Below are 57,671 nucleotides of genomic sequence, written 5' to 3'. Positions count from 1 at the left end.
GATAATTGCGTCCGCAGATGTGGGTTCTTTAACTTGAACTAATTGAAAACGGCGGGCTAATGCAGCATCTTTTTCGAAGTATTTTTTATACTCACTCCAGGTGGTTGCGGCGATTGTTCTCAATTCACCGCGCGCTAATGCAGGTTTCAATAAATTGGAAACATCTAGGCCACCCTGTTGATTACCTGCACCAATCAATGTGTGCGCTTCATCAATGAATAGAATTATGGGGTGAGGAGATTGAGAAACTTCTTGCATGATGCCTTTAAAGCGTTTCTCAAATTCACCTTTAACCGCTGCACCAGCTTGTAATGCACCTAAATCTAAGGTTAGAAGTTCACATCCTCTTAATTTTTCAGGGATTTCACCGGCGATAATACGCAATGCGAGGCCTTCAATAAGCGCGCTTTTCCCAACGCCTGGTTCCCCAACGACGACAGGGTTATTTTTCCGACGGCGGCAAAGGATATCAATCATAAGGTCGATTTCATGATCGCGACATAAAACAGGGTCGAGCTCATTATTTCGAGCTTGTTCGGTCATGTTTTGCGTAAATTTTGCTAACAATGAGTCCGACGCGATTTTGCCGTTATTTTGAGGTGCTTGTTCGTCAAAAGGCGATTCAGCAGACCCTTCTGTCCACTTATCAAAACTGAGTTTTAATTGCTCTCGATTAACTTGTGAAAGCATGTCTGCAACCGGTTTTGGGAGGTAACGCAACGGCATTTGTAATAATGTGAGAAAGAGAACACCTGAGCGAAGTTCACTGTGGTTGAATTCTGTCGATGCAAGTAACCAGCTGTCTTTCATCCACTCTACCAATAAAGGAGAGAAGCTCGGATAGCTCTGTGTAATGGCTTGATGAGGTGGAATTTGAATATCTAATAATTCTGACAGCTTATTAATATCCAAAGTGCTCTTCTGGCTGATTAGGCGAATGTCAGTTAATGGCGTTTCAATGAGTTTCTGAAGAAACTGAGCAATCGTAATTTCAGGTTGTTGATGGCTTACACAGTAGGCTGCTGCGCTTTCTAACGCATGCTTAGCAATCGGGTGTAATCGGTTAACAAGTGTTGAGAGATCAATTTGGATCATAATGCGTCCTAGCCGAGTAAAGTATTAAGTTGTTCCACAATTCTGAGTGTTTGGTAATTCAGTTGGGATGAGTAAATCTGATAAATAATAAATGCTAATATTGCCGCACCAATGATGATGTAACGTACGCCTAACCGCTTACCTAAACGGTAGCGGCTCTGCTTGTTATCCCCTTTTTCAAACAGGATAATCGGTTTTGCATCGCCTTTAAGTTGTTGTATTTGTTTTTGTAAGCGTCTAAGCAAATGGTTGAATTCATCATTTTGCCCCGCAGATACTTTGTAACGACCTCGGTATCCAAGACAGAGACAAAGGTAGATAAACTCAATGAGGTCGAGGTAACGTTTGGGCTCACCTAATAATCTTTCAATTAAGATAAAGACCTTTTCGCCACCCCATGACTCATTATGAAAGTGGACAAGTAATGACTGTTTTACCCAGCCATTTTCTTGATCCCAGCCCAATCCAAGCGCTGTTTCATCAATGAAAGTGCACAAGACATAACGAAACGAAACAATGGCCCCAGGCTCGTAACCTTGTATTTGCAGTTGCTGTTCAATAGACGTGATGTCCATGACCACTTGCTGGTAAAGTTTCTCTGAAAGTGGCGTTTCAGACATCGCTTTCATTCGTAAAACCATACCTAAAAGTGGCGTTGCAGCATCGATCATTGGGTTAATGTTGTTACCCCTAAGTGGGATTTGGTAATTCTTCTGTGAAATACCGCTATCAACATCGTGATTAAGCAAAATATTATCAGTCATAGAGTGCTCCATCTCTTATTGCCCATAACTGAATATCTAAATCAGGGAAATTGCCAGAAACGTGGAAGGCGATATTGCCATCCTGCTGGATCCCCTTCCATTCATTACCTTGTTGATCAAAATGGAAGTAGTTATACCCAGAATGATAAGGTAATTGCCGTGGAGCAGTTGAAAGAGGGGATAAAGGGACCCCCGGTATTTGAACACTGACCAAGCTACGAATATTATTTACCGTGGTCACTTTAGTTTGCTGTGGGAACTGCCGGCGTAGTTGTTCCTGTGGCATCTGTGACTTAACTGCAATAATAAATTCCGCTTTTTGGAGCAGTTGTTTGTCATGAATAGTCGCCACTCGAATACCGTGTTCTTGGATTTGTAACGGAATAGGAATTGCACGCGGCGTCAAGACAACACTTAATGCTTCACGGATACTTTTTATTAATGGGAGAAAGCTATCTGTTAAATCAAAGTGCTTATATTTTGCAATGGTATCGGGTAAGCGAGACGAATTCGTGAATGTTTGCAGCTCGCCACAAAGTTCCAATAAATCCCGAAAAAGCTTTTCAGGGTGAATGACTGGCTCTTGCGCATAATGTGAATAAAGTGGATAGGTACGGTTGAGTACTTGTAGCATCATAAATTCAGCGACATCCGCAACACCTTGCTGGCCAGGGGCACCAATTCGGGAGGCTATTTGTTTACCTCGTTCATACAAAGTGCCTTCAATCTCAGTAAGAAATTCATTGAGTAATAGCGATGCCCGAATATTCAGGAGGCTTGGAATATAATCGTTATCAAGCGTTAAGCTTCCGTTGGCATTACGTTCTCTAATACGGCATATGGGCAATGTCACGTAAGCGTCTAAGCCACTTTTACCTTGCTTGAGGATAGGGTTTAATCGTGCAACGTGGATAGTACTTAAATCACCATTTTCAGTATGTAAATCACGAACATTTTCTGTACTTTCACTATAACGTGAAAGTAAACGGCTCCCATTATGCTCATTTGAGATTTCACCAACGTTCCCATTAGCTAAAGGAAAGGCAAGGTAGATGACATTACTATCACTATCAGTAATGTTTTTTATATCAATTGGTTGTGGTGATAAATCTTGGTTTGGAATAGAGAAAATTGTGCCGTCTGGCATAACGCCAGAAGCTTCTTGAATACCAATACGACCTAACGAATATAAATCGTTACTTAACGATAACGTACTGAATCCCCAAAAATGAGAGATAAAGCTCTTTAAAATACTTTCAGTAACGTAATCTTGATGACGTTGCTGTTGCTGAAAATGTTGAGGTTTGATAAATAGCCCTTCACGCCAAATTACTCTATTTTTAGTCGACATATTAATCATCCTCTTCTTGTCTAAATTCGATTTCGTTTTCTCTAATGTGAGCTAAAATAAAGTAGTGTCGTCCTTTTCCTCGGGCTTTAACTATTTTTTTCCATTCCGCATTATCAGGGGCTGAATAATAGGCAATAATGCCGATATAACGATTAGATGCCTGTAGTGTCATCGTCGGGAAGGGCTTATATTGGCCCGGCAAGATAGTGTAATCTTGGTGGTCTATATAATTTTTCTTCAGAACTTTCTCTAAGTCCCCATCTTTAGCTTCTATCTGGTCATGATCTAAAGAGCCAAATAAAGAATCTTCATTAAGATAAACAATTTGGATATTTATCGGTGCAGCTTCATCTTCCTGATTAGGATTAATATAGGGTTCAGCGAGGATGGTTAAATCAACAGTGGATGGCTGATCTTTTGGATAGCCAACGGGAATCGACGGGTCCAATAGAATTTGCCCCACTTTTGACGCTGTCTGTAACGTTTTACTGCACCCACTCAAAATGAAAAATGAGGCAAATAACAGTAACACTGAGAAAGTTCTAAGCTGCATTTTAAGCTTCCTCTAGGCCTTTTCTTAATGCTCGGTCATAAGCATGGGAATAAACTTCATAGAATAATTTTTCAAAACCCTGCTGCCGCGATGAAGAAAGCTCTTTGTAATAGTTACTGTACATTTCCCATGCCCAGCCATCAGTCATTGGCGTGTTATCTGAAGCACGTCGGTATTGGGAAAAACGGTTTAATAAATGTTCTGGAGAAAAAGCCGCAAGCATTGTTGCTAAAGCTGTCGATATCGCTTCTTGATTTGCATGGTAATGTAACTGCATATTGTGCAGACTTTCAGTGACGGCGGAAGGTGCTGAAAGGTGAACAGGGCTACGTTCATCTGTAAACATCAATTTCATCGTATCTTCATAACTACTGTTTAGACGTAGCGGGTTATCTTCAATAGGGCGAAGTTGCTTATCCTGTAAACTCTCCTGCTGTTGCTGCAAAGCGAGTAAACCTTCAACAGCAGCTTTCATTGTTTTACCGAGTTCTATGAGAAAGTCATTAGCTTGTTGAGAGCTCGCTAAATTAAGATGGATACCTAAACCATTCATGAGAGGGTTAATTGCAACATGATCAATATCGGTCATGTGTTCATCTTCGAAAGGTGTAATTTTGGGTAAATCAATAAATTCTTGTACCATGGTATTCTCTTGATTATCTGATATCGCAAGGGCAGGTGAATAAGAGAGTGGGTCACTCAATAAAGAAGGTTCTGAGACGACGGATTGACTCTTAGAAATTAAACTGAGATTTTCATTTTCTAGCGCTTGTAAGGGATCTGTAGTGAGAGCACCTTGAACAGTTGGAACAAATGGGGACTCTTTGTTTTCATTATTTACTGTATCAATATCAAATAATGAATCTAAAGGATTATGATCTTTTGCAACAATAGATTGCGGTGTCGCTGCCATCATATTTTGTACAGGCTGCCCAGTTAAACTAATATTGGTTGTAATAACCAGTTTGCCCACTCTAATTTGATCTCCTTGGGCAAGCTTCACCGCATCAAGATGTAACGGTATAATTGCGTGATTAATGTAAACAGAGCCTGAGTTTACTTTTAAACAAAAATGCTGATCTTTCCAGAAAACAGTAAACTGGCTGGCAGAAATAGCACCATCACCGTCTTGAATTTTCCAGTCACATTGATTGCCACTACCAATTAAGCCACCATGTTGGGTCAATGTTGCACTCGGTAGGTAACCACTTTCTAGTTGTTCACTATTCGTTATGCTAAATGAAATTGTTGGCTGATGTTTATCCATGTCTTTTATTCCAATACCGTAATGGTGACACTTGGCTTTTTAGCCGGTTTCCCTAAAAAGCTTTGCCAACCTAATTGGTTATGATTTTTTTTACCTAAACAGAAACCTTCAGCTTGATCTTCGGCAATACTAAGACGTAAATCCCAAGCTAATTGCTCATGAAAAATGTAAGAAACGAAGGCGACGAGAGGAGCGAAATCACTACCGTTAGGTAAAAAACGCATATAACGCTCTATAGTTAACTCACTAATTTCTATAGTGCATTTTCCGTTGCAATCATGTATGTGAGATCCAAGACTAAAATTTTCACCTAATAACATTCGAGGGCGAGATTTTTGTCCGGGTTGATGAGAAATAATACCTAACTTATTTTGTTGTGATTCTGGGATAGGAACACGGCGCGTTTCCCAACCAATAACCGATACATTTTCTAAGTCAAAACAATGGGATATTAGACTGCTAATGACATCTGCTGAACGGCTCGGACTCGCTAAAAGCCCTGCATAAGCGAGCATTTTGCTGTGATTGATTTTAATCCGTCCGCGATTAACTCCATTTCCTAAACCAACAAGAGAAAACATATATTGTGAGAAGGAATCTTGGCCTTTATTCTCAAAACAGATGTAGTAGCGATATTTCCGCCAGATACGATAGAGCAATGAGATCAATCGATGATTAAAGATATTTAAAAAATCAGAAATCCCTGGGATTTGCTGTGCATCTTCCCAAGCAAATTCATCAAGGTAATAACCAGGAAGTGGTGACTGGCTTCCTTGTAGCCCGAGAAAAGCAACTTCTAGCTCATATTGATGAGTGGCATTTTTTTCAAAAGACACGACATCTCTCGTTGGGAACGCAACATTAGAGTGTGATTTAAAGCGAATAATATCGCTACTATCACGAGTGATATCCATGTCTTGATGAATCATTTTATTTAATAATTCAACAAGTTGATAAAAATTATACTCTGTAACCGATGGGCCAGCTTGTTCCAGCCAGCGATCGATTATTTCAGTATGTGCTGGTTGATTTGTGCTGGCCACTGATAAATTTCCTTATTATCAAGGTTGAGAACCTCTAACTCATGGAACATATTAATGCTGGTATACAAGGTAAAAAATTGAGCAATAACAGTGCAAAACAAGAACAAGCTTCCCTCAGAAAGAAAAGCGTTCTGACGTACTACCAAGGTTGTTTTTAAACCACGAACTGGCAGCCCTTTGTAGATACGTTCGATATGCTCTGAATGTAAATCAACTAATGCATCTAAACGCTTTTGGGATTGCCTTGCGGTCTGCTTGCCATAAACTGAAGGTAAATCATAAAGTTGTAATATTTTTTTTAATGAATCTAGGTTCAGTAAAGATTGATAATTTAGGGATAAATTAGTTAGTTCTGACCAATACAACGTTTTATCGAGCAGTGGGTATAAGGGAACTGTTGGTTTGAATAAATTTTTAGCTGATAAAGGCCCATAAGGCATAAATGAACGGTCTAAATCAATTGAGCGTGTAGATAACTGGGATGCGATATAGCGATTAGTACAATTGAGCGAAATCGAAACCGTTTCTTCGCATTGTTGTAATTGGTGTTCGTGTTGACGAACAAAAGAAAGCCGATGGGCGTAACCATAGGTACGCTCTTTTTGAGTTATTTTTAAACGATAATATCCATCATTTTGCTCGTGATGGTTTTGATGATAAAAACTTTCAAATGCGGTATAGGTGACTGGGTAAGCTTTAGCTTCAGATGGATAGCGTAATCCATAAACTTCATTAACGGAAAAAATATCAAAACAGTGGGCGTATTGGTAATTAGGGCTTAATACATATTCCTCGTCTTTTCCTGTGAGATTGATTGCTTCACTGTCAGCACGGAATAAATTCACTATGGGAGTGCAATTCAGTTTAATACTATCGTTATGAAGAATAACCCCATCGGGGATTTCTTTATCAAAATTAATAACAAGTTTGAATTGCTTGGTTTGGATAGCTAAGGGAATATCATCCATTCCTTGAATATCCAAAAATAGAAAGGCTTCAGGAAAACAGAAAAACTCTTGTAAGATGCGGTAGCCATCATAACTATTTTTTGGGTAAGGGAGTAATGCATCCTGTTTTTGAAAACCGACAGGTTTCACTGCAAACTGGTTAAGTGGCAATACATGCTCATCTGTGACTAGTGAGGCATTCTGTATATGCTGACTTAATAAAAAATAAAGCTGATTTGTTGTAAATGGAGAACCATTTAAATAAAAACATAATTTATTTAAACCAATGTTTGCGAGAGGTTGTATTCCATCCAATTCAAATGTTATTTCAATGGCGGTTGTTCTTTGTAAAGTTTGCGTAATTTTCGCTGGTATTAACCAGAGATCACGACTTTGGCTAAATCGACATTGAAATAAAGTTTCTTGGTTGGTATTTTCATTTTGTACATAAATAGGTGTTGCATTAAAGAGTTGGCCTGCTGAAATTTTTATCGCGTGGTGGCATTCAGAATAATTAGGCTGGTATTCAACAATTGTCATACTAGGCACAGGACGTGCGTAATTTGGCCATAGCATATTTGCTAAGCTATTGGTTAATTCAGGGAATTGCCTATCGATTTGCTGCCGTAAATTACCCGATAAATATGATAATCCGTCGATAATACGGGCACTATCAGGATCTTGAATTTTATTGGATAACAGATTAACAAGCTGCGGTTTTTCTTGCGCAACTTGTTCTGCCAAATCCTTTAAGTATTCTGATTCATTCGTAAAATAGTTTTTTGATGACATAAGAGTGCTACTTTAACTGATATCTACGATTACTATCCAAATACATATTAAACTCAATGAGTTGCTGTTGATTATCTAAGTCAATACAAGCATTAATACTGAATTGTAAAGATAAACTATCTGCATCATTTTCAATGAATTGCACATCAACACTTGTGATCCTAGGTTCATAAGTGAGGATGCAACTTGCAATGCTATTCTCTAATTCGGTTTTAAAATCAACCGCAGATTGAGTCGCATCATTTAAATCAGGTATCCCTAGACATGGTGAGCCTTGGCAACCATTCGGCCGACTATTCAGGACATAATTTAAATTTTGTTTAATTGATTCAATGAGTGTATTTGTGCGTGAACGAGAGGAAAAACTCGCATTTTTCCTCTTAATTCGATCGAATAAGCTGGCTCCGCTGTTAGGGGACCAGCCATGATTGAATGACATCACTGTTACTCTTTATCAAGGCGACCAACAAGTGATAATTCAAAGTTTGCGCCCATATATTTGAAGTGTGGACGAACTTGAATTGCGACTTGATACCAACCTGGATCACCTTCAACATCAAGCACTTTAATTTCAGCTGAACGAAGAGGGCGTTTACTACGAACATCTGCTGGCGGGTTTTCTTGGTCCGCAACATATTGTTTAAGCCAGATATTCAGTTCACGCTCAAGGTCTTGGCGCTCTTTCCAAGAGCCAATTTGCTCACGTTGTAGCACTTTAATGTAATGAGCTAATCGGTTGATAATAAACATGTATGGCAGTTGTGTTCCTAACTTATAGTTAGTTTCTGCCATTTTACCCTCTGGGGTATTTGGGAAGGTTTTGGCTTTTTGAACTGAGTTTGCAGAGAAGAATGCCGCGTTATCACTACCTTTACGCATTGTTAGGGTAATAAAGCCTTCTTCTGCCAGTTCAAATTCTCTACGATCAGTAACTAAAACTTCAGTTGGTATTTTAGTTTGTAATTCACCCATCGCTTCGAACATGTGTACAGGGAGGTCATTGACGGTACCGCCACTTTGTGGGCCAATAATATTTGGGCACCAACGGTATTGTGCAAAACTATCATTGATACAGCTTGCGAGTAAGAATGCGGTATTACCCCATAAGTAGTGCTCATGGTCTTGTTTAACATTTTCGGAATAGTTAAACATTTTCACTGGGTTTTCTGTTGGGGAGTATGGTAAGCGTAATAAGAAACGTGGTGCGGTTAATCCTAAGTAACGCGAATCCTCTGCTTCTCTCAGAGAGCGCCACTTCGTATGTGCAGGGCCTTCGAAGACAGATTTAAGATCTTTAATCGCAGGTAATTCAGCATAACTATTAATGCCGAAGAAATTAGGGGAAACAGATGATAAGAATGGCGCATGTGCCATCGCTCCGACAGTGCTGACATATTGCATTAACTTCATATCAGGCGCTGTGTTGTTAAATGCATAGTTCCCAACAATTGCTGCAACTGGCTCGCCGCCAAATTGTCCATAACCTGAAGAATAAACGTGCTGATAAAAACCAGACTGAACAATTTCAGGAGAAAATTCAAAATCTTCTAATAACTCTTCTTTTGTTGCATGAAGAATATTGATTTTGATATTTTCTCTAAAATCAGTACGGTCAACGAGTAATTTCAGGGAGCGCCATGATGCTTCAATTTCTTGAAATTTAGGCGCGTGAATAATTTCATCAACTTGGGCGCTTAGTTTGTTATCAAGCTCAACCAGCATTTTATCAATTAATAATCTATTGATTTGTTGGTCTTCTGATTCATTTGCGAAAAGATTACTAATGAAAGCTGCAACGCCTTGCTTTGCAATATCATACGCTTCAGTCTCAGGTGACATACGTGACTGAGCCATGATTTCATCTAAAAGAGAGCCGTTAGATGCTGGGGCTTGTTGGCCTAGAGCTTCTGTATTTAGTGACATGAAATAATCCTCTATAAACATTATTTTTGATTAGCGGCAATATCGAGTTCTTTTAGAAGTTGTTCGCGTGTTTCTTTATTTTCAAGTAATTCTTGAAGACGCTTTCTAAAAGCAGGGACATTGCCTAGAGGACCTTTTAATGCAACTAAAGCTTCTCGTAATTCAAGAAGTTTGTTTAACTCAGGAACTTGGCGAGCAATATTATCGGGTGAAAAATCTTGCAGAGATTTTACATCTAGATTGACATTAAGCTCAGAATCATTGGTGTTTTCAAGTGTATTACGGACGTTGATATTTAAATTAATACCTGCACTTTCCATAACTGAATTGAAATTGTTTTGATTAATTGAAATTGCTTTTCGTTCTTCTATTGGGGTATCTTCAGTTTTACCTGTCATATCACCCACAATCAGCATATTTAAAGGAAGTTCAACTTCAGCCTGAGCTCCACCTGTATTAGGTGTATATTTGATATTAATTCTTTCTTTAGGGGCAACACTACCGAGATTTTTCTTACTCATTTAAGTGAATCTCCTTGTATGAGTATACGATAACTTCATTCCATAAATTCAAATGCCTAAATTAAAAATTAATAATAAATTTAGAGCATACAGTTCCCTACACAGAACAGATTCTATGTTAAGAATTTTTTTTCCAGAAAGGTGTTTAAACTATCAAATTTTTATGTTGTATTTTTTAGTTTGTTAATAATATACAAATTTAACTTAGGATCAACATGTAAATTGTTATTTGAATATAATTTCGTGATATTTAGTTTGAAATGTATTCTATTTTCATGGGGTATTTTAGTTGAAAATTTTACTCATAATCTAATAATGCGTATTCATAGTGTATATGGCGATTTTTTTATCATAATAATGACAAGTATAAGTATTTTTGCACGCTAGATAAATCTTGTTCAAGAAAATTAAGTATGAAAAGTCTGTGATGTAAATCAATTTTTTACAGCATGTAACATATTCATATATTTTTCTTACATAATTTAATTTGATTATCTATTTAATTTTATTAAAGAGAAATGAGATTTATTTTTTTACAAAATTAATATGAAATTTATAGGGGGATCATCTTATGTTTTTATATGAAAAGTTTGAAAATGAACGGAAGTATTAATGTTGACATGATGAAGTCATAATTACCTCTTGATTGAGTAAGAAATGAAATTGTAAATCACATAAATTAGGATAATAGGGAAACTCTATGAGGTAAAAGAAAAATTTCAACAAGTTATAAAAATAAATATTTTATTATTTGTAACAAACCCTATTCAGCCAACGGAAGAGCCTAGACTATAAATTCAATAACTCTTTTTCTTTTAACGCCTTAAGGTAAATTTATTATCACAAATGATTATCATAATCATTTGTGGGCAATGTATCAGTTCTATTATTGTAGTTGTTGGCTTCATTAAAATGGAAAAATTTCAAAGTGAATGATAAGCCGAAGGTTTCCTATCTATTAGCTGGCAGGAACATAAGTAGTAACTTGTTGAAATTGTTTTATAAAGATAATATTTAATATCTTAATGCCATGGATTTTATCAAGATGAATAAATTATTAGTTCCAGTTTTTTGTATTGTTTCTTTATCTGGATGTGCAGTGACTGAGTATAACTATGTTCCTGAATCACAGAAAATTAGTGAACCCCGAATAGGTCAGGTGAACCATATTACAGTAGGGCAACCCTTAGTAAGAGAAGGCAACATTAGCGAAATAGACGGAATTAAAATATTAAACCCTGTGCAGATAGATTTGGCTTACAAAATTATTCCAGGTGTATTCAAAAAAGTGGGGTCAAGTGATAAAGGCGATTTTTATATGCCAGACCAAATAGTTGACTCTGGTTCGGTCGTTGTTGAGGTTTTAGGGCAGCCTTGGAATTCACTTTTAATTAAAAAAGACTCTACTCCTAATGAGATTTGTATCGTAACAGATGTTAATGTTGCTGTTTGTAGTGATAAAGCACAAATCGAACAAGTAAAACTAAATAATACTGATGGTAACTCATTTGAAGAAGCCTTAATTTTCAATGGGATAGATGGCCATGTTGTTGATGTTAGTTATCAGAAAATAGGTTCGAATATTGAGAATCAAGGGTTTGGCGATACTATTCAGTATAACCTCAAGAATAGCGATATTATTTCTTATCGAAATGTAAAATTAAAAGTTATCGATAGTTCAGAAAACTCATTAACCTATACAGTGATAAGTAATTTTTCTGAAAATTAATGTGCTGAACATTAATCAACCAATTGAAAAACAGCGTTAAACTAAATTTAATCTCTAGTTAAGCGCTGTCGCAACATTTTTTCTCCTTTTATCCACATTCTAACTTCAAAATATTTGGATCACATCGACAATTGTAGAATATTGTCTTTTTAGCATACGTCACATACTCTAAGTTAAATTGATTTAATTTAGAGGGCGTTATTTATGATGAATATCCCATCTGATCACCATAGCTTTTTTATTTTATCTGATGACAAGCAAACTCGCATTGCTGAGATAACCTTTGTTTATACTGGCGATGATCTGGTGATTATTGACCATACGGTGGTTGATGAAAGCTTAAAAGGACAAGGCATTGCAAAGTTACTAGTTGCTAAGGTTGTTGAGCGAATAAGAGAGGAGGGACGAAAAATTATTCCGTTATGCCCTTTTGCAAAAGCAATATTCGATAGAACACCTGAATACAATGATATCCGCCAATAATATTTGCTAATTACTGATGAGGTCAGCATGAGTATTCAAAATAATGATAAAATACTTAATTTACAGTTGATTACAGCACGCTCGAAAGATGTTGGTGGGCTTCCTGTTGCACGAGTTTTACCGACAAGAGAACGTAGATTAATAGGTGCTTGGTGCTTTCTTGACCATGCTGGACCTACGGTTTTTAAAGGGGATTCAGAGGGAATGAAGGTATCACCTCACCCTCATACCGCTTTACAAACATTCACTTGGATGATTGAAGGTGAAGTATTACATCGAGATAGTCTTGGTTATGAACAGGTTATTCGGCCAGGACAGGTCAATTTAATGACGGCAGGTTATGGGATCAGCCATTCCGAAGATACCTACGGAGAAAGTCGCCAATTACATGCTGTACAACTGTGGATTGCTTTACCGGAAGCAGTTAAAGATATTTCTCCACGTTTTGACCATTATCCTACGCTACCTCGATGGGCTGAAGGAGAAGTGCATTTCAACTTATTAGTTGGGGAATATGGTACTTATAAAGCACCAACACTGACATTTTCCCCTTTGGTTGGGCTCGATATTATTGCGAAGAAAACCGCTCGACAAGTTTTAACGTTATGCTCTGAATTTGAATACGGTATTTTTGTCATAAATGGAAGTGCCGTTATTGAAGGGCAGCAAGTGAATAGTAATGAATTAATTTATTTAGGCAAAAGTATCACTGAAATTTCTGTAGAGCTAGTTTCAGATAGCCATATTTTATTGCTCGGTGGTGAGCCTTTAAATGAATCTGTACTAATGTGGTGGAATTTTATTGGTCGAACTAAAGCGGATATTCATGCTGCTGTTGAGGAATGGAACCAAGGAAACCCACGTTTTGGCCGTGTTTTTAATGATGAACGCAACCCTACACCGGCTCCAATTATGCCATAATCAATTTAAGTAACTTCCTTGTTATTATTTTAAGCAAACCGAGAATGGTTTTAAATTTAATCTAAGGCTCGTTTTTAGTACTAAGTTTATGAGCTCATAACCTGACTTTTATCGAAAAACTGATAATATGTATACAAAAGGCTATTTTTAAGTCAAAACAAGCCGTAGCCGTTAGAGGTAGACGATAAAAATGAGTAAAAAATACCTATTGGGAATCATTTATTTAAGTTTATTCCCTGTTTCTTTTGCATCATTAGCGTTTCAAGAACAGCAATATAACCCAGTGGTGTTTAATCTGGCTCAGCTTTATGATTTCAATCCTGTTAGAGGTACTGTTAAGCAAATAAAATCAGTTGTTTATAATGAGGATAAGTCAATTAATTATGAATCAATGTTAAAAATTGGTCATGATGGTTGTGTGGAAAGTTTTACTTTTGATCAAAAGAAAGATGAGTATTTAAATGGTGCTCATAACTATCTTTTTGTAAAGCGAGTTAAAAATAAATTGATTGGTCGAGATGTTAGTGGGCCAGTCGAAATGGTGATAGGTGATAACTGTCAAATAATATCTAAAAAAGATTCGAATGGTGAATTAATCTACCAATATAACCAAGATGGCATTATTGCTGGTTCACTGCTTGCTGACACGAAAAAACAATATAGCAAAAATGATTATAATGAATTTAAACTTCCAACAACGATAAAATATTTTAAAGATAATGCAATCATATCAGAGGCTATAGTAACTTATGGGAAGGATATGAGTAAGCCGTTTGATCACATGATGGACATACGCGCGTTGGGGCAAACAATATTACTCGTCAATTCTAAGTGTGATTATAACGCTAAGAATATTGCCTATAAATGTGACTTTATTTTAAGTCTTAATTCGAATGGCAATGAGATTAAACTACTAAAAAACAGTACTACTGAAGTCGACTTTTATTAAGTATAGGAGATATTCAATGGCTATTTCTGCAAGAAACCAATTGTCAGGTGTTGTTGATTCAATTGTAATGGGAGCGGTAAATGATGAAGTTATACTCGATTTAGGTCATGGTGAAAGCATTGCGGCAGTGATTACCAAAAATAGTACTAAACAACTCGGTTTAGAAAAAGGCAAACTGGCGACAGCAGTAATAAAAGCGCCTTGGGTTGTATTAGTATCTAACGCTGAGGAGTATAATTTCTCTGCTCGTAATCAATTTAATGGTGTAATTGAATCCATTGAAAAAGGAAGCGTTAATTCTGTGGTAAATTTAAAAACCACTGCAGGAACTTTGTTATCTGCGGTGGTGACAAATAATAGTACCGTAGAGTTGGGGTTAAATGTTAAAAGTAAAGTGACTGCGATTATCAAAGCTTCTAGTGTTATTTTAGCAACTAAGAAGTAGTGCAAAATATTGAAGGGCTGTCATGGCAGCCTTTTGTAATTCGTTTGTAATCATGACGCGCTTTCTAGGTCAATAATTTTAATGTGTTTACCTTTAAGTTCAATAAGCTTTCTTTCAATTAATTTCACTAGTATACGGTTTAATTGCCTGACAGATATACCAAGCATAGCAGCTAATGAATCGCGATTTTCCAATTTAAATTCAGAACCATACTGGCTTTCGGCAAAAATTAAATAGCGCCTCAATTTATATTCAGCAGAGAATGAAGAGGAAGAGTGTAGCTGTGATGCATTAAAAAGCTTTTTGCTAAGATGTTGACAGATAAACTGTAAAAAAATAGGGGAGTTAAGCTCTTTTTTCTGAATAACCTGTAACGGAAATGCCAGTAAATAACACTCAGTAATTGCCTGTATTGTACTATAGATACGGTTTTTTTTACTGTCATTATTCTGAAATAACTCTAAATCACCAATAACTGAAAAGGCATTTTCAAATGAAAAAATAACATGTTCACCGTTTATTTCATAACGTTCAACCTGTAGTTTTCCCGCAACAAGAAAGTAAATAAAATTAATTTTGTCATTTTGTGATATTAAGTATTCAGACGTATCTATTTTAAGCAGTTTTGCAGACTTTATTGTTTCCTCAGATAGAATTTTATCAAGCTGATAGAGAGTAAAATATTCTTCAATTTTTTCAGAAGAGGTAATTTTTTTCACTATTTATTCTCTTAGTATGGGTCTTTTCGGATAACAGTATGACATAAATTGGTGTGTGCAATAAAGGACATATGTCCTTTTTAAAATGGCAATAATCCTGCAAGCTTATTCAAAAATAACTCGCAGGATACTAACATGAAAGCGTCTTTAAAACCTTTAAGCGGATTTACTCAAAGTATAAAAACAGCAATTAATGCTATGCCAAAAGTGGAACTACATGTGCATTTAGATACGTGTTTAAGTTTTTCTTATGTTAAACAAGCTATTCCGACACTCACGTTTAATGAATTCAAACAAGGTTTTATTGCGCCAACGAGATGCGAGGATCTTGGCGATTTTCTACGTTGTATTGAACCGCAACTTAATATATTACAGACAAAATCTGCAATTGTGCTGGCTGTTGATGATTTGTTTGAGCAATTCAAAATGGATAATGTGATTTATGCCGAAATTCGGTTTGCTCCTTTATTACATACTCAGCAAGGCCTTTCAAGCCGAGAAGTTGTTGATATAACATTAGATGCGATTAATTCAGCAGTTAAAAAGTATGAAATAGAAGCGGGCTTGATTTTGTGTACCTTGAGGCATTTTACTGCCTCTCAAAGTCTTGAAACGGCAAAGTTAGTTGTGGAGTATCAATATCGTGGTGTTGTAGCACTAGATTTAGCAGCAGATGAGGCCCGTTTTTCACTAGGTAATCATGAAATGGCATTTAAGTATGTCAGGGAACATGGAGGGAATGTTATCGCACATGCTGGTGAGGCTTTAGGCTATGAAAGTGTGATTGAAACATTGGATATATTAAAAGTGTCACGTATTGGACATGGGGTAAGAAGTATTGAAAATTCAAATACGATTAAAAAGCTCAAAGCGTTAAATGTATTACTTGAAGTTTGTCCAAGTTGCAATTTAGTGTGCAATGTCTTTGACAGTATTGAAAACCATCCTATTAATGAGTTGAAGAAGCAGGGCGTTAAATTAAATATAAATACTGATGCGCGAACAGTGGCGAATGTAACATTAAATAAAGAATACCAATTATTGCATGATATATTTGGTTGGGGTATTGCTGATTTTACTGAGTGTAATATAAATGCATTACAGGCAAGCTTTATTGAGGAAGAAAAAAAAGCCCTATTGATTAAAAGGGTATTAAATCAATAGGGTAGAATGAAAGAGAAGGAGGGCTTTATCTTCCTTCTCCGATTAGTATCAGATAATAATGAGCATAAATTAAAATTTGCCACATTACGATTGACTGAGATTTACCCTATGCTCATTTTTAGGATAAAATATAATGTAATTAAAAACCAATCATATTATATTTTGATTTCACACTATTTTTGCAATATGGTGATATAATTGAAATTAGAAAAATATTTTCTAATTTATAGAATAATAAAGATTAAATTCTAATTTAGAATTATGTTATAAATAGATGAGTTGAAGTTATCTATTTATAACAGGATGAGCTTATGCCAGAAATAAGAATTGTTGCGACAGTAATTGCAAAAGATAATGAAGTCGAATTTGTGAAAGCAGCAACTAAATCAATCGTTGAGCCAAGTAATAGGGATGAAGGTTGTCTTCAATATGAATTACATCAAGATAATGCTAATCCAAATATTTTTATTTTCTTTGAAATTTGGAAGGATCAGGAGTCATTAGATAAACATAATGTTACAAAGCATTTGCAAGATTTTATTAAGAAGATAGAAGGTAAAGTCGATTCATTAGATGTGAAATTAATAAGTAAAATTGCATAATGTTAATTAATGATTACTAAATAATAATAAAATGGAATACAAATGTATTCCTTTTTGAATATGGATTAATTAAAAATTTCAGTGAGATGTATTTTATAATCATTGATATATTTTTAAATATTAGGTTCTTTGATCACGTCGTTAACCATAAAGGTTGGGAATTTTTTCAATCCGAGAAATTGTTGTGATTTATGAAAGGCAAAATAGACACCATCTACACCTCGACCGTCAAAAAAATTATCAAATTCATCAAATGCATCGATAGGGGCATTCCAAGTCACTGAAAGAATATACTTTTTCCATGAAGTAGGCCCCCGGTACCATATTGCTTGCTTGGATTTTGGCGGGTACGGCCATCATTTGCATATAAATGACCGTGACGGAGAGTATAAACGTCATCCATATATTTTGTTACCGTCCAAGGCATCATCATCCACCAGCCAGGTATTTGGTAAATAATCGCATCTGCCTAAAGAAACTTTTTAACCTCATTCTCCTCAGCAGTTAGATCAATTTACCTTGTGGTGCAGTTAATTAAATTGACATCCAGTTATTCTTCCAGTTTTTTGACTATTCGGCTTACCGCGAAATTTGCTAAATTAAGTTTATCAGCCGCTTTACTAAAACTTTTTTGTTCTACCACTTCAATAAATACACGGGCTTCTTCAGATGTTGCTCTCATAATGATTTTGTTAGCCAATAAGGTGATAGAAAAGGTGTTTATTATAATAACAAAGATAGGCATTAAAATTTAAACTAAAAGTTTTAAAAGATGGAGTTTTATTAGGCTTTTAACCTAATCATATTGGAGTCTGATCTATCGCTTTTCTTAAAAGAACTTTTAATGCTTCTATTTTGTTAAATTTTGACAAAAATCTTACAAATTATAGAATAAGAAGGAATTGGTCATAGGACTCGTAAGCGTTTACGTTAGCCAACGCATATAACTTTTGGCCACACATAGGTTATGTGCTTTGTGTGTCTGTTAACCTTGGAGTTTTTTTATGCCACATCGAGACCGTAATTATATTTTAGGTATCCCAAAGTTACCTGCTCGAGCGATGATTTTTCTTGTTCCTTTCTTTTTATCCCTTGTCATGAGTGGAATTGTTTCGCTGATTAGTACCATAAGAGCCTTGGGCTTCACGAGTGACGTGTTTTCATCCTGGTTGAGCTCGTGGATGCTTTCTTGGATGATAGCTTTCCCAACCGTATTTTTTGTTTTACCAATCGCAAGGCGTATTTCATTGATGTTAGTGAAAACCACATAACCGTGTTGATAAAAGTTGCTAATATAATAGTGAATTTATGGGTATTATTTTGAATGGGTTGCTATGTCGATAAAAATTATTGGTTTGTTCTTTATCACTGCGTTGGCTGAAATTGCAGGCTGTTACTTTCCTTATCTTTGGATGAAAAAGCAAGGTGGGGCTTGGCTATTGATCCCGGCAGCCTTAAGTTTAATGCTATTTGTCTGGTTACTCACATTACACCCAGAGGCAAGCGGACGAATTTATGCGACTTATGGTGGAATTTATATTGTCACGGCATTAGCTTGGCTAAAAGTGGTTGATGGTGTTTCTCTTACCGTGACTGACTGGGTTGGTGCTTTAGTCGTACTGATCGGAGCCGGTATCATTATTAGTGGTTGGAAATAGAATTCAGTGTTATCACGTCACCTTAAAAAATTAATTATTTATTTTAAAGTGACGTGGAATTTAAGCCGACAACAGAATTATTCCTTTATGTGGATTTCAGTAAATGATTACTAAATCCATAGTTAAATTTTAAATTAAATACAAGGGTTATTCTTTTCTAAGAAATAACATTATTTTCTTTTACGAAATGTTAATTGAAATGATGTTTAACTTAAATTTTTAAAATGTAACATTTGATCCAAATCAATTTAACAATAAATACTCTATTGGTAGTAATTTTAATTGATGTTTAACTACTCAGTTAATATTAATTAAACTTTTATTTTCACTTTCATTGATTTTAGGCAATATCTAATCATATTAGGCTGCTATTCTCTCACCGATTTATACAAAAAATATAAAGAGGTAGCAATGAACGTTAGTCGCAGAAAGTTTTTTAAAATCTGCGCTGGCGGGATGGCAGGTACAACTGTAGCTGCGTTAGGTTTTATGCCTGGAATGGCAATAGCTAATGTACGTGAATATAAATTACTTCGTTCTAAAGAGACGCGTAATACCTGTACTTACTGTTCTGTCGGTTGTGGATTACTAATATATAGCATGGGCGATGGCGCCATGAATGCTAAGTCCGCGATATTCCATGTCGAAGGTGACTCAGACCACCCGGTAAACCGTGGTGCTTTATGCCCTAAAGGGGCTGGCCTACTCGATTATATCCAAAGCGAAAATCGTTTACGTTATCCTGAATATAGAGCACCAGGCTCTAATAAATGGGAACGCATTAGTTGGGATGATGCTTTCACTCGCATTGCACGCTTAATGAAAGATGACCGCGATGCAAATTTCATTGAAAAAAATGCGGAAGGAACAACCGTAAACCGTTGGTTATCAACAGGGATGCTTTGTGCATCAGCTGCCAGTAACGAAACGGGAATGTTGACGCAAAAATTCGCTAGATCGCTAGGAATGCTAGCAGTTGATAACCAAGCGCGTGTCTGACACGGACCAACGGTAGCAAGTCTTGCTCCAACATTTGGTCGCGGTGCGATGACCAACCACTGGGTTGATATCAAAAATGCCGATGTTGTCGTCGTAATGGGCGGTAATGCTGCGGAAGCACACCCTGTTGGGTTCCGCTGGGCAATTGAAGCGAAAAATAATAATGATGCCACACTGATTGTCATAGACCCGCGTTTTACGCGTACTGCATCAGTTGCTGACCATTATGTGCCAATCCGTTCAGGAACCGATATTACCTTTTTATCGGGCGTTTTGCTGTACCTGATTGAAAACCAAAAAATCAATGCTGAGTATGTTCAGAACTATACCAATGCGTCATTGATTGTTAGAGATGATTTTGACTTTAACGATGGCTTATTTAGTGGTTATGACGCTGATAAGCGTAGTTATGACAAAACCAGCTGGAACTATAAGTTTGATGAAAATGGTCACGCATTACGCGATGACACATTACAAGATCCGCGTTGTGTGTGGAATTTACTTCACAAACATGTATCACGCTATACGCCTGATATCGTTGAGCAAATTTGTGGAACGCCAAAAGCCGATTTCTTGAAAGTCTGTGAAATTTTAGCAACAACAAGTGCAGCAGATAAAGCTGGGACTTTCCTGTATGCATTAGGTTGGACACAACATACTGTTGGCGCACAAAATATTCGCACTATGGCGATGATCCAGTTACTGCTAGGTAACATGGGGGTTGCTGGCGGCGGAGTGAACGCGTTACGCGGGCACTCGAACATTCAGGGCTTAACCGATTTAGGGTTACTATCAACTAGTTTACCGGGTTACCTGACATTACCTTCTGAAAAACATCAGAACATTGATAGCTACCTGACTGCGAATACACCGAAAGCGACCTTGCCAAATCAGGTGAATTTTTGGAGTAATTATCCTAAATTCTTCGTGAGTTTGATGAAGTCTTTCTATGGGGATTCAGCACAAGCAGAAAACCAATGGGGTTATGATTGGTTGCCTAAATGGGACCAAGCTTATGATGTGATGAAGTATTTTGACATGATGAGCAAGGACCAAGTGACGGGTTATATCTGTCAAGGGTTTAACCCTGTGGCTTCATTCCCTGATAAGAATAAAGTGGTTAGCTGCCTCAGTAAATTGAAATACCTGATTGTCGTTGACCCATTAGTCACTGAAACAGCGAACTTCTGGCAAAATCATGGTGAGATGAATGACGTTGATACGGCTTCGATTCAAACCGAAGTGTTCCGTTTACCATCAACTTGTTTTGCAGAAGAAGATGGTTCGATAGCCAACTCAGGCCGTTGGTTACAATGGCACTGGCAAGCCGCAGATGCCCCAGGCGAAGCGCGTAACGATGGCCAAATCTTAACCGGTATTCTGTATAAGATCCGGGAATTGTATGAGAAAGAAGGTGGCCAAGGCCAAGATCCTCTGATGCAAATGAAATGGAATTATAAACAACAATTCCATCCTGAATCAGAAGAAGTGGCGAAAGAAAACAACGGTGTTGCACTGGTTGATCTCTATGATGCAGACGGTAACTTACAAGCGAAAAAAGGCGAGCTGCTCAGCTCATTTGCCTTATTACGTGCGGATGGTTCAACGGCATCTTCTTGCTGGATTTACACTGGTAGCTGGACCGAGAAAGGCAACCAGATGGCTAATCGTGATAACAGCGACCCATCCGGTATCGGTAACACATTAGGTTGGGCATGGGCATGGCCTTTGAACCGCCGTGTGATTTATAACCGTGCTTCTTGTGACACCCAAGGTAAACCGTGGAATAAAGACCGCGTGCTTATCGAGTGGAATGGTAAAAAATGGGTCGGTAATGATATCCCTGACTTCAATGCTTCTGCACCTGAAGTGGGAACAGGGCCATTCATCATGCAACCAGAAGGTTTAGGTCGTTTATTTGCTATCGATAAGATGGCAGAAGGGCCATTCCCTGAGCATTATGAGCCATTTGAAACACCACTTGGCACTAACCCGTTGCACCCGAATGTGGTTTCTAACCCAGCGGCGCGAATTTTTGATGAAGACAAAAAACGTCTTGGCGACCACAAAGATTTCCCTTATGTAGGTACCACATACCGTCTAACAGAGCATTTCCACACATGGACCAAGCATGCTCGCTTGAACGCGATTGCTCAGCCAGAGCAATTTGTTGAAATCAGCGAAACACTAGCGAAAGCCAAAGGAATTGCGTTAGGCGATAAGGTCAAAGTCAGCAGTAAACGTGGTTTTATCAAGGCAGTTGCGGTTGTCACTCCTCGATTACAAGCGCTGATGGTGGATGGAAAACCAATTGAAACTGTTGGGCTACCGATTCACTGGGGCTTTGAAGGCGCGACTCAAAAAGGGTTTATCACCAATACGTTAACGCCGTCTGTCGGCGATGCTAACTCTCAGACACCTGAGTATAAGGCATTCTTAGTTAACATTGAGAAGGCGTAAGGGAGGGAACATGTCCATGCAATCTCAAGACATTATTAAACGTTCCGCGACCAATAGCATTACGCCTCCGCCACAAGCGCGTGATGATAAACTTGAAGTCTGTAAGCTCATTGATGTGTCATCTTGTATCGGCTGTAAAGCTTGTCAGGTGGCATGTTCTGAGTGGAATGATATCCGTGACGAAGTTGGCCACTGTGTTGGGGTTTATGATAACCCAACGGATTTAAGTGCAAAATCGTGGACGGTAATGCGTTTTAGCGAAACCACCGAAATGGGTAAGTTAGAATGGTTGATCCGTAAAGATGGCTGTATGCACTGTACCGACCCTGGATGCTTGAAATCTTGCCCATCAGCAGGAGCAATCATTCAGTACGCAAATGGTATTGTGGATTTCCAATCAGAGCACTGTATTGGTTGTGGTTATTGTATCGCAGGTTGCCCATTCAACATTCCTCGATTAAATCCGAAAGACAATCGAGTGTACAAGTGTACCTTGTGTGTTGATAGGGTGAGTGTAGGCCAAGAGCCAGCATGTGTGAAAACCTGTCCAACGGGTGCTATCCGTTTCGGTACGAAAAAAGAAATGTTGGAATACGGTGCAGAGCGCGTAACGAAATTGCAAAATCGGGGTTATGCGCAAGCGGGAATTTATGATCCTGAAGGCGTTGGTGGTACGCATGTTGTTTATGTACTTCACCATGCTGATAAACCTGAACTGTATCATGGCCTGCCTAAAGACCCACAAATTGATACGCCAATCAATCTGTGGCAGGGCATCTTGAAACCACTTTCTGTCGTTGGATTTATCGCGACCTTTGCAGGGTTGATTTTCCACTATGTGGGAATTGGTCCGAACAAAGAAGTGAGTGATGAAGAGGAGAAAGATGACCATGAGTAAGAAAAGCAAAATGATTGTGCGGACTAAGTTTATTGACCGCGCGTGTCACTGGACGGTTGTCATCAGCTTCTTCTTGGTTGCTTTGTCGGGGATCGCGTTATTTTTCCCAACACTGAAATGGTTGACGGAAACCTTTGGTACACCACAAATGGGGCGGATTTTACACCCTTTCTTTGGCGTACTCATTTTCGTCGTGCTGATGTTTATGTTTGTTCGCTTTGTGAAGCACAATATTCCAGATAAGCAAGACTTACCTTGGATCAAAAATATTGTCGAAGTATTGAAGGGCAATGAACATGAAGTGGCTGATGTCGGTAAATATAACGCCGGCCAAAAAATGATGTTCTGGAGTATCATGAGCCTGATTTTTGTGCTCTTGGTCACCGGTATCATTATTTGGCGCCCTTATTTCGCACATTTATTCCCAATGTGGATGGTGCGTTGGGGGCTGTTGATCCATGCTGTTGCTGCGATTGTCTTGATCCATGCCATTTTAATTCATATGTACATGGCATTTTGGGTTAAAGGTTCAATCAACGGAATGATCGAAGGGAAAGTTAGCCGCCGTTGGGCGAGAAAACATCACCCTCGTTGGTACCGTGATGTCGAAGCGAAAGAAGCTAAAGCGGAAGCTGAAAGTAAAAAATAATTTACGCAGCAGACGCTAAATAACTTAAAGCCATCACATTGTGATGGCTTTTTTGTGGGGGTTTTTGCGAGTTTAGTTTTTATTGATGAGACGATTTTAAATAGTCACTTGCCTTGATGCGATACAGCACATGTTCTTGTAACCAATGGCCATCAGGAAGTGCAGGGTGATAAAAATTATTTGGGTGTTTTATCATTCCAAGTCTTTGCATTACGGATTCTGATGGTAAATTGACCACTGCGGTGAACGCAACGAGCTCTTCTAGTTTTAGTTGTTCAAATGCAAATTTGATCGCGGCGTGAGCCCCTTCAGTCGCATAGCCGTGACGCCAATACTCGGGAAGTAAACGCCAGCCAATTTCAACACAAGGGGAAAAGGGCAGATTAGCAGCAGGAATATTTAAACCAATAAACCCAATAAATTGTTTGTTGGATTTCAATTCAACAGCCCATAGTCCCCACCCTCCTTGTTGAGCAAATTTATCTATGATGGTTTCCATAAATTGTGCATTTTGCTGCTCATTTAGTACTGAAGGAAAATAGCGCATGACATCGGGGTGGCTATTCATTTGGTAAAGTGGTTGCTTATCTTCTTCTTGCCAGCCACGTAACCGCAAACGTACAGTTTCTAATCCAGTGATTTTCATGCCGACTCTTTATTAAGGCGCATGTGCAGAATAGGGAATGGATTGCCTTCACCATCTAATTCAGAACGTGCGTATTGTTTAAAACCCATATTCTGATAAAACCCGATAGCTTGAGGGTTTTGTTCGTTAACGTCCAACTCAGTAATACCTAAGGTATCAATAGCATATTGAAGAAGTTTCTTCCCTGTGCCTTGGCCTCTATTTTCTTGAGAAATAAATAACATTTCAAGACGGTGTTTATCGCACCCTAGAAAACCGGTCATATTGCCTGCGCTATCGAATGTCACAAAAACAGCTAAATGTGGTAAATAAATATCTTTGATAGCAATTTTTAGTTCAGCAATTTTTTCTTCAGTTAAAAAATGGTGAGTTGCCCTCACTGAAGACTCCCAAACACGAATAATATCATCATCGTGTGCACGTGTAGCGCTTTGGACTATCATTATATTGTCTCCGTATATTGACTGGAAAATATTAACTTTTGCTTTTCTTATGTCAACCGCTGGTTTTAAATTTACCTTAAGGTTGTTTTTGAGATATTTATCGCAGAAAAAAAAGTCAACTTCGTCATTATTAGATAAGTTACGGCGTAATTTTCTCGCCAAATTTTTTATATAGCGATAAACGTATTTTTCTTTGTTGATTTAATCGTAGGGGTATCTTAATGAAATATAAATTACTAACTCTCTGTTTATCCGCGGCATTATTAACACCTATTGCACCTGCATTGGCGAATACAGAGACCAAAGCAGATATGGTTTTGGATCAAGTTTTAGTCCTTAGTCGCCATAATTTACGTACACCTATTGTAAATACCGGTATTCTTACTGAAGTAACTGATAAAAAATGGCCTGCTTGGGATGCACAAAGTGGATATCTCACAACGAAAGGTGGCGCACTTGAAGTCTATATGGGGCATTATTTTAGGGAATGGATAGACCAAAATAAATTACTTGCAGATGAACTGTGTCCAACGAGTAACGAAGATATATACCTTTATACAAATAGTCTACAAAGGACGATAGCAACTGCCCAATTTTTTGCAGCAGGAGCCTTTCCTGGATGCAAGGTAAATATTCATCATCAGCCTGAAATTGGTAAGATGGACCCTGTTTTTAACCCAATTATTACGAATGCCTCTCCTGAATTTAAGCAACAGGCACTCGCTGAGATGGAGAAATATTTTAAAGGTTTATCACTAACTGCGGGTTATGAAGAATTAGATAGTGTATTGAACATTAAAGATTCTCAAAAATGTAAAACAGATAAGTTATGTAATTTAAATAGTCAAAAAAACAGTTTTATTATTGAAGCAGAAAAAGAACCGGGCGTCAGTGGTCCATTAAAAATTGCAAATTCAGCGGTGGATGCAATAGACCTTCAATACTATGAAGGTTTTCCTGCAAATGAAGTCGCTTGGGGGCTTGTGAATACCCCTGAAAAATGGAAAAAACTGAATACGTTAAAAAATGCTTACCAAGAAACGTTATTTACACCAAAAATTATTGCCAAAAATGTCGCACATCCAATATTAAATTATATCGATAAAGGTTTTGTTTCGGCCGATAAAGGAGAAACTGCAAAATTTATATTCTTAGTCGGTCATGATTCGAATATTGCGTCATTGATGTCAGCAATGGATTTTAAGCCATATCAATTACCAGAGCAGTATGAGCATACCCCGATTGGGGGGAAATTAGTATTCCAACGCTGGACGGATAAGCAAGCTAATAAAGATTTTATGAAAGTAGAATATGTTTATCAAACAGCAGATCAGCTGAGGGATAACACCTATTTATCATTACAGACCCCTCCTAAACATATCACATTAGAGCTAAAAGGGTGTCCAATTGATAAAAGCGGCTATTGTTCTTGGGAGGATTTCCAAAAAGTCATGGCGACAGCCCTAGAGCAGTAATAACAAAGCCTAAGTGCCCCGCTAACTTGAGTGGGGCATTATTTTTTGTGATGATAGCTAAATTATATTTTCGGTTTATGAATCTCTTATGTGGACAAAACAGTCACGATGCCTATTCAGTTTTTACAGCTAAATCAAATTAGTATTGCAGATCTTATCGCATTAAATACTCATCCAGCCGTACTCGAACATATGCCTTTAGGGAGTAATCAATTCGATGAACAGGCCTGCCGTCAGTGGGTCATAGGAAAAGAGCAGCATTGGGAGCAATATGGCTATGGCGTATGGGCCATTATAGTTGATGGCCAGTTTGCTGGTTGGGGAGGGCTACAAAATGAAGCGGGCGATGCGGATTTAGCTTTAGTTTTACATCCTAAGTTTTGGGGAAAGGGAAAATATATTGTTAATAATATAATTAATAAGGCATTTACATCATTGAAGGTTGAGTCAGTCACGATACACTTACCGTTAACACGTAAGAAAGTATCAGCAATTTTGCGTTATGGTTTTATTGAGGAAGCCATCGTTGATTTTGACGGTATTCCTTTTAAGCGTTTTAGATTAAAACATTCATCAGTTTTATAGCATAAAAAAACCCTGCTAAAAAAGCAGGGCGTGAAAGTCACGAAAATGTTTATGAGTCTTTAATTTACCCTAAATGAGTGCATAAATAGCCTCATAAAGTGTGTGTCTTTGCTGTTTTTTGTAACAATCATTAAGGCTAAACCTTTTATTTGTAAAATGCGTTTATTTGGCAGCAAATAGCACTTTAGCCTTTATTATCGAACGACTAATACGCTAGTTTTCGCATAGCGAACTACTGATGCGGCATTAGAACCGAGCAAATAGGTTGACATACTCGGGCGGCGCGAACCTAATAAAATTATATCGGCGTTAATATCTTCTGCTGTTGCCAAAATTTCGTCTTTAACAGAACCGACGGTTGCTTTTGCCTTTACTTTATCTGCAGGGATATCAAATAATTTAATTTTTTCTTTTAACTCGCTAAGAATGATTTCAGCTTGTTTTTCATCATCAGGGAAGTCCCCTGGTAAGATTGTGCCACCGTAGCGCAAATAATTTGAAATTGGTGCGGTTACGGCAAGAAAGTGTACTGTTGCATCGTTCAATTTTTGTAGTGAGTTAACATGAGGAACTAATAAATTAGTGAGAGCATCTTCGGTTACATCGATCGGTACTAAAATTGTATTGTACATAATATCTCCCTTTTTCTTTTATATTATAAGCTTAGACCAATATCATACATTGTGAATTTGATTATTAATAGTAATGAATTTATTGGTGAAAGGGTGTGAGCAAGTAGCCGTAATAAGATTTTTTATCAAAAAATAGAAGTGCCCGATGTCATTATAATGAGCGACATCAGGCAAATGGCGGGAAATACTAAGTCAGATTTATTTTTTTACGCAGGCTTCTTTTAAACCAGCTTTACAGGCTTGAGCTAGATATTCAGCTGCAGATTTTTCGTTTATTTCAATTCCTTCACCACTTTCTAGCATTTTACCTACTTGATATTGCGCTGGTGGGAATTTTTTATCAGCAGATTTTTTGAACCATTCAAAAGCCGTAATATAGTTTTGTTTTACACCAATACCTTGATAGTAAAATTGGCCCATATAATTCTGAGCTTCAACATTGCCTTTATTGGCTGATTTCTCAAACAGATCCATGGCAGTTTCGAGGTTGGCTTCAACACCATTACCGTTTAAATACATATCACCTAAAAATAACTGAGCATCAGAATTACCTTTATTTGATGCCATCGTTAGCCATTTTTTTGCTTTACCATAGTCCTGTTTAAGCTCATTCCCAAGGTAATAGCCAATTCCCAACATGACTTGCGCTTTTATATCCCCTTTTTGTGCCTCCTGTTCGATACGTTTGATGGTTTCTTTGGGAACTGCAGCAACACTTAGGTTAATTGAAAAAGCACATAAAATAATAAATGAGAGAATTCTAAGCATGATTGATGTCTTATATTAGCGTTGTTTATTTCTATTTTTTAATAAAATGTCTCGATGAGATTTACTGTCAACAAAGTGTATTATACAAAGAGAATTTACATCAAAATACGTAATGTAAAATAAGCTACACGCTCATCTTTTTACGCATTTTTAGGATAATTGATTACTTCTATACTCTACGATTTTAATTGAAAAATATCAATATGTAATAAAAATTACAATATATTGAAGTATGAAGTTTAATGTTTCTTAGTCATTTTATGTGTTTATTGTAACAAGATCTTAATAAAGAAAGTGGTTGAAAAATCATATAAGTCAGGTGGTAATATAAGTAAGCTTTGGGCGATTATTTTAGAAAAATATCTTATGCTAATAAAATCTCAATATAAAACACATAAAAAGTGAAAAAATAAATTAAATAGTATGTGCTATAAGAAAGGTGTGAATCGAAATTTACAGAATTCACACCTTCAGCAATATGCGAAAAATTTTTACTTTAACGGCTTAAGAAAGCTTATGACTCAAATAATGGCGTGGGTTTCCCGTTGTTATCAATTGCAACAAAATTAAACTGGCCATGTATTACTTCTTCACGACCATCTGAATACATATCTTCTAGAAAAATCGATACGTTGACCGTTAAACTGGTTCTTCCGACTCGAATAACTTTACCTACTAACTCAACAATGGTCCCTGAAGGGATTGGGTGGGTAAAGTTAATTTTCTCAGTTGATACCGTAACGAGGCGTTTACGGCTAAACCGTGTTGCGGTAATAAAAGAAACTTCATCCATCCAAGCTAGGGCGGTACCACCAAACAAAGTACTGTGGTGGTTAGTCGTTGTTGGAAATACGACTTTAGAGACGCGAGAAATGGATTGCTCAATTTTTTGTGCGATGACATCGTCAGCGATGGAGCTCATGGTCTGCCTTACAATTGTTACTGGGTGTATTAGAAATGTTAAAGACCAAGTGTAATACTCCTCTCAATTTAATTCAGCAATAAATGTGAAGTGAATCGTTCCAGTTGAAAAGTTTTTTCATATTTTCGTATTTAGGAAAAATAGGGGGAAATATTAAAGACTCAAAACTAGACAATGAGCCTTTAAATTGCTGAAAAAAGATGGAGGTTAATTATCTAAATATTCGGCGCTCATGCGAACTGCTTTTGCATTGCTGCCATTTTTAACGCAAGAAACTAAAAACGCATTAGATTCAGCCCAAATAGTGGCAGAAAAATCTTCGCCATCAATATCTTTTTCAATGGTAACAGGGTATTTTTCAACGCCTTCAAGCCACTCGATTAACCCTGATTTACACGTTGGAAAGTCGTCTTTTGCTATTGAGCCATTTAAAACTGGCACGGCAATTTGTGGTTTATTGTTGTCAGCAATCATGTCCTCTAATTGCTCTACGGTATACGTTTTTTCAGCGAAAGCAGTGGCGCTTAATAGTGAAATCGTTATTGCTAATAGTAATTTATTCATAATCACTCCATTTGATTTAAGTTTCGAATACTAAGCAATAGAGCCACAATAGGCAATAAAAAAACCCTTCATATAGAAGGGTTTTTGTGAGCAAATTTTACAAACATGTATTAACTAAATCTGTACAGACTAAATGGTTTCACATTCAGTGAGGGTTCTTTGCCTAATAGCAAGTCAGCTGTGAGCTCGGAAGAAACTGGGCTTTCGGTCATCCCCCAGCCTGTGGCAGTATTGATAACTAGACCAGGATATTCATTGACTTGAGAAATGATTGGATGCTCATCTGGTGCGATGGCCATAGCACCACTCCATTGGTCAATCAGTTTAGAATCCTTAAATGCGGGGAATTCTGTTTTTAATTTCTCAAATGATGCATTCAGCTCTGGTAAATCAGGTAATGCCGTCATATTTCTGTGTTTTTCAAATGGTGAAACTTCATCCAGTTTCCAGCTTGTTGGCTCAGTAAATGAATTAATTAATTGTTCATTTAATGAAATATGCACAGGGAAATCAGGCATAGATAGCAGTGGAATGTATTTATAGCCATAGACGAAGGAGTCTTTAACAACCGGTGCAACAATCACACGAGGGGATGTTGCATAGGTACCATCTGCTTGTTCACGGAAGAAAATATTACCCGGTAAAGCAACGTTACCCCCCGGTGCAGTTGGTGAACCGGTGATCAGTTGTTGAGATTGATAAGCCGGTAATGTTGGGACATCCACACCTAAGTTTTGCATAAACAGCCTTGACCAGACGCCACCTGCCACAACAACACGTGAGGTCTTGATAGGCCCTTTCTCGGTGACGACATCAGAAATTACGCCTGCTTGAGTTTCTAAACCTCTTGCTGCACAGTTAGTATAAATTTTTATTCCTAATTTTTTCGCGTAATCAGCCATGACAAAGGTTGCAATTTCAGCATCTAAGCTACCAGAGTCTTCTTCAAAACCTGCGATTGTCCATTTAGACTGTGCACCGTTTAAACGTTGGTTGAGTTCAGCACCTTCGATAATGCGTGTTTTGAATGGAATATCTGAACCGACATTTTTACTGCGAGTATCAATCCACTCTCTAACATTGACAAGATCTTCTTCATCGAATGGCACTTCAACGCGGCCTTGAGTACGATAGCTTGTATCTGCACCGACTTTCGCGTTCATCTCTCTCCAACGTTGTTTGCCTAAGTGGTGGAGTAAGAAGGTTTCATCTGGCATTTTATAAGTGATAACTTGGCCGTAGAAGCGGGATGATTGCTCGCCTGCGATGTTACCTTTTTCAACAATAACAACATCTAAACCACGTCCAACCAGCTCAATTGCGGTCATGATCCCCAAAATTCCAGCACCAATAACAACGACGTCAGCTTGCTGTGGTAGAGGGCCTTCAGTTCCTGCAACAAAGCCATGTCGTGGCTTACCAGGAACAAATCGACCTTCACGCGTTAACATTGGAGTTAAAATTCCAGCCCCTGCAGCAACGGCAACAACACCACCACCAATCAAAAATTTTCTTCTCGTTATAGCCATCTTATTAAGTTCCTTATATCGAATGAGTTTTTAACAATTGACCAAAGCTTCAATTAGAAATGTTTATAATTGTAATTATATCTTTAATAATAATTATAATTGTAAACCAAGTTGAGTTGAAATTAAAAGATTTGTTTAAATGTTAAAAAATTTATTTTTAGATAAGAAATGGACGCCAATATTTCGAGAAAAATAATGGCGCTGGTAGAATTCGGATAGAGAAACAGATAGGAAAATAAATAGTTTTGCATCTATCCATTTGATTTATAAGATTTAAATGTGAATTTGGCCTGTTAAAAATAAAACGGCTTTACCTGTTAATTTTACTCGGTCAGAGGTTAGCTCACATTGAACTACCCCTCCGCGCGATGAAATCTGTTGGCCTATTAACTGCGATTTATTCAGCTGTTTGGCCCATATTGGGGCAATGGCACAATGTGAGGTGCCTGTTACAGGGTCTTCGTCAACCCCTTTGGCGGGAGCAAAGTAACGAGAAACAAAGTCACAATCGCTATTAGCACTTTCTGCTGTAATTGCTAACCCAGGTAGAGAAAGCTGCGAAAGTTTTAACATGTCTGGCTGACAGTTTTGAACGTGCTCTGCACTTTCAAGAAAACACAGATAACGGTCTTTTGCTATCCAAAGATCTTTGATTTTGACACCAAGGATATCGACGAGGTGTGGGTAATGGTTTGGATGGCTTTGTTCGGATTCAAAAATTGGAAAATCAAGTGTAAATCCTTGTGCATTCTGTGTCACAACGAGGTCACCCGACAGAGAATTAAATGTTAAAGGATGAATGTCTTGCTCGAGTACTTGATTTAACACAAAAGCAGCGGCAAGTGTTGCATGGCCACAGAGTGTTACTTCAACTTTAGGGGTGAACCAGCGAATATGATGGCCGACTAAAAATGCGGTTTCTGACAAGTTAACCTCTGCGGCAATGGCAATGAGCTGTTCATCTGGTAACCAGTTATCGAGTAATACAATCGCTGCTGGGTTACCGCGAAAAAGGGTATCTGTAAAAGCATCAACATAGTAAATAGGGGCGGAAAGGCTCATTGTATGATTTCCTAAAGTCATTATGGGATGATGAGAGAGCAGTATAGCGCCTATTTTATCAGAAATAATAAGCAAACTATTAAGTGGGGAATGATGCGGAGGATCCGGTAGCGTGTGGGCTGCTACCGGATAGAAGACAATTAATCAGCGCTATTAAGCATTAGCTTCATTTTTGTCTGCATTTTTAAGCATTTTTCTAACAGGGATAATCAACGCTGCTAATACGACCGCACAGATCACCAGTGCAATAGAGACGTGGGAGAATAGCTCAGGCATCGAATCTAATTGGTCTTTGCGAATGTTACCCCCCATGATACCAGCTGCAAGGTTACCCAATGCGCTAGCACAGAACCATAACCCCATCACTTGGCCGCGCATTTTTTGTGGTGCGAGCAAGGTCATGGTTGCTAACCCGATAGGGCTTAAGCACAGTTCTCCTAACGTCAGCAATAAGATACTGCCAACTAACCAGAAAGGTGAAACGCCACTTTGGGTTGCGAGTACTTGGTTTGCTGCCACCATCATGATAGCAAAGCCGCCCGCAGCAAATAAGATACCAATCACGAACTTGGTCATACTGCTTGGGTTCATATTGCGTTTAGCCAACGAAGGCCAGAACCAGCTAAATACTGGGGCTAACAATATAATGAACAAGGCATTGATTGATTGGAACCAAATGGTTGGAATTTCAAAACTCCCCATTTGGCGGTCAGTATAGTCCCGAGCAAAGATATTAAATGAAGTGGGTTTTTGCTCAAAGGCTGACCAGAAGAATGCGGCTGCAATCAGTAAAATCAAGCATGCCAGTAAACGAGAACGTTCGCTGCTGTTTAAACCGCCAAGGAAGAACATAAATAAGAAATAGATGCCCACACAGGTCGAGATAACATAAGCAGAACTTTTCGCAATTATTGAGGCATTAAATGGGATCGTACCATTATCAATCAAGATAACCAGTATGGCTAATAGCACCATGGCAAAGGTAACCCATTTCCCCACGTTTTTGCGCTCAACCGTTGGACGGTTCCAAGTGGAATCAAGGCCAACTTCTTTATCATAACGGCGCATTTGAGGAATGGCGTAAAAGCGGAAAATTAACAGGGCAATTAACATTCCTAAACCACCAAGGCCAAAACCTAAATGCCACCCATATTTTTCATGAAGTGGGCCAATAATTAACGGGGCAATAAAGGACCCCATATTGATACCCATATAGAACAGGGAGAAACCGCCATCACGGCGTGTATCTTCTTTCTTATACAGGGTTCCTACCATCACGGTAATACAGGTTTTAAATAACCCTGTACCTAATACGATGAGCAATAAGCCGACGAAAAAGAAAGTATTTGATAAAAACGCAGACATTGCGATGGATAAATGGCCAAACGCAATGATTAATGAGCCGTACCAAACGGCGCGGCGTTGGCCTAACCAGTTATCGGCTAACCAACCACCCGGTAACGAGGTGATATAAACCCCTCCAGCGAAAATACCGACGATAGCCGAAGCTTGTTCAATAGGTAATTCCATTCCGCCTTGTAATAATGCCGCACTCATAAATAAGATAAGTAACGGTCTAACTCCGTAAAAAGAGAAGCGTTCCCACATTTCTGTGAGGAAAAGCGAACTCAATGGGTATGGATGCCCAAAAAAAGTTTTTGTTTTAGTCGCAGAATTATTCATCTGTGAACTCCCATAAATACTCTCTTGAGAGGTTGTGCATGATATAAAACACCAAGCCGTGCGCCTGAGTGCCAATTGTTATTGATATGTTAACATGAATATATGAAACATATTTTTAACATACATTATTATAGAATCACCTATATACAGAATGAATTTATTGTAAAAGGTGTGTTTTTAAGGTGAAAAGTCGATATAACTCTCATTTCTCACGATAAGCTAGGGGAAGATACAGGATTTTAGTTGACAATAAAAGAAAGAATTTTGAATCGATTAAGTTATTTAAAATCAAGTGGTTATATGTACTAAAATTTGATTTTAAGGAAAGTAAGGCAATAAAGCTTATAAATCATCAGGTTTTTGTACAAAAAATAGCAAGAGGCTTATTGGTCGGTAGGGGAGGCTCGCAGGCCATCGGGTTGGCGCCTGATGACTAACCATGAATAAATTAAGTTGAAGAGAACTAACGCAGCGGTGAAAAAGAATACGGCTCTGAAACCGTAAGTTGCAGCGACAAACGACCCCATCAATGGCCCTGTCACATTCCCAACATCTCGCAATGCTTGGTTATAGCTGAAAATACGTCCCGTTACTTGATGGGAAATATTATAGATAATTAACGTTTGTACTGCGGGTAATAGCGCAGCATTCAGAGCCCCAAGCATAAATCGGAGAAAGCCTAGCTCCCAATAACTACTTACCAGCCCCATTGGGAATAATACAAAAATAGATGCGCCCAGCACGGCGAGTAAAACTTTTTCAGGGCCTATTCGGTCACTGAGTTTACCTAACATGGGCGCACTGATTAAAGCCGCAACACCAGGAATGGAAGCTATCACACCACTGACAAAGGCCAAGTTTTCAAGGGAATCAGATAAGTCACGTACATAAAGCGTGATGACAGGGTTGATTGAGCCCATAGCAGCTTGAATAATCATGGTGGTAAAAAAGAGGCTGATAACTAAGTTTTTATTACGTAAAGAGGCAAAAACTTGTTTGCTCGTTAATGCATCTTTGCGAGAAACAGGCGTGAAGCGTTCTCTGACATAAAAAAGCGTGACAAAAAAGCAGATAAACAGCACCGTTGCGGTAATAAAAAAGACGGGACGTAAGCCATACTGGTCAGCAAGAAAACCGCCAATGAGTGGGCCAATAAGTGCGCCACTTACTGCACCAGTAGCGAGGACACCCATAGCCCAACCACTTTTTTTCACGGGAACTTGAGTTGCAATCAGCGCGTTAGCATTGGGAACAAAACCACCCAATAAACCTAATATGGCTCTTAAGGCTAAGAGCTGCCAAATATTTTGTGCAAAACCAATAAGCACCATCACGATAGCCATCCCTAGTGCTGAACGCAGCAGCATGAGTTTACGGCCTTTACGATCGGATAATCGACCCCAAAATGGCGCAGCAATCGCGGAAAATAAGAAGGTGATACTAAAAACTGCCCCTGTCCATAGGTTCAAAGAGGCATGGTCTTTAACGCCTAGTTCTTCAATATAGAGGGGGAGAAAAGGCATGATCAGGCTAAAGGCGGCACCTGTTAAAAAACAGCCGAACCACACGACGTATAGGTTACGTTTCCAATACTCTGTTTTTCCCGTCATAATTTTCCCGTTATATTCAGTTCTACAGCGTTGTTGGCTTCATTTGCCTAATGTACGCTCTTTGGGATGTCTTCATTTTCCCGCCTAGCTGTAGACCCGACTATTTAGGAAAAACAGTATGAAAAACAGCAAGAAAAGCATCATAAAAAACAGTTGAAAAATCACGCCATATATTTAGAGAAAACAGTATAAAAAACAGTAAGAAAAGCATCATAAAAAACAGTTGAAAAACCACGCCATAATTTATCTGCTTACACTAATTATTAATGATGGATTTTATCTAAATCTCCGTATAACGAAGGCTCCCCTTCAGGACGTGTTTTAAAACGGCGATGTAGCCACATATATTGTTCTGGTGCTCTGAGGATTTCTTTTTCAATAATTTGGTTCATCATGGTTGCGGTAGCCACATTATCTTCAATTGGGAAATCATCAATGGCAGGTTGAATGATTAATTCATAACCTTTACCTGCAGGTAAACGTCTTGGTGTAAAAGGCACCACTAAAGGGGAAGCCAGACGTAAAATAATTTGCGAGCCATTGGTTGTCGCTGCATCTTTTACGGCGAACAAAGGCGCAAATGTACTATTGCGAGGGCCGTAATCATGGTCGGGGGCATACCATAAAATTTCCCCATTTTTTAAGTCACGAACCATGCCTTTCATATCTTTGCGATCCAACATATATTTGTTGGAACGTAACCGCCCACGGGTTTGTAGCCAATCGAGGAGGTCATTATCATTGGCGCGATATACACCAATGCCCGGATTTAACATGCCAAAGGCACGCGCACCCATTTCCAAGGTTAAAAAATGAACACCAAGCGCGATAATGCCTCTACCTGTTTGGCGGGCAGCAACAGCATTTTCTTCCCCAATGACTTTGACCCAGCGACGAACGCGCCAATCAGGCCAAAACCAAGCCATGCCCGTTTCAAATAAGCCCATGCCGACAGATTCAAAGTTTTTGTCAACACAGCGTTGCCGTTCTTGCTCACTCATGTCTGGAAAACATAATTGCAAATTTCGCTCTGCGACTTTCACCCGCTTTTTCAAAAAGCGTTTAGAAAATAACCCTAAACGCGTTCCCATCCAATAAATGAGAGGATAAGGCAATAATACAAGAAGATATAACACGCCAATGCCTAGCCAAGTTAGCCAGTAACGAGGGTGGAGAAACCGTTTTTGAAATTTTGGAGCTAGTATCATTGTTATCCGAATATATTAGTCACAAATTAATAAAAAGGCATGATTAAACTATATCAAATTATTCGTTTAAAGCGTTAATTGCCTGCATGGTGCTCATTAACTCAGCTAAGTTACGAACCGCCATTTTCTCCATGACGCGAGAGCGATGAACCTCAACGGTGCGTACAGAAACACAGGTTGCCTCAGCAATTTCACGGTTAATTAAGCCTTGCAACACATAACCACAGATATCTTTTTCACGAGGGGTGAGCGTTTCATAACGCTGCTTAATTAAATGCCCTTCAGTGGCTTTGGTGGTTTGTGATTGAGCTTGTTCTAAGGTCTTAGCAAGTTGTTGGCTATCAATGGGTTTTTGTAGAAAATCAACAGCGCCAAGTTTCACTTGTTCCACCGCCATCGGGATATCGCCATGGCCAGACAAAAATATCACAGCCAATGTACTGTGTTGTTCCCTAAGGTATTGGTGAACTTGTCGTCCATCTAATTTAGGCATGCGCATATCCAATAACACCACACCTTCTTGGTGTAATGCCGCATTTTGGATAAATGTTTCACTGTCATTCCAAACGGTAACGCTATAGCCCAATGTTTCTAGTAAGAATTGGCAGGCATCCGTCACATCGGGGTCATCATCCACGAGATGGATTACTGGCATACATATACCTCGTCGTGTAGAGGGTGACAAATAAGGTGCTTTATATAATGAGCATTGATTATCGCAATAAAGCCATTGTCACATATAGTTAATGTGAATGTTATCAATTACGTGGCAAAACATGCTTAATCTACGATTTTATTGTGATAATTGAAAATAAGAGTGACCATTAAGCCATGTAACCCATCATCACTTAGGTTATTTTCGATACGAATGTCTCCGCCTTGGCTTTGTATCAAACGCTGGCAGATCACTAAACCTAATCCTAAACCTTCTTTTTTAGTTGTCGCAAATGGCGTGATACCTTGCTCTAATTGACCCGCAGGCATCCCTCCAGCATTGTCCTGTAAAACAAGTAAAAAATGTTGCTGCGAAAAATGAAACTCGAAACGCAGTAGGGTTGCCCCTGCTTGCAAACTGTTACTGATTAAATTAGAAAGTAATTGTTCTAGTAACGTGTCTGGCAACATCAGGGAGACGTCAGGGGTTTCAGGTAAAATTAACCTCGAATTGGGGTAGTGCTGGTCTGCACGCAATAATTGCCAAATATGATTAATAGCCTGTTTAACCGATTGCTGGCTCAATGTGATTGCGGGGTCATGGCTTGGTTTACCCGCCCAGAGACGCAAATTGCGAATGATATCGGCTCCACGTTGAGCTTGGTCGTCGATTTTAGTTAATGCGCTAATTAATGGGTGGCTTTCAGACTCTTTAGTCAGGCGTAGAATACACCCTTGGGCATAATGGCGGATTGCAGACAGCGGTTGGTTCAATTCATGGGCAAACCCAGATGCCATTTCCCCCAAAATATTTAACCGTTGTGCCTTTTGTAAATTGGCTTCTTGCTCTCGCAAGCGATTATGCGCTTCTTCTAATTGGCGGCTGCGACGTCTCACCAAAAAGGCAATCCAAACATGATTTATCCCAAGTAATACAAAAAATAAAGCGACAAGGCTGATAGTGATTTGGTTTTGAATGGTCCAACTGACGATATCCTGCCAGATTTGACGCTGTTGCGGATGTTGGTTAACGTCTCTGAGTAAGGTTTCGACTTGAGTCACCGACGCGGGAGCTCCCCAACGCATAGCGGCTTTATCTGTTGATAATAATGTCTTGGTGACTTTGTCGACTAAATTGTCCGGCACTTCACTTAAGGCGGCAAAAGACCAATTTGGATACAGTTCTGTGCTAGTTAAACAAGAGAGAGAGCTTGGATGTTGAATTAGTGGACGAAATTGTGTTTTATCAATCAGCCCTTCGCTATGCATATTTTCTAATAAACAGACAGGAACAATTGCCGCAGATAATGAATCATCACGCAGTGCATATAATAATGCATCAGCAGGAAAGCCTAAAAATTGCATCTTAAAGTCTTTGGCAGCGTCGTAGCCCATATCCCTCAACACTTTGTAACCTAACAAATAGCCACCAAAAGCATCTGGTGAAATTGCTCCGACTTTCTTGCCTATTAGGTTTTTAACTTCTGAAATATCACTGTCTTTTCGAACTAATATCAAGCTGCCAATAACATTACGCGTTGTGCTGTTGGGCTCCACGTCTGAGCGAAGGGAGAGCAACCAACGTAAATGATAGCGGTTATCTAACTGAATAAATTGGGCAGGATTCGTCAACAAAAAATCTATCTTGCGATTGGAAATCGCCTCTTTCATCTCATCTAAATTGAGAGGTTGTAACGTAAAACGCTCCCCAGGAATCGACTCATTGAGTGTATCAATCAAAGGCTGCCAATGAGATTGGGTTGAACTGGGGCCACGTAAGGCCAATACCCCGATAGTCCACTGGACCGAAATTGCTGGCAAAGACCACGTCAGTAGCATGATTAACAGTATGTGATACAACGGTCTAGACGATTTTTTTAACATATTTGAGTTATTCGTTGCGTTAGATCAATTTAGCTACGGGTATGTGGTAAACCACAATAGGGCAGTGGCTCCACTCTTCTTACAATGGCACTACAAGCTTTATCAAGATAACCCATCGGGTTTAAAGAGAAATAACAATTTCAGTGGTTATCTTAACGAGACTGTACCCATTGTCAATAACGCATGTAATACAAATAACATATTGATTAATAACTTTTATTTTCGCATTAGCAATGTCAATACTGGAGCCAATTATGGATCTGAGTAAACGAAAATTTCTACAACAAATTGGAGCCGTAACTGCGGGGGCATCGTTGATTCCCATTGCAGAAGCAGGGCTCAATTTTTCCCCGACACGTCGAGAAGGCAATCCAGAAAAACGCTATGGAATGTTGATTGATTTGCGCCGTTGTATCGGTTGCCAATCTTGCACGGTAAGCTGCTCGGTTGAAAACCAAACCCCACAAGGTCAATTTAGAACGACAGTGAATCAATATCAAGTCGCAGTGAAAGGTGAAGAAGGGTTCACCAACGTACTGTTACCCCGTTTATGTAACCACTGTGATAACCCTCCTTGTGTACCTGTATGTCCAGTTCAAGCGACTTTCCAACGTGAAGACGGCATTGTTGTCGTTGATAACGAACGCTGTGTTGGGTGTGCTTATTGTGTGCAAGCCTGCCCATACGATGCTCGCTTTATCAACCACTCTACGCAAACTGCAGATAAATGCACATTCTGCGCTCATCGCTTAGAAGTGGGTTTATTACCTGCTTGTGTTGAATCCTGTGTCGGTGGTGCGCGCATTATTGGGGATTTAAAAGACCCGAACAGTACTATTCGTAAAATGCTGACAGAGCACGAGGCTGAAATCAAAGTACTTAAACCGGAAAGTGGCACATTACCACAAGTTTTCTATATAGGTTTAGATGACGCATTCGTGCAGCCGCTGCAAGGCAAAGGGCAGCCCGCATTATGGCAGGAGGTGTTCTGATGAATGGCCAAGTGACTTATATTTCAGAAATAATGGCTCAGCCACAAGAATTCTTTTGGCTTCCTTGGGCGGTACAATATTTCTTCTTCATTGGGATTGCGTCTTGTGCGGTTCTGTACGCGTGCTATCTTCATTGGAGAAACAAACCTGAAAACAGCCGCTTAGAAATGATCGCTGTATTTATTGCTATCACGATGGGGATCACCGCGCCGTTAGCACTAACCGCAGATTTACACCAAACCGCAAGGGTATGGCATTTTTACGCTCATCCAACAATATGGTCTTGGATGTGGTGGGGCTCTGTATTACTACCATTATTTACCACATTTATTGGTTTATATTTTGTCGCATTAGTGGTGAAGCTGATTTGGAAAAAAGAATTCAAAGCAACGCGTTGGGTTGCCTTGTTGGCCGCACTTTCAGCTATCGGTTTATTGTTATATACCGGCCGTGAAGCCTCAGTGTTAAACGCACGTCCAATTTGGTATAGCTGGTGGATACCGGTATTGATGTTCCTTAGTGCTCTGCAAGCATTACCAGCACTGGTTGGTTTAGGCGCTCGCCGTGAACCTCAATATCAAAACCGCTTAGCGCGTTTTCAAGTTGTGACATTATTATTGTTTGCGGTGTGCTTTGCGTTGTGGTTATCAGGTGACACCACTTCAGGTATTGCAGTACGCCAACAGTTAGATACTGCAAGCCCAGGCTGGTGGATGCTAATGGGGGTTTGTGCACTGTGGTTAATCACTTTTGCAATGTCCGTCAGTAATTTAAAAGCGACCCGTTCTGTTCCATATATTACTATTCTAGCTTTAATTTCAATGGCTTTTGCTTGGTCATTACGTTGGATTTTCCTGATGGAAGTTCAAGCGGTTCCAAAATATAACATTATCGCGAACCCATACCATTTCCCACTGGGAACAGATGGATTATTGGCTATCGTCGGTACATTCGGTTTATGGATTGCGTTAACAATTATTGTTCGTGAAGGTGTTCGCTGGTTTGCGAGGAGAGTGCAACATGGCTAAATTCTCAAGACGTCAATGGCTTAAAGGTGGTTTGGTTTTCGGTGGTATCGCATTATTTGGTGCAAGCTACCGTGATGTTGCCAAACGTGCAGTCGATGGTCTGGTTAATGGTACGTCAGGTAAAGTCACTCTTGATAGGCTTAATGGTAACTCTTTACGCCCTGAAGGACAGGCACTTAAAGGCTGGCAAGAAAACCCAGAACAAGTAGTTGCGATGACCCAGTGTTTTGGTTGTTGGACCCAGTGTGGTATCCGTGCTCGCGTCGATACAGCAAAAAATGAAGTATTGCGTATCGCGGGGAACCCTTATCATCCACTTTCCCATGAAGAGCACTTTCCTTATGGAATGCCACTGAAAACGGCATTTAATAAAATGAGTGGAGAATCAGGCCTTGAACACCGTTCGACAGCCTGTGCTCGTGGTGCGACGTTAATGGAAGGTTTAACGAGCCCATTGCGTATCCTTGAACCGATGAAACGTGTGGGTAAACGCGGCGAAGGTAAATGGGAGCGCATTAGTTTTGAACAACTGATTAAAGAAGTGGTTGAAGGGGGCGATTTATTTGGTGAGGGGCATGTGGATGGCTTACGGGCGATTCGTGACTTAGAAACGCCTTTAGACCCATCTCAACCTAAACTGGGGCCAAAAGCTAACCAATTATTAGTGACCAACGCAGGTGATGACGGCCGTGATGGCTTTATCCGTCGCTTTGCACAAAATGCCTTTGGCAGTAAAAACTTCGGTGCTCACGGTTCTTATTGTGGACTGGCTTACCGTGCGGGTTCCGGTGCATTAATGGATGATTTGGACAAAAATGCCCACGTTAAACCCGATTGGGATAATGTCCGTTTCGCGCTATTCCTAGGGACATCACCTGCACAATCAGGTAACCCATTTAAGCGCCAAGGCCGCCAGTTAGCCACAGCGCGTTTACGTGATTCATTTAACTATGTGGTGGTATCACCTGCATTACCATTAACAACCACTTTAGCGAATGACCACGGTCATTGGGTTCCTGTGCAACCGGGTACGGATGCGGCACTGGTGATGGGGATGATCCGCTGGATCATTGAAAATAACCGTTACAACGCAAAATACCTCAGTGTGCCAAGTGAGAAATCCATGGAAGCCGTGGGGGAGAAAAGCTGGACTAACTCAACACATTTAGTGATCACGGATGATAACCACCCATTAGCAGGTAAATTGTTAATTTCTTCTTATATCACAGGGGAAGGTGACAATGAGAAAGCTTATTTAGTGCAAGATGCTGCGGGTGAATTAAAACTGGCTGATGAAACGCCTACAGCCGAGCTCTTTGTGACACGCCAAGTCACCTTGCACGATGGCAGTGAAGTGATCGTTAAATCTAGCTTCCAGTGTTTAAAAGAAGCGGCAAATCGTATGACTTTGGAAGAATACAGTCAGCGTTGCCATGTTCCAGTGAAAACGATTGAATCGCTGGGTAAAGCATTAACTTCTTATGATAGAAAAGCCGCTGTCATCTCTCATGGCGGTATGATGGGCGGTAATGGTTTCTACACTGCATGGTCAGTTATCATGCTTAACGCATTGATCGGTAACTTGAACTTGAAAGGCGGAGTCTCTGTTGGTGGTGGTAAATTCAATGGGGAAAACGATGGGCCGCGTTATAAAATTGCCAGCTATAAAGGCAAAGTGAAACCTAAAGGTGTGGTGCTGTCGCGCAGTAATGAAGTGTATGAAAAATCAGATGAGTTCAAAGCACGTCAGGCAGCGGGTGAAAACCCATACCCAGCAAAAGCCCCTTGGTACCCGTTTGCTAAAGGTCAACTGACCGAGCAACTAGCATCTGCCTTGATGGGATACCCCTACGCACTGAAAGCGTGGATCACCAATATGACTAACCCTGTATACGGTATTGCAGGTATTCGTCAGGTGATGGAAGAAAAACTGAAAGACCCTAAACACCTGCCGCTGATTATTGGTATTGATGCCTTTATGAATGAAACCACGGCATTGGCAGATTACATTGTTCCAGATACCCATAACTTCGAAAGTTGGGGGTTTAGTGCACCATGGTCTGGCGTGCAGGTCAAAGCCAGCACAGCACGTTGGCCGATTGTTGAGTCACGTACTGCGAAAACTGCGGATGGCCAGCCAGTTTCGATGGAAAGTTTCTGTATCGCTGTAGCGAAAGAACTTAATTTACCCGGCTTTGGCGATAACGTGATTGAGGACATGGATGGCAACATGCATTCACTCAATACAGCGGAAGACTATTACTTAAGAGTGGCTGCCAATATGGCATGGTTAGGGGAAAAACCAGTCCCTGAAGCCGCAACAGAAGATATCCAAATCAGTGGCGTGGAGCGCATTTTACCGGCTATTACACGGACTTTAAAACCAGAGGAAGTTCGCCGTGTTGCCTATATTTTCACACGAGGTGGCCGTTTTGCGCCTTATGAAAAAGCGTGGGATGGCGATGCAACAGGTCCTCAATGGAAAAAAGGCCTACAAATATGGAACCCAACGGTGGCCGTTAATCGCCATGCCATAACCGGTGAACGTTATAGCGGTTGCCCGACGTATTACCCGCCTCGTATGGCGAATGGGGATGATGTGAATGCGGTATTCCCAGAAAAAGAGTGGCCGCTGAAACTGATGTCATTTAAATCCCACGTCATGAGCAGCTCAACGACTGTTATTGAACGTTTACGCCATGTGAAACCGACCAATCTAGTTGCTATCCACCCTGATGATGCAGCGAGAATGGGGGTAAAACATGGAGATTGGATCCGCATCACCACACCGGGTGGCCATGCTGAAGCCCAAGTGAGCGTGCTTGATGGCGTAATGCCGGGTGTGCTAGCAATTGAGCATGGCTATGGTCACACCGAAATGGGGGCGAAGCAGCATTACCTTGATGGCCAGCCAATGCCAATGAATGCGGCAAATGGCTCAGGAATTAACTTAAACGACCTTGGGTTCGCTGACCCGACACGTGAAGTTGCAAACACGTGGTTAGATTGGGTTTCGGGGGCATCGGTACGCCAAGGCTTACCAGCTCGCATTGAGTTAATTGGTTAAATGAAGTAGTAAGGATGGCTAGTGGTGGGGACCTGCATAGCTTCACCATTAGCCATCTGGTAGTTGGCAATAAAATTGGACGTTGTAATAAGTAGTAAGCAGTTGACATTGCGCATAAAACGGTGTGTTACTGCACCGTGACTTCGGCAAATGCCTGGGAGGGGGAGCCCTCCCTTTTTTAATGGTTTATCGCAAGAGTGGCGAAACCGACTGTTCTAAGCCGATGCTTTGTAGCATCAGAACCCCCATCAAAACGAATAAAATACCCGCCAAAATTTTTAGTGTGATTGCCCAATAAGGGGAAAGTGACTTTCCTTTTAAGCGTGATACGCGAACCGCATTATCACGCATTAAATGAACAAAAAGAGCAATTAAACAAATAGTTAATGCTGTCCCCATTGCCATCGCTAAGGCTGCGATAACTCCCCATGCATATACTTCAATGACATAAGAAAACAGCAAGACAAGAATTGCTCCAGAGCAAGGACGGATCCCCATCGATAGGATAATCAATAACTTGCTTTTAAAACTAGATTGTAATTGATGGGATTGGATAACGTGCTGATGACCACAGTCACAGTTGTGCGAGACATTATGGGGCTGAGTTTTAATTATTGCCTTACTTGCTGAATTCAGTGGTTGAATGCTTTTTATCTTGAGTGGTGCCAAGTGTCTTGATTTGCGGATTGACCAGCCACGACGCAATGCGCTGATGCATAAATAGCTACCCAGCAAAATGACAAATAGATAACTCGTTTGCTCTGCATATAAACTGGCTTGGTTGAGATGCTTAGTAGAGAGTTGGAATAGGATCAAGACTAAGGAAACTAAAGTAATCGCAACAAGCCCTTGTAAGAGCGATGCAAGTAAACTAATGATAACACTCTGTTTTAAATGAGTCGCTCGGGTGGCAATATAAGTAGTGATAATTAATTTGCCATGTCCCGGGCCAAGTGCATGTAAAAAACCATACGCAAAACTAGCAACCACCAGTAACCCGCCTGCATACCATGGGCGAGAGGTGGTTTCTTGTAATAGGTAAGATAGCCCTTGGTTTAACTGTTTTTGCCAAGCTAGGCTAAGTTGTAACCATGATCCCCAGTGGGTGTATAGCTGCCAAGCGGCATAGGTAATAATCCCCATAAACAGCGCAGTAATTATTAGTCTTTGCGTACGTAAAGGCATTATGGACATTGAATATCAACCCGTTGTGCAAATTGTTTGCCAAGTGCCAAATCTTCTTCTGGGCTATCACTTTTGTCTAAAGAGAAAGCGTAGGCGCGCATTGAGTCGGTGACATTTGCTTCTTGTAGTTCCATCTGGCAATTTGCGGCAATATCCAAAGGCAGGTGAATTTGCTGTTTATTTGGGTAAGTCATGCTGACGTAGAACGTTGGGTCGTAAGTTTGAATTTCTACATGGGAACCTGCAATAGGCAAGGGCTGCATAAAGGAAGCGCTAAAGAAAAAAACTAAAGAAAAGCCTTCTTTTTCTAAATGATAGCTATCAGGAATACGTTTAAAGCTGACTTTCTTTCCTTGATAATAAAAGTCAGTGAAATAATCCTGCATCAATACATTCGCCATAATAATAGCTTCTTGCTGTTTCCAACGCGGGTCATCCGGTTTAATGCCTTTTAATTCATACGCGATATCCGCTGATGTCATTGGATCCATTTTCCAAACATAGCTAATCCCTGAGTACTTATCTTGTTTACTTTCAAGGGAAATTTGCATCTCAATAAAACTATGAGGGTGTGCCGCTGCGTGTGGAGCAACGATAAACAGAAATAGAAAATAGAAAGGAAAAAATCGCATCATTCAGTCAGCTAAATTGGTTTATCAAAAAAAATGTTATAACATAACGAAATGCAAACTAAAATATCTCGTAGTGATTTAAAATTCAACCTAAAACGATTGGTTAATATTTTTATCACGATAACCCTACAAATAAAGGGTTTTTTATTAACATAATAAGAGGGATAATACTCACCAAGATTTAAATAGGGTGGCAGCTCGCCTGAATTTATTTAAATTAAAATATTATCAATGAGTTAAATAGGATTAAGAACACCATGCCAGTGTTACACAACCAAGTTTCAAATAAAATTTTAAAAGAGCGTATGTTGGCTGAAACGGAGCCCCGTACCACAATCTCTTTTTATAAGTATTTTAATATTCAAGACCCAAACGCATTTCGTAATCAATGGTATCAACAATTTAAAGCATTAAGCGTTTTTGGACGTGTTTATATTGCGAAAGAGGGTATTAACGCGCAAATCAGTGTGCCTGAATCTAATGTGGACGCATTGCGCGAACTTATCTATGCAACAGATCCCGCATTAGAAAACCTACGTTTAAATATTGCCATTGATGATGACGGTAAATCGTTCTGGGTGCTGCGCATGAAGGTCCGTGAACGTGTGGTGGCTGACGGTATTGATGACGAAACATTTAACCCTGCAAATACGGGGCAATATCTAAAAGCTCATGAAGTGAATGAGATGATTGATGACCCAAATACTGTTTTCGTCGATATGCGAAATCATTATGAGTACGAAGTAGGGCGTTTTGATAACGCGATTGAAATACCTTCAGATACATTTAGAGAGCAACTGCCAATGGCGGTGGAAATGCTGCAAGAGCAAAAAGACAAAAATGTCGTAATGTATTGTACTGGTGGGATCCGTTGTGAAAAAGCCAGTGCTTATATGCTGCATAATGGCTTTAAAAATGTTTACCATGTTGAAGGTGGGATTATTGAATACGCACGTAAGGCGAAGGAACAAGGGTTGCCTTTGAGGTTTAAAGGGAAAAACTTTGTTTTTGACAACCGAATGGGAGAGCGTATTACAGAAGACACATTAGCACAATGCCACCAATGTGGTGCACCTTGTGATACACACACCAATTGCCGTAACGATGGCTGTCACTTGCTGTTTATCCAATGCCCTAGCTGTGCAGAAAAGTACGAAGGTTGCTGCAGTTCGTCTTGCACTGAAGAAATGAAACTTCCAGAGCAAGAACAACGCGCACGCCGTGCAGGTCGCGAAGTCAGTAATAAAATCTTTAATAAGTCACGTCACCGTTTATCCGATGGATTATTAAATAAAGATAACTAATTATTGATGTTCTCTATAATAAGAAAGCCCTGTAATTAGGGCTGATTAGAGCAAGATAAAATTAATTGAAATAAAAAATTTATTTCATTCGATGTCATTACGTTGCTTATACCCCATACATTTCGTATGAAATTCATGGGGTATTTGTTTATGGTTTACAGCAGGTAACGCTATTTTGTAAAGAAGTGTAATTTAAGACTTGAAATACGCGTAACTGGCACTATATAAGAATTGCACCAAGAAAGAGCATTATCCCATACTAGGTACACAGGTAATGGTGCATAGTCGTATGTGTTTAGTTTGATATAAAAATATTGAAGGAGAAATTATGTCTAACATTAGATCTTTTTCATTATTCCCAACATTATCCGATAGCTTACTTTCTAACAGATTTGACCAAATGGATCGTTTGTTTAGCCAGCTAACAGGTAATAGGCCTTTAACTTCAGAGCATCCGTATAATTTAAAACAAATAAATGAAACAAGCTATCAATTAACGGTTAGTGTTCCAGGTTATAAGGAAGAGGACTTAAGCGTATCCCTAAAAGGCGGGAAATTGTATGTTCAAGGTGAGCAATCAGCAGAATTAGTTAATGATTCTGAGAAATGGATCCATCAAGGAATAACACAAAATAAGTTTTCCCTTGAATTTAATCTCGGTAAAAATGTGAAGATAGAAAGTGCTGAGTTATCTAGTGGTTTACTAACTCTGGATATTGAATATGAAATCCCGGATGAAGAAAAACCTCGAGTTATCGCTATTGAAAATAAAGATATAAAATCATAGAACTAAAATTTATGACTCGTCAGCAGCAGTTAGAGTGACTTTATAATATTGGACACTTTTGCTGACCGGTTTGTAAGGCCTGATTTCGTTATTCAAACGGAGTCAGGCCTTTTAGTTTTGTTTTAGTCGATTTAAATTAAAACATTTTTAATATAAATATTTAAATACATTATATATAAAAAACAACTCAATTCTATTTTTGACGAAAACTTTAGATGCGATATGTCTTTTCTGTGAATAGACAGTACTATTGCTAATTCCTAGTTTTCGAGAAATAATATGATTGGGTGTCTCATTCATCCAGTTATTAATAATATTTTGTTCTTTAATCGTGAAAATAGATGACTCAATATTATTAGCAAGTTTGGTGATTTTTTCTATTTGTTCATGGTCACGAATAACTTTATCAAGCGTTTGAATAATAATGCTTTTTGATAGAATAAAGTAATTATCCTTTAATAATAATGGGTTGTTTGTTTGCGGATAAGGAGCATTAATATAAATATAAAAGCGTGCATTATTAGTATTACTTAATAACTGCTGTAGAGTAGGGCAGTAATCAGAGTAATTACAATAGTAGGTTAGATTCACCAGTATAATGCTTGGTAGGTTTGTGTTCATAAAACCAATGGCTTCTTTTATACATCCTGTACTAATAAATTCGAGTTTTTTATTTTTAGATAAATATTCTGTAATGCCAAGACGTGTATAATAACATTCATCAATAACTAATATTCGCATTGGAACATCCTTGTTCAAGAAGATGACTTACAATAAATTGGAATTGATAGAGAAGTCAACCAAGGATTAATAAAAACAATAAATAGTGTTCTTATTTGAAATTGCTAATTAGTAATTAATTAATAAGGTAATTATATAAAGACATATAGTTATCTATATAGATGAATAAATTAAATGGATATTAGTGGCACTAATATCCATTTATTTTCCTAGTGTGTTTTAAAATCAAACTCAACATATTCCCCTGATTCTATCTTGTCTACGCCTGCTTGGAGAATATGAATAAGTTGTTTAGCCACATCAGTCGTTAGCCACATGGTTTTATCCACAATAGCATCACCTGTGTGTTTATCTTGCTCGGGGAGGTAGTGCAAACGCAACATCATAGCGTCGTAATCATCGACTGTGCTGATGTCCCAGCCAACTACTGGGTGGGTTTGAATGACATCATTTTTTTTATTCATATAAACCTCCTAATCAAACATCGTGATAAATAATAAATATCTATAACTGACTAAGAGCAATGACCTCGTGATGAGTCCACTTTTAGTATAAGGAGATTTCGCTAATAAGAAAGCAAATAAAACATTTTTTTTGTTTATATAGCAGAAAATGCATAAAACAGATAATAAGGATTGTAAAAATAGAATGGGAAGCATTTTGAACTTCCCATTGGTGTATAAACTACTGACCCAGAGCGACACTCCAGCGAGCATCTTCCCCTGCTAAGAAAGGAACTAGTTTATCATTACAGCAATCAATCGATTCGCAAGTAATATTTTGTTCTTTAGTTAGCGTAATGGTTCCTTCATTTACGGGTAAGTTATAGAATTTAGGACCATTTAGTGAACAAAAAGCTTCGAAATGTACCAAAGCACCAAGCTCTTCAAAAACAGTCGCGTAAGCCGCTAATGCAGTGGGAGCATTAAAGACCCCAGCACAACCACAGGAAGACTCTTTACGTGATTGTATATGTGGTGCGGTGTCGGTACCAAGGAAGAAACGGTCACAACCTGAAGCAACGGCTGCACGTAATGCTTCTTGGTGTACATTACGTTTCAAAATAGGCAAGCAAAATAAGTGCGGCCTTATACCACCAACTAACATATGGTTACGGTTAAACATCAAATGTTGAGGTGTTAAAGTTGCTGCGGTGAATTCATTTGCTTCTTGGACATATTGAGCCGCTTCTTTGGTGGTTATATGTTCAAAAACGACTTTGAGTTTTGGAAACTGTGCCCGTAATGGCGACATAACTTGCTCAATAAACAACGCTTCGCGGTCAAAAATATCGATATGGCTTGCGGTGACTTCACCATGGACCAGCAATGGCATTCCTGCTTGTTCCATCGCAGCTAATACGGGATAAATTTTTTTAATATCAGATACGCCATGACTAGAGTTTGTTGTTGCATTAGCCGGGTAGAGTTTACAGGCAGTAAATACCCCTTCGTTAAAGCCACGAACCACTTCAACAGGATCTGTGCTATCAGTAAGGTAGCAGGTCATTAAAGGGGTAAATTGATGCCCTTCTGGAACCGCTTTTAGGATGCGTTCACGATAAGCTTTTGCGGCTTCAATCGTTGTGACTGGTGGCACTAAATTCGGCATGACAATTGCACGGCCAAAAAATTCACTGGTATAGGGAACGACCGTTTTTAACATATCATCATCGCGAAAATGAACATGCCAATCATCAGGGCGGCGGATCGTTAGGGTAGTTACAGTTGACATTAAACCGGCTCCATAGGGGAAGAGTGAATGATGAGCGAGTGCTCAAGCCGGAATAGAATGATAAAGGTAAAGTAAAAAAATAGCTATGAGAAATCACGATTATAGCTTATTTCAGGGATAGATCGCGCAAATAACGTAAATAGGTGGCTTATTTAGTTCGTTCAATAGCAAAAAACCTGCTTAAGTTTCCTTAAGCAGGTTTTTCTAAATTTTGGCTCCTCCAGCTGGACTCGAACCAGCGACATACGGATTAACAGTCCGCCGTTCTACCGACTGAACTATGGAGGAACTCCTTGGTACGCAGAGGATATTAGCTTTCTCTCACCGCATTGTCAAAGGAGAATATCGAAAAAATTGTTTGTTTGCCTGTTATCTGTGCGAACTGTCGGAAGTTTGATCGAAAATAGAGTAGTGGTGATTAATCAAGGCCATACACTAACGAAAAGACTGAGACAAATCTGAGTTGATGAGCGGTATATTATTTCAAGTTTAGAGGTTAATCGTAGTTAATCACTACTAAGTCATGGATGGATATAAAGTAGTTTAATTTTTATCGCGGAAAGTGATACTGAAGATGATTCCTTGCGCAGTGGCAAGGTGGATTTGGTTATCGGTTCCTCTCGAGACTGGCATCCTGAAATTAAGGCTCAGAGCTTATTTAATAGTACTTTTCAGGCATTAGTTCGCCCAGAGCATCCAATTATCGGGCAGGTGACGCCTGAAAGCTTAACGCATTACCCACATATTAGCGTATCGCGCCGAGGGCGTACATTGGGGCCAATTGATGACGCATTACGCGACCTTCAATTACAGCGTAATGTTGCATTGACTTTACCTAGTTTTCATTCAGCCATGATGTTAACTATGAACTCTGACTATATTTTGCCGCTCCCTCGTCATGTGCTGCAAGGGGTAAAGAGTGTTAATTTGCCATTGGTTGAAATTGAACTTCCTTTGGGATTGGTGCCTATATTTATCGTGCAAGCATGGCACCCAAGGTTAGATAGGGACCCTGCGCATCAATGGTTACGCCAGACGATTAAACAATTTTTTCTAGAGAAAGAATAAGTATTTATTTTATGGTGGGAACTCTTGTATTTGCCGTAAGTAAAGTAATGCTAAGAAGAGTGATTTTTAGGTAGATAGCAAAAAGCCCGCATTAAGCGGGCTTTTTAAATTTGGCTCCTCCAGCTGGACTTGAACCAGCGACATACGGATTAACAGTCCGCCGTTCTACCGACTGAACTATGGAGGAATTGCTTTGTTCCTGAGAACGAGGCGCATATTACCCATCCTGTTCACTGTTGTAAAGTATAAAAATGAAAAAAATAGCCAAGTGGGCGTTAAGTAATCGATTTGGTGGTTATCTATCCTAATATATGATGCGTAATGCATACCAGATGGATTATGAGAGGTGCTAGGAGATCATTGATAGTAGAGATGAATGATATAATGGTGATATATATTTAGCAGATAGCAAAAAGCCCGCATTAAGCGGGCTTTTTAAATTTGGCTCCTCCAGCTGGACTTGAACCAGCGACATACGGATTAACAGTCCGCCGTTCTACCGACTGAACTATGGAGGAATTGCTTGTTCCTGAGAACGAGGCGCATATTAACGATATCATCTCAGGCTGTCAATCATAAAAACAGAAAAAATATCCAACTGCTCATTCAATGCACATTGTGACGAAGTTTTACTCTAGTTAATTGATATTGAATTAATTTTGAGTTGCAAGTGTACCAGGTAATTGCGTAGAAACTTCAGGATAAGCGACATGATAGATATCATAAAAGGAAATCATTCCTTTTAATGCAATTAAACGCGATATTTCTTGTTTTATAGCAGAGCTAACATCTTGTGAATCAATGATTTTGCTTATCGCATTATCAGAAACTGGTTCAGTAACAAACCATTCCCCGTTATAACAGACACGTAAATCTAAGACGCCAATATCTTCAAAGTGATAAACAGGTTTGATGTCAAAAAGTAGTACACTTGCTAATACAATAAAAAGAATGGTGATACCCAGAGCCCAATAAGGACCAAAATAAGGGGCGTACCAAAGAATAATGGCTAGGGGGACATAAGCCGCAACCATACCAATACATAAATAAGGGTGGTTGGCGAGAAATTGGCTATTAAAATAAGGTTTCCCATCACGGTTTTCACGTTTATTGATGGTATCCAAATCTTCGACGAGTATTTGTTTGATAATATCCATGTGTATAACTCTCTGTCAGATATCTATACTAGGAGGGTATCACGAGCCGTTGAGATTGTTATATATCAGTTAAAAAAAATATTTACACAGATTGTCATTGTATCGGATAATTCTTACTGACATTTATTAGGTTGTTGGCTTTTTAAATTAAAGTTTTCTTTAAACTATCAACTAAATGCAGCATTTTTGTTAACGTTATAGCCGATAAAAGTGACGCAATCGAAAAAACAGCATATTTTTGAGGTTTGCTCGTATAAAATAGTTGCTATTATCTTTAAGTCATGAGTTAATGAGTGTCGGCCTGTTTAGCAGTCCTATTTGATGTATGATTACTGAGTTAGTGTGTTCTAAAGAAGAAAGTTATCACAGATAGCCTTTGACCGTGACGCTTCATCTTGGTGTTTCCCTGATTAAATAGTTGACTCTGGCCCGTATATGCCAAAAGGCAAGTTTTTTTGATGTTATATAGGAAAAGTCAAATGTCCGACAAAATGAAAGGTCAAGTTAAGTGGTTCAACGAGTCTAAAGGCTTCGGTTTCATCACTCCAGCTGATGGTAGCAAAGACGTTTTCGTCCACTTCTCTGCCATTCAGGGCAATGGTTTCAAAACTCTGGCTGAAGGTCAGCAAGTTGAATTCACCATTGAAAACGGTGCAAAAGGCCCAGCAGCTGCTAACGTAACTGCTATCTAAGCTAATTGCTTAACTGATTTTCTAAAGCCCGTCATTTTTAATGACGGGCTTTTTCGTATGCGCTACATTTATGGTTAATATATTTTGTTGGAAAAGAATGTTATGAATATTAATGACCGTGTTTATGTAAAAACAGACGGAGAAGAGCGTCGAGAAGGAACTATTTTACTTATTGAACCCTTCAATGAAGGGGTAATGTATTTAATTGCATTACCTGATTACCCTGAAGGTATTTGGTTCTTTAATGAAAAAGAAGGCGATGAAGGGATTTTTGTTACGCCAATTGAAAGATAAGTTCAATTTAATGGGCACTTTGTCCTTTACTTAATAATTTTCCCCACTTATACTCCTTCCATCTTTTACTTAGGAGATTATTACTTGGACAGTCAGAGTTGGAATAAAAACTTAATTTAATGGCAAGCCAGTAATCGTCTTTTCTTTTCACTGCTTGCCACAACGGCGGGCGGTGTCTGATGTTTTCTCATCATACTACTCCCTTATAATTGTATTTCATTAGATAGCGTATTATAGCTGTATTGAGTGTGTATTATGTTGGTCTATATTTATTCTTTATTTCCTCCAGGCAATAGCTAATGGTTTTTGAGTAATTATTTTACTCAAAATATGGCTATATGCTTTTTATTAAGCATATAAATCATTATCCAAGTTATTTTTGGAGGGATTATCATGCTTTTTTCCCCTGATATTTTAAATTTGCTGTCTGCTATGTGTTTTGGTGCATTAATTGGTGCTGAGCGCCAGTGGCGTCAACGAATGGCGGGCTTGAGAACTAATGCACTGGTTGCAACCGGAGCGGCGGTATTTATTTTAAGTTCTGTAACAACATCACCTGATAGTCCTGGTCGTATTGCTGCCCAAGTGGTGTCAGGAATTGGTTTTCTCGGTGCGGGAGTGATTATGCGTGAAGGCATGAACATCCGAGGCCTAAATACTGCGGCAACGCTTTGGTGTTCCGCGGGGATCGGTGTTTTATGTGGATTAGGCCAGTATTCTTTGGCCTTGATGGCAACGTTATTAATTTTATGCGCCAATATTTTATTAAGAGAAGCCGCTTCACGAATTAATAAACAACCACAACAGCAAGCACTCGATGTAGAGCAACGTTATAAAATTCGCGTGATGTGCCATCAAACGGATGAAATTTTAGTAAGAACTCTTATTTTACAAGCAATTAATGGACTGCATATTCGGCTGCAATCGTTAAGTAGTGCAGACACACTAAAGCCTGAGCAGCTAGAAGTGTGTGCTGAATTTCTTGCGACACCTGCCGAGCAAAAAGAAATTGAAGCATTGGTATGCAGAATAAGCCTTGAGCAAAGTGTTAGTGCTATCAATTGGAAAGTGGCATCAGAGCTACCGGCCTGATGACTTTAAATTAACTCACTATAGGAGCTGAAATGGACGACCACCCTCCGTCATGGAGTAGTAAATTGGAACTATCTAACTGATAATAAACTAATTTTATTTCAGTTGGATAGCGTTAAAATCACGAGTGTTGTATTCGAGACAACGTTATGACTGAAATAAGACAACCGCGCAAAAGCGTCAAAGCCGCTGCACGCCAAAAATTTATTGTTGGCGAACAAGCGAGTAAAAATATTGAGCAAGTGCTCAGTGAATATCAAACAAATCTATTAGGCTTATCAGAGAATGAGGCGATGGACCGTCTTGTGACTGAAGGTGAAAATGAAGTTGCTCATGAAAAAGCCCCTCCAGCATGGAAGCAACTACTCACTTCTTTTAAAAATCCATTTATATTCGTACTGATTGTATTAGCTGTTGTTAGCTTTTTTACGGATTATGTTATTCCTGAACGCCAAGGCGAAGAAACAGATTTAACCGGCGTGATTATTATTGTCACAATGGTTTTATTGAGTGTTTTTTTACGTTTTTGGCAAGAGTATCGTACCAATAAGGCTGCGGAAGCATTGAAATCTTTAGTTCGTACGACGGCTACTGTATTTCGTCGTGATAATAAAACGGGGCGTTCTGTTAGAAAAGAGGTACCGATCAAATGCTTAGTACCTGGGGATATTGTGTTGCTATCCGCTGGAGATATGGTTCCTGCTGATTTAAAGCTAGTCGAATCAAGGGACTTGTTTATCAGCCAAGCCATTCTAACAGGGGAATCAATACCTGTAGAAAAATACGACACATTAGGTGACGTTTCAGCCAAAAATTTAGATCCCGTATCGCCAACTGAAAATGAACTGTTAGAAATTTCAAATATTTGTTTAATGGGAACCAATGTTACCAGCGGGACGGCGCGTGGAATTGTGGTGGCAACGGGTGGGAAAACCTATCTAGGCTCGCTGGCCAAATCTATTGTGGGGAGTCGTGCGCAAACTTCGTTTGACCGTGGTGTGAATAGCGTAAGCTGGTTATTGATTCGCTTTATGTTAGTCATGGTACCAATCGTCTTACTTATCAATGGGTTTACAAAAGGAGATTGGTTCGAAGCAACACTATTTTCACTGGCGGTTGCCGTGGGTTTAACACCGGAAATGTTACCGATGATTGTTAGCTCGAATTTAGCCAAAGGTGCAATTGCCATGTCAAAGCACAAGGTGATTGTTAAAAGGTTAAATGCTATCCAAAACTTTGGCGCAATGGATGTGCTGTGTACGGATAAAACGGGAACATTGACGCAAGATCGTATTATTTTAGAACATTATTTGGACAGCAATGGGCAAAAAAATAGTAAAATTTTGCAACTAGCTTGGCTAAACAGCTTCCACCAAAGTGGGGCTAAAAATATGATGGATCAGGCAATTATTCGTCGTGGTAGAGGGAACAGTGAAGTTGAGCAGCTAAAAGTATTCCAAAAAATTGATGAGTTACCCTTTGATTTTATTCGACGCAAATTGTCAGTGACAGTACGAACACCGAAAGGCGAAGCTCTACTTATTTGTAAAGGTGCCGCGGAGGAAATGTTAGCTGTCTGCCAAAGTTACCAACAAGATGGTGAACTGCATTTACTTGACGACCAAGCAAGGGTAAAAATTACTGAGCTAGTGAGTGATTATAACAGACAAGGATTTCGTGTATTGTTACTTGCAACTCGTCGTTTGAATGATGCTGAAGCCCGCATACCGCTTTCAACTCAAGCTGAGCATCAGTTAGAACTACAAGGCATTTTAACTTTTCTTGACCCAGCAAAAGAAAGCGCAATTTCAGCCATTGCAGCGCTACGTGAAAATGGTGTTACGGTGAAGGTGTTGACGGGTGATAATGCGATTATTACCGAAAAAATTTGTCGTGATGTTGGTCTAAATATCAGTGAAATCATGACTGGTCTGGAAATTGAGGCTTTGACGGACGAAGAGCTCGGTCAGAAAGTTGAGCAGGTTTCAGTTTTTTGTAAATTAACACCTTTGCAAAAATCCCGTATTTTAAAGCGGTTACAAGCAAATGGGCATACAGTTGGCTTTCTTGGTGATGGGATTAACGATGCACCGGCATTACGTGATGCTGATGTGGGAATTTCAGTTGATACAGGGACGGACATTGCTAAGGAATCTGCGGATATTATCTTACTTGAAAAAGATTTAATGGTATTAGAGCAGGGGGTGATTAAAGGACGTGAAACTTTCGGCAATATTATTAAATACTTAAATATGACAGCGAGCTCTAACTTCGGTAACGTATTTTCTGTATTGATTGCCA

Annotated in this window: 54 protein-coding genes, 3 tRNA genes and 2 pseudogenes (2 of these 59 only partly in view); 24 read left to right on the top strand and 35 right to left on the bottom strand. The window is 39.1% G+C overall.

Translation table 11 applies throughout. The features are described 5' to 3' along the window. The 10 genes in view from tssH to tssB are tightly spaced (at most 20 nt apart) and all read right to left on the bottom strand, a layout consistent with a single transcriptional unit that may run on beyond the window. Positions 1-1,095, bottom strand: the 5' portion of a protein-coding gene (gene tssH, locus M1F26_RS12530) for a type VI secretion system ATPase TssH (RefSeq protein ID WP_140170753.1). It extends 1,527 nt beyond the left edge of the window; 1,095 of the gene's 2,622 nt are visible here — the first part of the coding sequence; its start codon is at positions 1,093-1,095; its stop codon lies beyond the left edge, outside the window. 8 nt (positions 1,096-1,103) lie between these two features. After that, the gene (gene icmH, locus M1F26_RS12525) at positions 1,104-1,859 is read right to left on the bottom strand and encodes a type IVB secretion system protein IcmH/DotU (RefSeq protein WP_004256004.1); all 756 of its coding nucleotides are present in this window, start codon (positions 1,857-1,859) and stop codon (positions 1,104-1,106) included. Continuing rightward, the gene (gene tssK / locus M1F26_RS12520; protein ID WP_180359464.1) at positions 1,852-3,210 is read right to left on the bottom strand and encodes a type VI secretion system baseplate subunit TssK; all 1,359 of its coding nucleotides are present in this window, start codon (positions 3,208-3,210) and stop codon (positions 1,852-1,854) included. Before tssK ends, icmH begins: the two co-directional genes overlap by 8 nt. Position 3,211: 1 nt before the next feature. After that, positions 3,212-3,763 (bottom strand): type VI secretion system lipoprotein TssJ, encoded by a 552-nt coding sequence (tssJ, locus tag M1F26_RS12515; protein WP_140170751.1) that lies wholly within the window; start codon positions 3,761-3,763, stop codon positions 3,212-3,214. Between the two features lies 1 nt (position 3,764). Continuing rightward, positions 3,765-5,030 (bottom strand): type VI secretion system-associated FHA domain protein TagH, encoded by a 1,266-nt coding sequence (tagH, locus tag M1F26_RS12510; RefSeq protein WP_004908049.1) that lies wholly within the window; start codon positions 5,028-5,030, stop codon positions 3,765-3,767. A 5-nt stretch (positions 5,031-5,035) separates the two neighbouring features. Beyond that, a complete protein-coding gene (gene tssG, locus M1F26_RS12505; RefSeq protein ID WP_140170750.1) occupies positions 5,036-6,073 on the bottom strand; it encodes a type VI secretion system baseplate subunit TssG in 1,038 nt (345 codons plus the stop codon). Beyond that, entirely contained in the window at positions 6,037-7,812 is a 1,776-nt protein-coding gene (gene tssF, locus M1F26_RS12500; protein WP_140170749.1) for a type VI secretion system baseplate subunit TssF, read from the bottom strand. Before tssF ends, tssG begins: the two co-directional genes overlap by 37 nt. A gap of 7 nt (positions 7,813-7,819) precedes the next feature. Beyond that, positions 7,820-8,251, bottom strand: coding sequence for a type VI secretion system baseplate subunit TssE (gene tssE, locus M1F26_RS12495; protein ID WP_094960750.1), 432 nt, complete (start codon positions 8,249-8,251; stop codon positions 7,820-7,822). Between the two features lie 5 nt (positions 8,252-8,256). Next, on the bottom strand, positions 8,257-9,735 hold the full coding sequence (tssC, locus tag M1F26_RS12490) for a type VI secretion system contractile sheath large subunit (protein WP_036957880.1): 1,479 nt from the start codon (positions 9,733-9,735) through the stop codon (positions 8,257-8,259). A 20-nt stretch (positions 9,736-9,755) separates the two neighbouring features. Next, positions 9,756-10,256, bottom strand: a complete 501-nt coding sequence (gene tssB, locus M1F26_RS12485; protein ID WP_004255987.1) for a type VI secretion system contractile sheath small subunit — start codon at positions 10,254-10,256, stop codon at positions 9,756-9,758. Between the two features lie 1,045 nt (positions 10,257-11,301). On the opposite strand from tssB, the gene M1F26_RS12480 reads away from it, so the two are divergent. The 5 genes from M1F26_RS12480 to M1F26_RS12460 all read left to right on the top strand — a co-directional run bounded on the left by M1F26_RS12480 (position 11,302) and on the right by M1F26_RS12460 (position 14,783). Next, positions 11,302-11,985 carry a hypothetical protein gene (locus tag M1F26_RS12480; RefSeq protein ID WP_227528817.1) on the top strand — a complete coding sequence of 228 codons (684 nt, stop codon included), beginning with the start codon at positions 11,302-11,304 and terminating at the stop codon, positions 11,983-11,985. Positions 11,986-12,192: 207 nt separating this feature from the next. After that, positions 12,193-12,468 (top strand): GNAT family N-acetyltransferase, encoded by a 276-nt coding sequence (locus tag M1F26_RS12475; protein ID WP_410482057.1) that lies wholly within the window; start codon positions 12,193-12,195, stop codon positions 12,466-12,468. Between the two features lie 27 nt (positions 12,469-12,495). Beyond that, positions 12,496-13,389 carry a pirin family protein gene (locus M1F26_RS12470; RefSeq protein ID WP_004255980.1) on the top strand — a complete coding sequence of 298 codons (894 nt, stop codon included), beginning with the start codon at positions 12,496-12,498 and terminating at the stop codon, positions 13,387-13,389. A gap of 190 nt (positions 13,390-13,579) precedes the next feature. Beyond that, positions 13,580-14,338 carry a YnfC family lipoprotein gene (locus M1F26_RS12465; RefSeq protein WP_140170746.1) on the top strand — a complete coding sequence of 253 codons (759 nt, stop codon included), beginning with the start codon at positions 13,580-13,582 and terminating at the stop codon, positions 14,336-14,338. Between the two features lie 16 nt (positions 14,339-14,354). After that, entirely contained in the window at positions 14,355-14,783 is a 429-nt protein-coding gene (locus tag M1F26_RS12460) for a TOBE domain-containing protein (RefSeq protein WP_004255976.1), read from the top strand. A 50-nt stretch (positions 14,784-14,833) separates the two neighbouring features. Here M1F26_RS12460 and M1F26_RS12455 read toward each other — a convergent pair whose 3' ends face one another. Next, positions 14,834-15,502, bottom strand: coding sequence for a Crp/Fnr family transcriptional regulator (locus tag M1F26_RS12455; protein ID WP_140170745.1), 669 nt, complete (start codon positions 15,500-15,502; stop codon positions 14,834-14,836). A 135-nt stretch (positions 15,503-15,637) separates the two neighbouring features. Here M1F26_RS12455 and add point away from each other — a divergent pair, with 135 nt between their 5' ends. Together add and M1F26_RS12445 are read left to right on the top strand one after the other, a co-directional pair. Further along, complete coding sequence (gene add / locus M1F26_RS12450; RefSeq protein WP_200129195.1) at positions 15,638-16,666, top strand: adenosine deaminase; 1,029 nt, start codon at positions 15,638-15,640, stop codon at positions 16,664-16,666. 311 nt (positions 16,667-16,977) lie between these two features. Beyond that, on the top strand, positions 16,978-17,268 hold the full coding sequence (locus tag M1F26_RS12445) for a putative quinol monooxygenase (RefSeq protein ID WP_004255970.1): 291 nt from the start codon (positions 16,978-16,980) through the stop codon (positions 17,266-17,268). A 113-nt stretch (positions 17,269-17,381) separates the two neighbouring features. On the opposite strand, the pseudogene M1F26_RS12440 reads toward M1F26_RS12445, so the two are convergent. Together M1F26_RS12440 and M1F26_RS12435 are read right to left on the bottom strand one after the other, a co-directional pair. Then, positions 17,382-17,737: pseudogene (locus tag M1F26_RS12440) on the bottom strand (NAD(P)H-dependent oxidoreductase); the annotation flags it as partial. An 84-nt stretch (positions 17,738-17,821) separates the two neighbouring features. Then, a pseudogene (locus tag M1F26_RS12435) lies at positions 17,822-17,950 on the bottom strand (helix-turn-helix domain-containing protein); the annotation flags it as partial. Positions 17,951-18,272: 322 nt separating this feature from the next. Between M1F26_RS12435 and M1F26_RS12430 the strand changes: the two are divergent. The 5 genes from M1F26_RS12430 to fdnI all read left to right on the top strand — a co-directional run bounded on the left by M1F26_RS12430 (position 18,273) and on the right by fdnI (position 23,932). Continuing rightward, positions 18,273-18,539, top strand: a complete 267-nt coding sequence (locus tag M1F26_RS12430; protein WP_140170743.1) for a DUF2798 domain-containing protein — start codon at positions 18,273-18,275, stop codon at positions 18,537-18,539. Positions 18,540-18,602: 63 nt separating this feature from the next. Then, positions 18,603-18,926, top strand: a complete 324-nt coding sequence (locus tag M1F26_RS12425; protein WP_004255956.1) for a YnfA family protein — start codon at positions 18,603-18,605, stop codon at positions 18,924-18,926. Positions 18,927-19,337: 411 nt separating this feature from the next. Then, complete coding sequence (fdnG, locus tag M1F26_RS12420) at positions 19,338-22,385, top strand: formate dehydrogenase-N subunit alpha (protein ID WP_318837577.1); 3,048 nt, start codon at positions 19,338-19,340, stop codon at positions 22,383-22,385. A 10-nt stretch (positions 22,386-22,395) separates the two neighbouring features. Then, a complete protein-coding gene (gene fdxH, locus M1F26_RS12415; RefSeq protein ID WP_004909723.1) occupies positions 22,396-23,283 on the top strand; it encodes a formate dehydrogenase subunit beta in 888 nt (295 codons plus the stop codon). Further along, positions 23,276-23,932, top strand: a complete 657-nt coding sequence (fdnI, locus tag M1F26_RS12410) for a formate dehydrogenase-N subunit gamma (protein WP_004255903.1) — start codon at positions 23,276-23,278, stop codon at positions 23,930-23,932. Before fdxH ends, fdnI begins: the two co-directional genes overlap by 8 nt. Positions 23,933-24,011: 79 nt before the next feature. Here fdnI and M1F26_RS12405 read toward each other — a convergent pair whose 3' ends face one another. Both M1F26_RS12405 and M1F26_RS12400 read right to left on the bottom strand, forming a co-directional pair. Then, positions 24,012-24,578: a GNAT family N-acetyltransferase gene (locus tag M1F26_RS12405; RefSeq protein ID WP_140170741.1), complete on the bottom strand. Its 567-nt coding sequence runs from the start codon at positions 24,576-24,578 to the stop codon at positions 24,012-24,014. Further along, complete coding sequence (locus tag M1F26_RS12400) at positions 24,575-25,021, bottom strand: GNAT family N-acetyltransferase (protein WP_140170740.1); 447 nt, start codon at positions 25,019-25,021, stop codon at positions 24,575-24,577. The genes M1F26_RS12405 and M1F26_RS12400 overlap by 4 nt, the downstream gene beginning before the upstream one ends. A gap of 221 nt (positions 25,022-25,242) precedes the next feature. On the opposite strand from M1F26_RS12400, the gene agp reads away from it, so the two are divergent. Both agp and M1F26_RS12390 read left to right on the top strand, forming a co-directional pair. Continuing rightward, the gene (agp, locus tag M1F26_RS12395; RefSeq protein ID WP_110591497.1) at positions 25,243-26,496 is read left to right on the top strand and encodes a bifunctional glucose-1-phosphatase/inositol phosphatase; all 1,254 of its coding nucleotides are present in this window, start codon (positions 25,243-25,245) and stop codon (positions 26,494-26,496) included. Between the two features lie 90 nt (positions 26,497-26,586). Beyond that, a complete protein-coding gene (locus M1F26_RS12390) occupies positions 26,587-27,081 on the top strand; it encodes a GNAT family N-acetyltransferase (RefSeq protein WP_226617109.1) in 495 nt (164 codons plus the stop codon). A 194-nt stretch (positions 27,082-27,275) separates the two neighbouring features. On the opposite strand, the gene M1F26_RS12385 is transcribed toward M1F26_RS12390, so the two are convergent. The 11 genes from M1F26_RS12385 to ttrS form a co-directional block, all read right to left on the bottom strand. Beyond that, complete coding sequence (locus M1F26_RS12385; RefSeq protein ID WP_004255887.1) at positions 27,276-27,713, bottom strand: universal stress protein; 438 nt, start codon at positions 27,711-27,713, stop codon at positions 27,276-27,278. Between the two features lie 198 nt (positions 27,714-27,911). Continuing rightward, the gene (locus M1F26_RS12380; protein ID WP_004255883.1) at positions 27,912-28,481 is read right to left on the bottom strand and encodes a tetratricopeptide repeat protein; all 570 of its coding nucleotides are present in this window, start codon (positions 28,479-28,481) and stop codon (positions 27,912-27,914) included. A 514-nt stretch (positions 28,482-28,995) separates the two neighbouring features. Further along, the gene (locus M1F26_RS12375; RefSeq protein ID WP_140170739.1) at positions 28,996-29,403 is read right to left on the bottom strand and encodes an acyl-CoA thioesterase; all 408 of its coding nucleotides are present in this window, start codon (positions 29,401-29,403) and stop codon (positions 28,996-28,998) included. A 207-nt stretch (positions 29,404-29,610) separates the two neighbouring features. Beyond that, on the bottom strand, positions 29,611-29,967 hold the full coding sequence (locus M1F26_RS12370) for a hypothetical protein (RefSeq protein ID WP_004255879.1): 357 nt from the start codon (positions 29,965-29,967) through the stop codon (positions 29,611-29,613). Between the two features lie 110 nt (positions 29,968-30,077). Then, on the bottom strand, positions 30,078-31,496 hold the full coding sequence (locus M1F26_RS12365; RefSeq protein WP_004255876.1) for an NAD(P)/FAD-dependent oxidoreductase: 1,419 nt from the start codon (positions 31,494-31,496) through the stop codon (positions 30,078-30,080). 273 nt (positions 31,497-31,769) lie between these two features. Further along, on the bottom strand, positions 31,770-32,558 hold the full coding sequence (locus M1F26_RS12360) for a PhzF family phenazine biosynthesis protein (protein ID WP_140170738.1): 789 nt from the start codon (positions 32,556-32,558) through the stop codon (positions 31,770-31,772). Between the two features lie 153 nt (positions 32,559-32,711). Beyond that, on the bottom strand, positions 32,712-34,241 hold the full coding sequence (locus M1F26_RS12355; protein WP_004255871.1) for a peptide MFS transporter: 1,530 nt from the start codon (positions 34,239-34,241) through the stop codon (positions 32,712-32,714). A gap of 383 nt (positions 34,242-34,624) precedes the next feature. After that, complete coding sequence (gene mdtG / locus M1F26_RS12350; protein WP_140170737.1) at positions 34,625-35,851, bottom strand: multidrug efflux MFS transporter MdtG; 1,227 nt, start codon at positions 35,849-35,851, stop codon at positions 34,625-34,627. Between the two features lie 263 nt (positions 35,852-36,114). After that, the gene (locus M1F26_RS12345; protein ID WP_096864193.1) at positions 36,115-37,059 is read right to left on the bottom strand and encodes a Kdo(2)-lipid IV(A) acyltransferase; all 945 of its coding nucleotides are present in this window, start codon (positions 37,057-37,059) and stop codon (positions 36,115-36,117) included. Positions 37,060-37,117: 58 nt separating this feature from the next. Continuing rightward, positions 37,118-37,714 carry a tetrathionate respiration response regulator TtrR gene (ttrR, locus tag M1F26_RS12340; protein WP_004255863.1) on the bottom strand — a complete coding sequence of 199 codons (597 nt, stop codon included), beginning with the start codon at positions 37,712-37,714 and terminating at the stop codon, positions 37,118-37,120. Between the two features lie 125 nt (positions 37,715-37,839). After that, positions 37,840-39,597, bottom strand: coding sequence for a tetrathionate respiration histidine kinase TtrS (gene ttrS, locus M1F26_RS12335; RefSeq protein WP_140170735.1), 1,758 nt, complete (start codon positions 39,595-39,597; stop codon positions 37,840-37,842). A 254-nt stretch (positions 39,598-39,851) separates the two neighbouring features. On the opposite strand from ttrS, the gene ttrB reads away from it, so the two are divergent. From ttrB to ttrA, 3 genes are read left to right on the top strand one after another with little or no spacing between them, the layout of a single operon-like run. Beyond that, entirely contained in the window at positions 39,852-40,589 is a 738-nt protein-coding gene (gene ttrB / locus M1F26_RS12330; protein ID WP_036957869.1) for a tetrathionate reductase subunit TtrB, read from the top strand. Continuing rightward, positions 40,571-41,617, top strand: coding sequence for a tetrathionate reductase subunit TtrC (gene ttrC / locus M1F26_RS12325; protein WP_140170734.1), 1,047 nt, complete (start codon positions 40,571-40,573; stop codon positions 41,615-41,617). Before ttrB ends, ttrC begins: the two co-directional genes overlap by 19 nt. Next, positions 41,610-44,684 (top strand): tetrathionate reductase subunit TtrA, encoded by a 3,075-nt coding sequence (gene ttrA, locus M1F26_RS12320; protein ID WP_140170733.1) that lies wholly within the window; start codon positions 41,610-41,612, stop codon positions 44,682-44,684. Before ttrC ends, ttrA begins: the two co-directional genes overlap by 8 nt. 186 nt (positions 44,685-44,870) lie before the next feature. Here ttrA and M1F26_RS12315 read toward each other — a convergent pair whose 3' ends face one another. Further along, positions 44,871-45,878 (bottom strand): nickel/cobalt transporter, encoded by a 1,008-nt coding sequence (locus M1F26_RS12315; protein ID WP_227528816.1) that lies wholly within the window; start codon positions 45,876-45,878, stop codon positions 44,871-44,873. After that, complete coding sequence (locus M1F26_RS12310) at positions 45,869-46,504, bottom strand: DUF1007 family protein (protein WP_140170732.1); 636 nt, start codon at positions 46,502-46,504, stop codon at positions 45,869-45,871. The genes M1F26_RS12315 and M1F26_RS12310 overlap by 10 nt, the downstream gene beginning before the upstream one ends. A gap of 254 nt (positions 46,505-46,758) precedes the next feature. Between M1F26_RS12310 and M1F26_RS12305 the strand changes: the two genes are divergently transcribed. Next, positions 46,759-47,805, top strand: coding sequence for a rhodanese-related sulfurtransferase (locus M1F26_RS12305; protein WP_140170731.1), 1,047 nt, complete (start codon positions 46,759-46,761; stop codon positions 47,803-47,805). Between the two features lie 328 nt (positions 47,806-48,133). Then, a complete protein-coding gene (locus M1F26_RS12300; RefSeq protein WP_036957864.1) occupies positions 48,134-48,592 on the top strand; it encodes an Hsp20 family protein in 459 nt (152 codons plus the stop codon). 147 nt (positions 48,593-48,739) lie between these two features. On the opposite strand, the gene M1F26_RS12295 is transcribed toward M1F26_RS12300, so the two are convergent. The 4 genes from M1F26_RS12295 to M1F26_RS12280 form a co-directional block, all read right to left on the bottom strand. Continuing rightward, positions 48,740-49,333, bottom strand: a complete 594-nt coding sequence (locus M1F26_RS12295; protein ID WP_153673605.1) for a LuxR C-terminal-related transcriptional regulator — start codon at positions 49,331-49,333, stop codon at positions 48,740-48,742. Positions 49,334-49,542: 209 nt separating this feature from the next. Then, on the bottom strand, positions 49,543-49,797 hold the full coding sequence (gene bssS / locus M1F26_RS12290; RefSeq protein ID WP_004255804.1) for a biofilm formation regulator BssS: 255 nt from the start codon (positions 49,795-49,797) through the stop codon (positions 49,543-49,545). A gap of 220 nt (positions 49,798-50,017) precedes the next feature. Beyond that, on the bottom strand, positions 50,018-51,067 hold the full coding sequence (pyrC, locus tag M1F26_RS12285; protein ID WP_112308178.1) for a dihydroorotase: 1,050 nt from the start codon (positions 51,065-51,067) through the stop codon (positions 50,018-50,020). 212 nt (positions 51,068-51,279) lie between these two features. Further along, positions 51,280-51,355: transfer RNA gene (locus tag M1F26_RS12280), tRNA-Asn, on the bottom strand. Positions 51,356-51,649: 294 nt separating this feature from the next. On the opposite strand from M1F26_RS12280, the gene M1F26_RS12275 reads away from it, so the two are divergent. Beyond that, the gene (locus M1F26_RS12275; protein WP_226617105.1) at positions 51,650-52,135 is read left to right on the top strand and encodes a LysR substrate-binding domain-containing protein; all 486 of its coding nucleotides are present in this window, start codon (positions 51,650-51,652) and stop codon (positions 52,133-52,135) included. Between the two features lie 111 nt (positions 52,136-52,246). Here M1F26_RS12275 and M1F26_RS12270 read toward each other — a convergent pair. From M1F26_RS12270 to M1F26_RS12260, 3 genes are all read right to left on the bottom strand, one after another. Beyond that, a tRNA-Asn gene (locus tag M1F26_RS12270) sits at positions 52,247-52,322 on the bottom strand. 255 nt (positions 52,323-52,577) lie between these two features. Then, a tRNA-Asn gene (locus M1F26_RS12265) sits at positions 52,578-52,653 on the bottom strand. A gap of 135 nt (positions 52,654-52,788) precedes the next feature. Further along, complete coding sequence (locus M1F26_RS12260; RefSeq protein ID WP_140170730.1) at positions 52,789-53,292, bottom strand: YlaC family protein; 504 nt, start codon at positions 53,290-53,292, stop codon at positions 52,789-52,791. 479 nt (positions 53,293-53,771) lie between these two features. Between M1F26_RS12260 and cspE the strand changes: the two genes are divergently transcribed. The 4 genes from cspE to mgtA form a co-directional block, all read left to right on the top strand. Beyond that, entirely contained in the window at positions 53,772-53,984 is a 213-nt protein-coding gene (gene cspE / locus M1F26_RS12255) for a transcription antiterminator/RNA stability regulator CspE (RefSeq protein WP_004909801.1), read from the top strand. 102 nt (positions 53,985-54,086) lie between these two features. Further along, a complete protein-coding gene (gene dsrB, locus M1F26_RS12250; RefSeq protein ID WP_004255792.1) occupies positions 54,087-54,278 on the top strand; it encodes a protein DsrB in 192 nt (63 codons plus the stop codon). Positions 54,279-54,671: 393 nt separating this feature from the next. Continuing rightward, complete coding sequence (locus tag M1F26_RS12245) at positions 54,672-55,370, top strand: MgtC family protein (RefSeq protein WP_004255789.1); 699 nt, start codon at positions 54,672-54,674, stop codon at positions 55,368-55,370. Between the two features lie 149 nt (positions 55,371-55,519). Then, on the top strand, positions 55,520-57,671 hold the 5' portion of the coding sequence (mgtA, locus tag M1F26_RS12240; protein WP_140170729.1) for a magnesium-translocating P-type ATPase. It continues 551 nt past the right edge of the window; 2,152 of the gene's 2,703 nt are visible here — the first part of the coding sequence; its start codon is at positions 55,520-55,522; the stop codon falls past the right edge of the window.

It is taken from the genome of Providencia sp. PROV048 (assembly GCF_033688165.1).
Taxonomy (GTDB): Bacteria; Pseudomonadota; Gammaproteobacteria; order Enterobacterales; family Enterobacteriaceae; genus Providencia; species Providencia hangzhouensis.
The sequence above is the reverse complement of the archived record's forward strand: the minus strand, read 5'-3'. Positions and strand labels throughout refer to the sequence as shown.

Bases quoted from the DNA above. Each gene is read 5' to 3' on its own strand.
- M1F26_RS12300 (WP_036957864.1), top strand. From the start codon at position 48,134: ATGTCTAACATTAGATCTTTTTCATTATTCCCAACATTATCCGATAGC.
- tssJ (WP_140170751.1), bottom strand. From the start codon at position 3,763: ATGCAGCTTAGAACTTTCTCAGTGTTACTGTTATTTGCCTCATTTTTC.
- bssS (WP_004255804.1), bottom strand. From the start codon at position 49,797: ATGAATAAAAAAAATGATGTCATTCAAACCCACCCAGTAGTTGGCTGG.
- M1F26_RS12305 (WP_140170731.1), top strand. From the start codon at position 46,759: ATGCCAGTGTTACACAACCAAGTTTCAAATAAAATTTTAAAAGAGCGT.
- pyrC (WP_112308178.1), bottom strand. From the start codon at position 51,067: ATGTCAACTGTAACTACCCTAACGATCCGCCGCCCTGATGATTGGCAT.
- M1F26_RS12405 (WP_140170741.1), bottom strand. From the start codon at position 24,578: ATGAAAATCACTGGATTAGAAACTGTACGTTTGCGGTTACGTGGCTGG.
- dsrB (WP_004255792.1), top strand. From the start codon at position 54,087: ATGAATATTAATGACCGTGTTTATGTAAAAACAGACGGAGAAGAGCGT.
- M1F26_RS12345 (WP_096864193.1), bottom strand. From the start codon at position 37,059: ATGATACTAGCTCCAAAATTTCAAAAACGGTTTCTCCACCCTCGTTAC.
- ttrB (WP_036957869.1), top strand. From the start codon at position 39,852: ATGGATCTGAGTAAACGAAAATTTCTACAACAAATTGGAGCCGTAACT.
- M1F26_RS12470 (WP_004255980.1), top strand. From the start codon at position 12,496: ATGAGTATTCAAAATAATGATAAAATACTTAATTTACAGTTGATTACA.
- fdnI (WP_004255903.1), top strand. From the start codon at position 23,276: ATGAGTAAGAAAAGCAAAATGATTGTGCGGACTAAGTTTATTGACCGC.
- M1F26_RS12370 (WP_004255879.1), bottom strand. From the start codon at position 29,967: ATGAATAAATTACTATTAGCAATAACGATTTCACTATTAAGCGCCACT.
- ttrA (WP_140170733.1), top strand. From the start codon at position 41,610: ATGGCTAAATTCTCAAGACGTCAATGGCTTAAAGGTGGTTTGGTTTTC.
- M1F26_RS12430 (WP_140170743.1), top strand. From the start codon at position 18,273: ATGCCACATCGAGACCGTAATTATATTTTAGGTATCCCAAAGTTACCT.
- tssE (WP_094960750.1), bottom strand. From the start codon at position 8,251: ATGTCATTCAATCATGGCTGGTCCCCTAACAGCGGAGCCAGCTTATTC.
- tssF (WP_140170749.1), bottom strand. From the start codon at position 7,812: ATGTCATCAAAAAACTATTTTACGAATGAATCAGAATACTTAAAGGAT.
- M1F26_RS12475 (WP_410482057.1), top strand. From the start codon at position 12,193: ATGAATATCCCATCTGATCACCATAGCTTTTTTATTTTATCTGATGAC.
- M1F26_RS12310 (WP_140170732.1), bottom strand. From the start codon at position 46,504: ATGATGCGATTTTTTCCTTTCTATTTTCTATTTCTGTTTATCGTTGCT.
- tagH (WP_004908049.1), bottom strand. From the start codon at position 5,030: ATGGATAAACATCAGCCAACAATTTCATTTAGCATAACGAATAGTGAA.
- M1F26_RS12315 (WP_227528816.1), bottom strand. From the start codon at position 45,878: ATGTCCATAATGCCTTTACGTACGCAAAGACTAATAATTACTGCGCTG.
- M1F26_RS12385 (WP_004255887.1), bottom strand. From the start codon at position 27,713: ATGTACAATACAATTTTAGTACCGATCGATGTAACCGAAGATGCTCTC.
- agp (WP_110591497.1), top strand. From the start codon at position 25,243: ATGAAATATAAATTACTAACTCTCTGTTTATCCGCGGCATTATTAACA.
- icmH (WP_004256004.1), bottom strand. From the start codon at position 1,859: ATGACTGATAATATTTTGCTTAATCACGATGTTGATAGCGGTATTTCA.
- M1F26_RS12425 (WP_004255956.1), top strand. From the start codon at position 18,603: ATGTCGATAAAAATTATTGGTTTGTTCTTTATCACTGCGTTGGCTGAA.
- M1F26_RS12360 (WP_140170738.1), bottom strand. From the start codon at position 32,558: ATGAGCCTTTCCGCCCCTATTTACTATGTTGATGCTTTTACAGATACC.
- M1F26_RS12400 (WP_140170740.1), bottom strand. From the start codon at position 25,021: ATGATAGTCCAAAGCGCTACACGTGCACACGATGATGATATTATTCGT.
- ttrC (WP_140170734.1), top strand. From the start codon at position 40,571: ATGGCAGGAGGTGTTCTGATGAATGGCCAAGTGACTTATATTTCAGAA.
- mdtG (WP_140170737.1), bottom strand. From the start codon at position 35,851: ATGACGGGAAAAACAGAGTATTGGAAACGTAACCTATACGTCGTGTGG.
- M1F26_RS12295 (WP_153673605.1), bottom strand. From the start codon at position 49,333: ATGCGAATATTAGTTATTGATGAATGTTATTATACACGTCTTGGCATT.
- tssK (WP_180359464.1), bottom strand. From the start codon at position 3,210: ATGTCGACTAAAAATAGAGTAATTTGGCGTGAAGGGCTATTTATCAAA.
- M1F26_RS12245 (WP_004255789.1), top strand. From the start codon at position 54,672: ATGCTTTTTTCCCCTGATATTTTAAATTTGCTGTCTGCTATGTGTTTT.
- tssB (WP_004255987.1), bottom strand. From the start codon at position 10,256: ATGAGTAAGAAAAATCTCGGTAGTGTTGCCCCTAAAGAAAGAATTAAT.
- M1F26_RS12380 (WP_004255883.1), bottom strand. From the start codon at position 28,481: ATGCTTAGAATTCTCTCATTTATTATTTTATGTGCTTTTTCAATTAAC.
- add (WP_200129195.1), top strand. From the start codon at position 15,638: ATGAAAGCGTCTTTAAAACCTTTAAGCGGATTTACTCAAAGTATAAAA.
- tssC (WP_036957880.1), bottom strand. From the start codon at position 9,735: ATGTCACTAAATACAGAAGCTCTAGGCCAACAAGCCCCAGCATCTAAC.
- M1F26_RS12465 (WP_140170746.1), top strand. From the start codon at position 13,580: ATGAGTAAAAAATACCTATTGGGAATCATTTATTTAAGTTTATTCCCT.
- fdxH (WP_004909723.1), top strand. From the start codon at position 22,396: ATGTCCATGCAATCTCAAGACATTATTAAACGTTCCGCGACCAATAGC.
- cspE (WP_004909801.1), top strand. From the start codon at position 53,772: ATGTCCGACAAAATGAAAGGTCAAGTTAAGTGGTTCAACGAGTCTAAA.
- M1F26_RS12460 (WP_004255976.1), top strand. From the start codon at position 14,355: ATGGCTATTTCTGCAAGAAACCAATTGTCAGGTGTTGTTGATTCAATT.
- M1F26_RS12480 (WP_227528817.1), top strand. From the start codon at position 11,302: ATGAATAAATTATTAGTTCCAGTTTTTTGTATTGTTTCTTTATCTGGA.
- ttrR (WP_004255863.1), bottom strand. From the start codon at position 37,714: ATGCCAGTAATCCATCTCGTGGATGATGACCCCGATGTGACGGATGCC.
- M1F26_RS12260 (WP_140170730.1), bottom strand. From the start codon at position 53,292: ATGGATATTATCAAACAAATACTCGTCGAAGATTTGGATACCATCAAT.
- M1F26_RS12375 (WP_140170739.1), bottom strand. From the start codon at position 29,403: ATGAGCTCCATCGCTGACGATGTCATCGCACAAAAAATTGAGCAATCC.
- M1F26_RS12365 (WP_004255876.1), bottom strand. From the start codon at position 31,496: ATGGCTATAACGAGAAGAAAATTTTTGATTGGTGGTGGTGTTGTTGCC.
- ttrS (WP_140170735.1), bottom strand. From the start codon at position 39,597: ATGTTAAAAAAATCGTCTAGACCGTTGTATCACATACTGTTAATCATG.
- M1F26_RS12355 (WP_004255871.1), bottom strand. From the start codon at position 34,241: ATGAATAATTCTGCGACTAAAACAAAAACTTTTTTTGGGCATCCATAC.
- M1F26_RS12445 (WP_004255970.1), top strand. From the start codon at position 16,978: ATGCCAGAAATAAGAATTGTTGCGACAGTAATTGCAAAAGATAATGAA.